Annotated in this window: 47 protein-coding genes, 2 tRNA genes, 3 rRNA genes, 1 pseudogene and 1 riboswitch; of the genes and pseudogenes, 34 read left to right on the top strand and 19 right to left on the bottom strand. The window is 37.4% G+C overall.

The genetic code is table 11. From position 1 onward, the window contains the following. Positions 1-209: 209 nt before the first annotated feature. The 5 genes from thiH to thiC form a co-directional block, all read right to left on the bottom strand. Positions 210-1,343 carry a 2-iminoacetate synthase ThiH gene (gene thiH / locus A6A10_RS00270; protein WP_229583604.1) on the bottom strand — a complete coding sequence of 378 codons (1,134 nt, stop codon included), beginning with the start codon at positions 1,341-1,343 and terminating at the stop codon, positions 210-212. Then, positions 1,340-2,140, bottom strand: a complete 801-nt coding sequence (locus A6A10_RS00265) for a thiazole synthase (RefSeq protein WP_121122881.1) — start codon at positions 2,138-2,140, stop codon at positions 1,340-1,342. The genes thiH and A6A10_RS00265 overlap by 4 nt, the downstream gene beginning before the upstream one ends. 13 nt (positions 2,141-2,153) lie before the next feature. After that, positions 2,154-2,354 (bottom strand): sulfur carrier protein ThiS, encoded by a 201-nt coding sequence (gene thiS / locus A6A10_RS00260; protein WP_121122879.1) that lies wholly within the window; start codon positions 2,352-2,354, stop codon positions 2,154-2,156. 21 nt (positions 2,355-2,375) lie between these two features. Next, positions 2,376-3,128 (bottom strand): HesA/MoeB/ThiF family protein, encoded by a 753-nt coding sequence (locus A6A10_RS00255; protein WP_121122877.1) that lies wholly within the window; start codon positions 3,126-3,128, stop codon positions 2,376-2,378. A 90-nt stretch (positions 3,129-3,218) separates the two neighbouring features. Then, the gene (gene thiC / locus A6A10_RS00250) at positions 3,219-5,144 is read right to left on the bottom strand and encodes a phosphomethylpyrimidine synthase ThiC (RefSeq protein WP_121122874.1); all 1,926 of its coding nucleotides are present in this window, start codon (positions 5,142-5,144) and stop codon (positions 3,219-3,221) included. 125 nt (positions 5,145-5,269) lie between these two features. After that, a riboswitch (TPP riboswitch) is annotated at positions 5,270-5,370 on the bottom strand. A 513-nt stretch (positions 5,371-5,883) separates the two neighbouring features. Between thiC and mnmG the strand changes: the two genes are divergently transcribed. The 22 genes and pseudogenes from mnmG (at position 5,884) to rrf (ending at position 27,940) form a co-directional block, all read left to right on the top strand. Next, entirely contained in the window at positions 5,884-7,773 is a 1,890-nt protein-coding gene (gene mnmG / locus A6A10_RS00245; RefSeq protein WP_121122872.1) for a tRNA uridine-5-carboxymethylaminomethyl(34) synthesis enzyme MnmG, read from the top strand. Positions 7,774-7,791: 18 nt separating this feature from the next. Then, positions 7,792-8,403, top strand: a complete 612-nt coding sequence (gene rsmG, locus A6A10_RS00240) for a 16S rRNA (guanine(527)-N(7))-methyltransferase RsmG (RefSeq protein ID WP_121122870.1) — start codon at positions 7,792-7,794, stop codon at positions 8,401-8,403. A gap of 85 nt (positions 8,404-8,488) precedes the next feature. Beyond that, on the top strand, positions 8,489-9,040 hold the full coding sequence (locus A6A10_RS00235; RefSeq protein WP_121122868.1) for a fimbrial protein: 552 nt from the start codon (positions 8,489-8,491) through the stop codon (positions 9,038-9,040). A 49-nt stretch (positions 9,041-9,089) separates the two neighbouring features. After that, positions 9,090-9,782 carry a fimbrial biogenesis chaperone gene (locus A6A10_RS00230; protein WP_121122866.1) on the top strand — a complete coding sequence of 231 codons (693 nt, stop codon included), beginning with the start codon at positions 9,090-9,092 and terminating at the stop codon, positions 9,780-9,782. Positions 9,783-9,798: 16 nt separating this feature from the next. After that, positions 9,799-12,249, top strand: coding sequence for a fimbria/pilus outer membrane usher protein (locus tag A6A10_RS00225; protein ID WP_170143761.1), 2,451 nt, complete (start codon positions 9,799-9,801; stop codon positions 12,247-12,249). 6 nt (positions 12,250-12,255) lie between these two features. After that, complete coding sequence (locus A6A10_RS00220) at positions 12,256-13,149, top strand: fimbrial protein (protein ID WP_121122862.1); 894 nt, start codon at positions 12,256-12,258, stop codon at positions 13,147-13,149. Between the two features lie 148 nt (positions 13,150-13,297). Next, positions 13,298-13,684: an ATP synthase subunit I gene (locus A6A10_RS00215; protein WP_121122860.1), complete on the top strand. Its 387-nt coding sequence runs from the start codon at positions 13,298-13,300 to the stop codon at positions 13,682-13,684. Positions 13,685-13,712: 28 nt separating this feature from the next. Then, positions 13,713-14,504 (top strand): F0F1 ATP synthase subunit A, encoded by a 792-nt coding sequence (atpB, locus tag A6A10_RS00210; RefSeq protein WP_121122857.1) that lies wholly within the window; start codon positions 13,713-13,715, stop codon positions 14,502-14,504. A 60-nt stretch (positions 14,505-14,564) separates the two neighbouring features. Next, positions 14,565-14,819, top strand: a complete 255-nt coding sequence (atpE, locus tag A6A10_RS00205; RefSeq protein ID WP_121122855.1) for a F0F1 ATP synthase subunit C — start codon at positions 14,565-14,567, stop codon at positions 14,817-14,819. A gap of 41 nt (positions 14,820-14,860) precedes the next feature. Further along, positions 14,861-15,331, top strand: coding sequence for a F0F1 ATP synthase subunit B (gene atpF, locus A6A10_RS00200; RefSeq protein ID WP_121122853.1), 471 nt, complete (start codon positions 14,861-14,863; stop codon positions 15,329-15,331). A 13-nt stretch (positions 15,332-15,344) separates the two neighbouring features. Beyond that, a complete protein-coding gene (gene atpH / locus A6A10_RS00195; protein WP_121122851.1) occupies positions 15,345-15,878 on the top strand; it encodes a F0F1 ATP synthase subunit delta in 534 nt (177 codons plus the stop codon). Positions 15,879-15,890: 12 nt separating this feature from the next. Further along, positions 15,891-17,432, top strand: a complete 1,542-nt coding sequence (gene atpA, locus A6A10_RS00190; RefSeq protein ID WP_121122849.1) for a F0F1 ATP synthase subunit alpha — start codon at positions 15,891-15,893, stop codon at positions 17,430-17,432. Between the two features lie 23 nt (positions 17,433-17,455). Then, positions 17,456-18,322, top strand: a complete 867-nt coding sequence (gene atpG / locus A6A10_RS00185) for a F0F1 ATP synthase subunit gamma (RefSeq protein WP_121122847.1) — start codon at positions 17,456-17,458, stop codon at positions 18,320-18,322. A 23-nt stretch (positions 18,323-18,345) separates the two neighbouring features. Continuing rightward, positions 18,346-19,719: a F0F1 ATP synthase subunit beta gene (atpD, locus tag A6A10_RS00180; RefSeq protein WP_121122845.1), complete on the top strand. Its 1,374-nt coding sequence runs from the start codon at positions 18,346-18,348 to the stop codon at positions 19,717-19,719. A 26-nt stretch (positions 19,720-19,745) separates the two neighbouring features. Next, on the top strand, positions 19,746-20,165 hold the full coding sequence (locus A6A10_RS00175) for a F0F1 ATP synthase subunit epsilon (RefSeq protein ID WP_121122843.1): 420 nt from the start codon (positions 19,746-19,748) through the stop codon (positions 20,163-20,165). Positions 20,166-20,331: 166 nt separating this feature from the next. Beyond that, a pseudogene (locus A6A10_RS00165) lies at positions 20,332-20,541 on the top strand (PfkB family carbohydrate kinase); the annotation flags it as partial. A 176-nt stretch (positions 20,542-20,717) separates the two neighbouring features. Next, positions 20,718-22,211 carry a PTS transporter subunit EIIC gene (locus A6A10_RS00160; protein ID WP_121122839.1) on the top strand — a complete coding sequence of 498 codons (1,494 nt, stop codon included), beginning with the start codon at positions 20,718-20,720 and terminating at the stop codon, positions 22,209-22,211. Positions 22,212-22,581: 370 nt separating this feature from the next. Continuing rightward, positions 22,582-24,122 (top strand): 16S ribosomal RNA (locus A6A10_RS00155). Positions 24,123-24,198: 76 nt separating this feature from the next. Further along, positions 24,199-24,275: transfer RNA gene (locus tag A6A10_RS00150), tRNA-Ile, on the top strand. Positions 24,276-24,311: 36 nt separating this feature from the next. Beyond that, positions 24,312-24,387 (top strand) — tRNA-Ala (locus A6A10_RS00145). 317 nt (positions 24,388-24,704) lie between these two features. Beyond that, positions 24,705-27,606 (top strand): 23S ribosomal RNA (locus A6A10_RS00140). A 218-nt stretch (positions 27,607-27,824) separates the two neighbouring features. Then, positions 27,825-27,940, top strand: a 5S ribosomal RNA gene (gene rrf, locus A6A10_RS00135). The 16S, 23S and 5S rRNA genes sit together here with 2 tRNA genes alongside, the layout of an rRNA operon. A gap of 145 nt (positions 27,941-28,085) precedes the next feature. On the opposite strand, the gene tusB is transcribed toward rrf, so the two are convergent. The 5 genes from tusB to fkpA form a co-directional block, all read right to left on the bottom strand. Continuing rightward, on the bottom strand, positions 28,086-28,361 hold the full coding sequence (tusB, locus tag A6A10_RS00130; RefSeq protein ID WP_121123818.1) for a sulfurtransferase complex subunit TusB: 276 nt from the start codon (positions 28,359-28,361) through the stop codon (positions 28,086-28,088). A gap of 12 nt (positions 28,362-28,373) precedes the next feature. Beyond that, positions 28,374-28,748: a sulfurtransferase complex subunit TusC gene (tusC, locus tag A6A10_RS00125; RefSeq protein WP_121123816.1), complete on the bottom strand. Its 375-nt coding sequence runs from the start codon at positions 28,746-28,748 to the stop codon at positions 28,374-28,376. Between the two features lie 4 nt (positions 28,749-28,752). After that, the gene (gene tusD / locus A6A10_RS00120; protein WP_121123824.1) at positions 28,753-29,106 is read right to left on the bottom strand and encodes a sulfurtransferase complex subunit TusD; all 354 of its coding nucleotides are present in this window, start codon (positions 29,104-29,106) and stop codon (positions 28,753-28,755) included. Next, the gene (locus A6A10_RS00115) at positions 29,106-29,762 is read right to left on the bottom strand and encodes a helix-turn-helix transcriptional regulator (RefSeq protein WP_121123814.1); all 657 of its coding nucleotides are present in this window, start codon (positions 29,760-29,762) and stop codon (positions 29,106-29,108) included. Before A6A10_RS00115 ends, tusD begins: the two co-directional genes overlap by 1 nt. An 88-nt stretch (positions 29,763-29,850) precedes the next feature. Further along, complete coding sequence (gene fkpA / locus A6A10_RS00110; RefSeq protein WP_121123812.1) at positions 29,851-30,570, bottom strand: FKBP-type peptidyl-prolyl cis-trans isomerase; 720 nt, start codon at positions 30,568-30,570, stop codon at positions 29,851-29,853. An 83-nt stretch (positions 30,571-30,653) separates the two neighbouring features. On the opposite strand from fkpA, the gene A6A10_RS00105 reads away from it, so the two are divergent. The 5 genes from A6A10_RS00105 to A6A10_RS00085 all read left to right on the top strand — a co-directional run bounded on the left by A6A10_RS00105 (position 30,654) and on the right by A6A10_RS00085 (position 35,906). Further along, the gene (locus tag A6A10_RS00105) at positions 30,654-30,878 is read left to right on the top strand and encodes a SlyX family protein (protein ID WP_121123810.1); all 225 of its coding nucleotides are present in this window, start codon (positions 30,654-30,656) and stop codon (positions 30,876-30,878) included. A gap of 43 nt (positions 30,879-30,921) precedes the next feature. Then, entirely contained in the window at positions 30,922-31,608 is a 687-nt protein-coding gene (locus A6A10_RS00100) for a thioredoxin domain-containing protein (protein WP_121123808.1), read from the top strand. A 3-nt stretch (positions 31,609-31,611) separates the two neighbouring features. After that, entirely contained in the window at positions 31,612-32,304 is a 693-nt protein-coding gene (gene mtnN / locus A6A10_RS00095; RefSeq protein ID WP_121123806.1) for a 5'-methylthioadenosine/S-adenosylhomocysteine nucleosidase, read from the top strand. Positions 32,305-32,460: 156 nt separating this feature from the next. Beyond that, the gene (gene rimO / locus A6A10_RS00090) at positions 32,461-33,792 is read left to right on the top strand and encodes a 30S ribosomal protein S12 methylthiotransferase RimO (protein ID WP_121123804.1); all 1,332 of its coding nucleotides are present in this window, start codon (positions 32,461-32,463) and stop codon (positions 33,790-33,792) included. 20 nt (positions 33,793-33,812) lie between these two features. Then, entirely contained in the window at positions 33,813-35,906 is a 2,094-nt protein-coding gene (locus tag A6A10_RS00085; protein WP_121123802.1) for a UDP-glucose:protein N-beta-glucosyltransferase, read from the top strand. A 56-nt stretch (positions 35,907-35,962) separates the two neighbouring features. Here A6A10_RS00085 and A6A10_RS00080 read toward each other — a convergent pair whose 3' ends face one another. Both A6A10_RS00080 and msrP read right to left on the bottom strand, forming a co-directional pair. Next, on the bottom strand, positions 35,963-36,562 hold the full coding sequence (locus A6A10_RS00080) for a protein-methionine-sulfoxide reductase heme-binding subunit MsrQ (protein WP_121123801.1): 600 nt from the start codon (positions 36,560-36,562) through the stop codon (positions 35,963-35,965). Further along, a complete protein-coding gene (msrP, locus tag A6A10_RS00075) occupies positions 36,562-37,515 on the bottom strand; it encodes a protein-methionine-sulfoxide reductase catalytic subunit MsrP (RefSeq protein WP_121123799.1) in 954 nt (317 codons plus the stop codon). Before msrP ends, A6A10_RS00080 begins: the two co-directional genes overlap by 1 nt. Before the next feature lie 92 nt (positions 37,516-37,607). Between msrP and A6A10_RS00070 the strand changes: the two genes are divergently transcribed. The 5 genes from A6A10_RS00070 to tldD all read left to right on the top strand — a co-directional run bounded on the left by A6A10_RS00070 (position 37,608) and on the right by tldD (position 41,453). Continuing rightward, positions 37,608-38,195 (top strand): sigma-70 family RNA polymerase sigma factor, encoded by a 588-nt coding sequence (locus tag A6A10_RS00070; protein WP_121123797.1) that lies wholly within the window; start codon positions 37,608-37,610, stop codon positions 38,193-38,195. After that, positions 38,192-38,374 (top strand): anti-sigma factor family protein, encoded by a 183-nt coding sequence (locus A6A10_RS00065; RefSeq protein ID WP_121123795.1) that lies wholly within the window; start codon positions 38,192-38,194, stop codon positions 38,372-38,374. Before A6A10_RS00070 ends, A6A10_RS00065 begins: the two co-directional genes overlap by 4 nt. Before the next feature lie 97 nt (positions 38,375-38,471). After that, entirely contained in the window at positions 38,472-38,585 is a 114-nt protein-coding gene (gene lptM / locus A6A10_RS00060; protein WP_121123793.1) for an LPS translocon maturation chaperone LptM, read from the top strand. 48 nt (positions 38,586-38,633) lie between these two features. After that, positions 38,634-39,890, top strand: a complete 1,257-nt coding sequence (gene lysA, locus A6A10_RS00055; protein ID WP_121123791.1) for a diaminopimelate decarboxylase — start codon at positions 38,634-38,636, stop codon at positions 39,888-39,890. A gap of 117 nt (positions 39,891-40,007) precedes the next feature. Continuing rightward, positions 40,008-41,453, top strand: a complete 1,446-nt coding sequence (gene tldD, locus A6A10_RS00050) for a metalloprotease TldD (RefSeq protein ID WP_121123789.1) — start codon at positions 40,008-40,010, stop codon at positions 41,451-41,453. Between the two features lie 84 nt (positions 41,454-41,537). Here tldD and rpoC read toward each other — a convergent pair whose 3' ends face one another. The 6 genes from rpoC to A6A10_RS00020 form a co-directional block, all read right to left on the bottom strand. Further along, positions 41,538-45,803, bottom strand: a complete 4,266-nt coding sequence (gene rpoC, locus A6A10_RS00045; RefSeq protein ID WP_154399687.1) for a DNA-directed RNA polymerase subunit beta' — start codon at positions 45,801-45,803, stop codon at positions 41,538-41,540. 147 nt (positions 45,804-45,950) lie between these two features. Next, positions 45,951-49,979: a DNA-directed RNA polymerase subunit beta gene (gene rpoB, locus A6A10_RS00040; RefSeq protein WP_121123784.1), complete on the bottom strand. Its 4,029-nt coding sequence runs from the start codon at positions 49,977-49,979 to the stop codon at positions 45,951-45,953. A 311-nt stretch (positions 49,980-50,290) separates the two neighbouring features. Continuing rightward, positions 50,291-50,662 carry a 50S ribosomal protein L7/L12 gene (gene rplL / locus A6A10_RS00035; RefSeq protein ID WP_121123782.1) on the bottom strand — a complete coding sequence of 124 codons (372 nt, stop codon included), beginning with the start codon at positions 50,660-50,662 and terminating at the stop codon, positions 50,291-50,293. 57 nt (positions 50,663-50,719) lie between these two features. Further along, the gene (gene rplJ, locus A6A10_RS00030) at positions 50,720-51,211 is read right to left on the bottom strand and encodes a 50S ribosomal protein L10 (protein ID WP_121123780.1); all 492 of its coding nucleotides are present in this window, start codon (positions 51,209-51,211) and stop codon (positions 50,720-50,722) included. Between the two features lie 327 nt (positions 51,212-51,538). Then, positions 51,539-53,371, bottom strand: coding sequence for a glutamine--fructose-6-phosphate transaminase (isomerizing) (gene glmS / locus A6A10_RS00025; protein WP_121123778.1), 1,833 nt, complete (start codon positions 53,369-53,371; stop codon positions 51,539-51,541). A 64-nt stretch (positions 53,372-53,435) separates the two neighbouring features. Further along, on the bottom strand, positions 53,436-54,200 hold the full coding sequence (locus tag A6A10_RS00020; protein ID WP_121123776.1) for a DeoR/GlpR family DNA-binding transcription regulator: 765 nt from the start codon (positions 54,198-54,200) through the stop codon (positions 53,436-53,438). A 216-nt stretch (positions 54,201-54,416) separates the two neighbouring features. Between A6A10_RS00020 and A6A10_RS00015 the strand changes: the two genes are divergently transcribed. Together A6A10_RS00015 and prmA are read left to right on the top strand one after the other, a co-directional pair. Beyond that, positions 54,417-55,622 carry a ribosomal protein uL16 3-hydroxylase gene (locus A6A10_RS00015; protein WP_121123774.1) on the top strand — a complete coding sequence of 402 codons (1,206 nt, stop codon included), beginning with the start codon at positions 54,417-54,419 and terminating at the stop codon, positions 55,620-55,622. A gap of 63 nt (positions 55,623-55,685) precedes the next feature. Then, positions 55,686-56,567: a 50S ribosomal protein L11 methyltransferase gene (gene prmA, locus A6A10_RS00010; protein WP_121123772.1), complete on the top strand. Its 882-nt coding sequence runs from the start codon at positions 55,686-55,688 to the stop codon at positions 56,565-56,567. A gap of 55 nt (positions 56,568-56,622) precedes the next feature. Here the strand turns inward: prmA and A6A10_RS00005 are convergent, their stop codons facing one another. Beyond that, positions 56,623-57,483 (bottom strand): transferrin-binding protein-like solute binding protein, encoded by an 861-nt coding sequence (locus A6A10_RS00005; protein ID WP_154399697.1) that lies wholly within the window; start codon positions 57,481-57,483, stop codon positions 56,623-56,625. Between the last annotated feature and the right edge of the window lie 188 nt (positions 57,484-57,671).

The following is a 57,671-nucleotide window of genomic DNA, read 5'->3' as shown; positions in this document are numbered from 1 at the left end:
AATAATAAATTTTGAATATTTTGATTTTAATCAAATAAAGTTTTTATTTAATAAAAATGATTTGAATAAAATATTATAAGAATCAAAAGGATATAGATAACCTATTGAAAATAAAAGAAATTAAAGAGTAGTAATTAAAAACAAGCGGTTAGATTTGCTAAAAATTTTGCAGATCTCACCGCTTATTCATACAACAACTAATAAAGAGATTATCTTCCTAAATATCTATCCCAATCTTTCCAAACGGGTTGTAATCCTTTTTCAATAAGCACATTTTGAATTTCCATAGGACTTCTTTCATCATAAGGTGAAAACTGATCCAATTCAGGTTTAGGATTAGCATAACCTCCTGGTTGAGTTTTTGAACCTGCACTAATTGTATTAATCGCAATAGGTACAACATTATCTCTGAAAGTCGGCGATTCTCGTGTAGACAATGAAAGCTCAATTTCAGGAAAAAATATTCTAAATGCACAAATAACCTGTAATAGCTGTTTATCATTCATCACAGATGCAGGCTCCATACCGCCAGTACAAGGGCGCAAGCGAGGAAATGAAATAGAATAACGACTCTTCCAATAGTGCCGTTGTAGATAATTTAAGTGTTCTGCTAAAAAGTACAAATCAGTTCGCCAATCATCAGATAAACCAAGCAATGCACCTAATCCTATTTTATCCATCCCAGACTTAGCTAAACGTTCCTGAGTATCTAACCGGTACAGAAAATCTTGTTTTTTACCGCGTAAATGGTGTTTAGCATATTGAGAAGAGTTATAGGTTTCTTGATAAACCAGTACACCATCAATTCCTAAGTGTCGTAATTCTTCATATTCTTGTTGATCTAAAGGTTGAACCTCCATCAATAATGAGCTGAAATGCTGTCTTATTTTCGGTAACATTTCTCTGAAATAATTCATACCAACTTTGGGTTGATGTTCCCCTGTTACCAATAATAAATGCTCATAACCTAATTGCTTAATAGCCTGACATTCTGCTTCAATTTCTTCCGCATTGAGAATTTTTCTTTTTATTTTATTGCTCATTGAAAAACCACAATATGTGCAATCATTTGAACATAAATTTGATAAATAAAGCGGTAAATAAAAAGAAACGATATTCCCAAAACGCTGCCTTGTAAGTTGCTGAGCCTTTTGAGCCATTTGCTCTAAATAAGGCTCAGCGGCAGGAGAAAGCAGTGCCATAAATTGTGATAAATTTGGTTTTTCAGAAAAAAGTGCTGATTCAACATCTTGTTTAGTTTGGCTACGTAATGAAAGAGATATATCAGTCCAATCTAATGTAGCCCAATAATCAATGAATCTAGGATAATTTTGTTTCATCATTCTGCCTCATCCAAAAATTTTGTAAGAGGGCTAGTTGCTTGAGCTGTATTACTAATTTTTCCTAATCCTGATAGATATCCCAAGCGACCTGCTTCTACCGCTAATTTAAAAGCCTTAGCAACTAAAATAGGATCTCGTGCAACAGCCATAGCGGTATTTACCAAAACAGCATCAGCCCCTAACTCCATTGCTTCTGCTGCATGGCTCGGAGAACCTATTCCCGCATCTACCACAACAGGTACTTCACTTTGTTCTATAATAATCTGTAAAAACTCTTTTGTTTTTAATCCTTTATTAGAACCAATTGGTGAACCCAATGGCATAACAGCAGCACATCCCACTTCTTCTAAGTGCTTACATAAGACAGGATCCGCACTACAGTAAGGTAAAACAACAAAGCCTTGTTTAACTAAGGTTTCTGCTGCTTTTAATGTTTCAATAGGATCAGGCAACAAATAACGCACATCGGGGTGAATTTCTAATTTAACCCAATTTGTATTTAGCGCCTCACGTGCTAGATTAGCGGCAAAAATAGCTTCTTCTGCTGTTTTTGCCCCAGAGGTATTAGGTAAAAGCTTAACGCCAATATCAATTAAAGGAGACAAAATATCGTCATTTTGTTTATCTAAATTAACTCTTTTCATTGCCATTGTGGCTAATTGAGATCCTGATTCAGCGATACTTTTTATCATTAATGATGAATTAGAAAATTTTCCTGTTCCCGTGAACAATCGAGAATCAAATGTATAATCGGCAATCACTAATGAATCATTTAAATTTTTAATATTATTTTTCATATAATTATTCCTATTAACCACCCGCAATCGCTCTGAATACTGTTAATGAGTCATTATCTTTTAATTGATAACTTTCCCATTCAGAACGAGGTAAAATATTTTGATTAATTGCTATCGCAAGACCCTGAGGATTTAAAGATTGTTGTTCAATTAATTGAGCAACAGACAGGACCGTTAATAATGTGATTTTTTCACCATTAATATAAATATCCACAATAAGTATCCTCTTATTTAATTAATGATTAGTGCAGCAAATTTTGCACTTTGCATGACGATGCAAATTTAAGGTTTGCCAAGTTAAATTTTTCCCATCAAACAGCATCAATTTCCCCGCACTTGATACAGGTAGATTTAATAAAACCTTTAATGTTTCTAGTGCTTGTAAACACCCGATAACACCAACAATGGGGGCAAGAACGCCTGCTGTTTTACAATTTAAATTGGGTAAATCTTGATCAGGATACAAACAAGCATAGCAACCTTGTTCTTTATAATCCGTTATTGTAAGTAGTTGCCCACTTAATCCAATAGCGGAACCAGAAACAAGCACTTTATTCAATTGAACACAAGCTTGATTTACCTGATGACGAGTTTCCATATTATCGGAACAATCTAAAACAACATCGACCTTACTCGCCCAATAAATGAGTTGTGTTAAATCCAATTTACGAGGAATAGCGATAACATTAATATCTGGATTAGTCGCATTAAGCCGTTTTTTCGCTGCTTCTGCTTTTAGTGAATAAATATCTTCAACCCCATACAAAATCTGTCGAGGTAAATTACTTATATCCACCTTATCAAAATCAGCCAAATAGACTTTGCCAATACCAGATCCCACTAAATATTGCGCAACGGGAGAGCCTAAACCTCCCAATCCAACAATTAGTACAGATTTTTTCTTTAGAAGGTTTTGACCTTCTATTCCACATTCTTGTAATAATAATTGTCGGCTATAACGCATAAACTCTTGATCAGAAAGCGACAAATTACACCTCTCTTAAACTACTCATATTTTGAAAGTGATGGTTAATTTACTCACTCTAATAAATTAACCATTTAAATAAAGTAACCGTAGTTAAAGCAGGTTCTGGCTTTGATGATAGATCTCACCGCCTTTTTGTCTAAACTTCTCTGACATCTCTTTAAAGCCTTCAGATTGAGTTTCAGTTACATTAACTACCTCAATATTTTCTAAGCCTTCAGCGTAATCTCGTACTTCTTGAGATATCTTCATTGAACAAAATTTAGGACCGCACATTGAACAGAAATGGGCAACTTTTCCAGATTCTTGAGGTAGGGTAGCATCGTGATAGGCTCTAGCGGTTTCTGGATCTAGAGATAAATTAAATTGATCTTCCCAACGGAATTCAAAACGCGCCTTAGACATAGCATTATCTCGTATTTGAGCTGCTGGATGCCCTTTAGCTAAATCAGCTGCATGAGCGGCAATTTTATAGGTGATCAATCCTTGTTTAACATCGTGTTTATCAGGTAAACCTAAATGCTCTTTTGGTGTAACGTAACAAAGCATTGCACAACCAAACCAACCTATCATGGCTGCTCCAATCCCTGAAGTAAAATGATCATACCCTGGTGCTATATCAGTGGTAAGAGGTCCTAAGGTATAAAATGGTGCTTCATAACAATGTTCCAATTCTTCAGTCATATTTCGTTGAATCATGTGCATTGGGATATGTCCTGGACCTTCGATCATCACTTGAACATCATATTCCCATGCAATTTTTGTTAATTCACCTAAGGTATATAATTCTGAAAATTGCGCTTCATCATTTGCATCTTGAATAGAGCCTGGGCGAAGTCCGTCACCTAATGAAAGCGCTACATCGTAGCTTGCACAAATTTCACAAAGTTCACGGAAATTTTGGTATAAGAAATTTTCTTTATGATGAGATAAGCACCATTTAGCCATAATAGAGCCACCTCTCGATACAATCCCTGTTAAACGTTTGGCAGTCATCGGCACATAGCGTAATAATGTGCCTGCGTGAATAGTAAAATAATCAACGCCTTGCTCTGCTTGCTCAATCAACGTATCTTTAAAAATCTCCCAAGTAAGATCCTCAGCCACACCATTCACTTTTTCTAATGCTTGGTATAATGGAACTGTACCGATAGGAACTGGGCTGTTGCGGATAATCCATTCACGAGTCTCATGAATATTTCGTCCTGTGGAAAGATCCATAACCGTATCAGCTCCCCAGCGAGTTGACCAAACTAATTTTTCTACTTCTTCTTCAATGGAAGAAGTCACCGAAGAATTTCCTATATTGGCATTGACTTTAACTAAGAAATTTCGACCAATAATCATTGGCTCTAATTCTGGATGGTTTATATTAGAAGGAATTATTGCTCGGCCCGCTGCAACTTCCTGACGAACAAATTCAGGTGTAATTTCTTTCGGAATAGTTGCCCCAAAATTTTGTCCAGGATGCTGTTGTAAAAGCACTTCGCTTTTTACACGATCTCTCCCCATATTTTCACGAATCGCGATATATTCCATTTCTGGTGTAATAATTCCTTGGCGAGCATAATGTAATTGAGTAACAATCTTCCCTTTTTTTGCACGTTTTATTTTACGTTGTAATTGAAAACGTAATTCATCCAACGTTTTATCCGCTAAACGAACTTGGGCATATTCAGAACTTGCTCCATCTAAATATTCCGTATCATTACGTTCTAAAATCCAATTATCCCGACAAACAGGAATCCCTTTAGTTACATCAATATTCTTGCTTTCATCTCCGTAAATACCCGAGGTATCATAAATAGGAATAGATTCGTTGAATTCATATTCAGGATGATCTTTATCTCCCCCAATTAAAGATGGAGTTAAATGAATTTCACGCATTGGTACTTGAATATCTGATCTAGATCCCTGTAAATAGATTCGTGAAGAATTTGGGTGCTGGTACCCTTTTAAATCCTTGATAAAATTTTGAGCAGATGTTCTTTTTTCGCGACGAGTTGTAATGTTTGACATAAGCAAATACACCTTCTAATAGATAATCAAAAATAAATAGGTAATTTTGCTTGTGAAGTGAATGGAACGGCTGCCCAATAGATATACTAAGGCAGTAATAAGAAGAAAAATACAGCGATCTTATTTGAAAATTAAAACTTGTTCCCTACGCAGATATTAACCTAACAGGTTCGACGGATCCCTACAAAAATAGATCTCAGCTCTGAAAGCACTCCGACAAGTGGGAATGAGTGTAAAATAATTTGATGATATATACAAATATATTTTTTGTACAATGAAGTAGATTGGTACGTCCTACTGATATCTTGAGCTATTGGATTAGGGCCAATTTCCTTAATAGATAAGGTTTCCCATTATAAAAGTACACGATTTAACCAAATAAATATGTGGATAACTCATTTATTTTTTGTTTTTATCTTGGGATCTATTCAATGATAACTGATGTAAAATTTTCTTCTGTGGATAACTAAGCTATTTATCCACAAACTTATTCGGATCTTAAGCAATGTTCTCTACATAGTTATATTAATATAACATTTTGATTTTAATGATTAATTTCTATTTATTCTTTAAAAATTGTTAGCCTAATAATAATCATAATAAAGATCTATATATAAAGATCTTATATTATTTAGATCCTCTCATTTCGATCCAGAAAAAGATCTTAAATAGCTTTTTCAAGATCCTCGTTTTTCAGGTAGAATTTACTTAGATTTTTTAGAATTTTGAAAGGCAATATATGATTTACAATGAAATATACGATGTTATCGTTGTAGGTGGAGGCCATGCAGGTACTGAAGCTGCTCTTGCCCCAGCTAGAATGGGTTTAAAAACACTTTTATTAACACATAATGTCGATACACTTGGTCAAATGTCTTGTAATCCTGCTATTGGTGGGATCGGTAAAGGGCATTTAGTTAAAGAGATTGATGCAATGGGCGGGTTAATGGCGAAAGCGACAGACTCCGCAGGGATTCAATTTAGAACTTTGAATAGCAGTAAAGGTCCAGCTGTGAGAGCAACTCGTGCTCAAGCTGATAGAGTGTTATATCGACAAGCGGTCAGAACAGCATTAGAAAATCAACAAAATTTAGATATTTTCCAGCAAGAAGTTGTTGATATTTTGATTGAAAATAACCGAGCAGTCGGTGCTGTAACCAAAATGGGTTTAATCTTTAAAGCTAGATCTGTTGTATTAACGGCTGGTACGTTTTTGGCGGGTAAGATCCATATTGGTTTAGATAACTATGCAGGTGGTCGCGCAGGCGATCCAGCTGCAACTATGCTTGCATCAAAATTAAGAGATCTTAATTTACGCGTTGATCGTTTAAAAACAGGAACACCACCAAGATTAGATGCGAGAACAATCGATTTTTCAGTGTTAGCACAACAACACGGTGATACATACTTACCAGTGTTTTCATTTATGGGATCGGTTGATCAGCATCCTCGTCAAATTCCTTGTTATATCACACATACAAACGAGCAAACCCACGATCTTATCCGTAATAGTTTAGATCGTAGCCCTATGTATACAGGTGTTATTGAAGGTATCGGACCACGTTATTGTCCATCTATTGAAGATAAAGTAATGCGATTTAGTGATCGCAATAGCCATCAGATCTATTTAGAACCAGAAGGGTTAAATACGATCGAGGTTTATCCAAATGGGATTTCAACCAGCTTACCTTTTGATGTGCAAATGGGCATCGTTCACTCAATGAAAGGCTTAGAAAATACTCGTATAGTGAAACCAGGATATGCGATTGAGTATGATTATTTTGACCCGCGTGATTTGAAACCAACATTAGAAACTAAATCAATTGATGGTTTATTCTTTGCAGGACAAATCAATGGCACAACAGGTTACGAAGAAGCGGGCGCACAAGGGTTACTTGCTGGTATCAATGCAGGATTGCAGGTACAAGGCAAAGAGGCTTGGTTCCCAACTCGTGATCAAGCTTATACAGGTGTACTGGTTGATGATCTTTGTACATTAGGTACAAAAGAGCCTTACCGTGTATTCACTTCTCGTGCTGAATATCGTTTGTTACTTCGTGAAGATAATGCGGATATTCGTTTAACGCCAATTGCTCATAAACTGGGATTGATTGATGAAGCACGTTGGGCGAGATTCAATCAAAAAATGGAAAACATTGAAAAAGAGCGTGAGCGTTTAAAACAAATCTGGGTACACCAACAAACGGCAAATCTCAGTGAAATTAATGCGTTATTGAATACGCCATTGACTCGAGAAGCGAGTGGTGAAGATTTATTACGTCGTCCTGAAGTGAGTTATGATGCTTTAACTCAAATTGAACCTTTTGCCCCTGCTTTAGAAGATAAACAAGCTGCAGAACAGGTAGAAATCGCAATAAAATACCAAGGGTATATTGAGCATCAATATCAAGAGATCGAACGCCATAAACGCCACGAAAATACGTTGATTCCGGCTGAATTTGACTACGATAAAGTGGAAAGCTTATCCAATGAAGTTCGTGCTAAGTTAGTAGAGCATCGTCCTGTTTCTATTGGCCAAGCTTCTCGTATTTCAGGGATTACCCCAGCGGCAATTTCTATCTTATTGGTCGCCTTGAAGAAACAAGGCATGTTAAAGCGTGGCGAATAATCAAAAGGAAATTGCAAAATGTTAGCTAAATTAGACCGCTTGTTATCGCAAGCGGATATATCTTTGACAGATCAGCAAAAACAGCAGTTAGTCGATTTTGTTCAATTACTCGATAAATGGAATAAGGCGTATAACTTAACTTCGGTGCGTGATCCTAATGAAATGTTGGTTAAACATATTATGGATAGTCTAGTTGTAAGCCCCTGCTTACAAGGTCATTCCTTTATTGATGTAGGAACAGGACCTGGATTACCTGGTATTCCTTTAGCGATAGCTAATCCTGATAAACATTTTGTGTTATTGGATAGTCTTGGTAAGCGAATCCGTTTTATTCAGCAAGTTTTACTGAAATTAGGGATTAAAAACGTAACGCCAGTACAAAGCCGAGTCGAAGAATATACAGACCAACAATTTGATGGTGTCTTGAGTCGAGCCTTTGCTTCATTAAATGATATGGTGAATTGGTGTTATCACTTACCTAATGAAAATGGGCTGTTTTATGCACTTAAGGGCGTTTATCATGATGAGGAAATATTAAGTATTGAAAAAGATATTCATGGAATTGATGTAGTAAAACTTGATATACCTCAATTAGTGGGAAGTAGGCATTTAATATTGTTGAAAAAATAAGTAATGTCTGTAAAATATACAGGTCTAACCAGACACAAAAAATATATAAATTTTTAACACTTATTATATAGATAGAGGTTTTTTTATGAAAAAATTACTCATAGCTCTAGCTGCATCTGCAGCTTTCTCAGGATCTGTTTTAGCTGCAGGACCAACATCTTATGGAGATACATCAGGAAATATCACTTTATCTGGTGCTATTAAAGCTGTTACATGTTCTTTAGTTCCAGGTAGTCAAGATCAATTTAAACAATTTGATGAAGTTACAGATCTTCAACTTATTGCTAATCCAGAAATAAGTAAAAGAACTATTAATATCGAAACAAGATGTAATGTGGATGCTATAGAACATTCTGTAAAATTAAAACCAACATCGGGATCGACTGATAATAATGGATATCTTCTAAATACCTTTGAACAAGATCCTGCTAAAGGCGTTGGATTTGCTCTTTTAAATGCAGAAGGTAAAGAGATTAATTTAAACAATGAAGATGAGTTATTAAGTACAAAAGATTCTATACTTGATGATGGTGGTGTTACTCATACGTTTTATGCAGTCTATAAAATTTTAAACAAAGATGAGTTATCTAGCGGTAATGTAAGAGCAGTTCTTCCTTTCGAAGTTGTTTATAAATAATCATTAATATCATCCCCAATATTTATTGGGGATGTCTTTTGGATCTATTATGATGAGAATTATATTTGTACTATTCTTTTGTTTCTTTAGTCTTTTTTCTCAAGCCAGTGTAATTGTTTATGGTACAAGAGTTGTTTATAATTCAAATGATAAATCAATTAATGTTGAATTACAGAATGAAGGAATAAAGCCTTCATTAGTTCAGGTATGGATTGAAGATGAGAAGAAAAATACTAAAGTTCCATTTATAATAAGTCCTCCTGTGTCAAGAATTGAACCTAATAATAGACAAACATTAAGAATTAGTTATACAGGGGAATCTCTACCTAAAGATAGAGAAACTCTTTTCTATTTTAATATGTTTGATGTTCCTCCTAAACCTTCTGAAAACGAATTAACAAGCCCTAGTTATTTACAATTTGCTGTTAACAGTAAATTAAAACTCTTTTTTAGACCAAATAATTTATCAATGACAGTTTCTGAGGCAAGAGAAAAGGTCGAATGGGATTTGGATGGAAAATATATTGTAGCTAATAATGTTACTCCTTATTACATAACGTATAGCAGTATTTTGGTAAAACAAGGTAATAGAACTTATAAAGCTAAGAATGCCGATATGATTCCCCCTTTTTCAAAGATGAGATTTCAAATGGATACGACAGTAAAAGGTTCAGCTCAGGTAGAATGGAACATTATTGATGATTTTGGTGCTCATAGAGAAGGTGTTTCGTCTATTAATTAAAATGTAAGGTTTTTTGGTGTATTTTAAGTATTCTCTATTGTTTTTGAGTTTAATTTATTCTGTTAGTAGTTTCTCTGAAGAGTTTGAATTCGATGAAAACTTTGGAAGTTTTGTTTCAGGACAGGATGTTGATTTTAGTCGATTCAAATTTGGTAATCCCATACCTTCAGGTGAATATATTGCAGATTTAGAAATAAATGGACAAAATAGAGGAACTTTATCTATAAAATTTGAAGATAAAGGTGTAGATGTAGAACCTATTTATGGATTATGTTTAACATCTAATCTGAAAAATGCACTAGATTTAAAGGATAATGCATTCATCTATAATAATTCTGAACAGGAATGTATATCTGCTGTTGAGGCCATTCCTTCCGCTGATATTCAATTTGATATATCAACCCAAGTTTTAAAAATTACTATCCCCCAAGAATTTATTGTTTCTCGCCCCAGAGGATATATATCCCCATCTCTACTTAATGATGGAGTTCCAACTGCTTTTGTACGTTATGATGTAACTTATAATAAATATGATAGTACATCTTATAAGACATTAGGCTTGAATGCAGGTCTTAATTTATTTAATTGGTCAATTAGACATAGAGGAAATAAATATTGGGCAGATCAACAACAAGGAAAATATAAAAGCTCTTATTTATATGCTCAACATGAAGTTCTTCCATTACAAGCTCAATTTACGATGGGGGATTTCTATGTAAATGGGAATTTTATTGATGGATTTGGCATTAGAGGAATGCGTATTGCGTCTGATGAAAGAATGTTACCTTCATCAATGAAAGGTTATGCACCTGTTGTTAGGGGTGTTGCCAATACTAATGCTCGTGTGGTTGTTAAGCAAAATAATCATATTATTTATGAGTTAAGTGTACCTGCCGGGGCATTTGCTATTGATGATCTATATCCTTCTGGTAGTGGAGATCTTACCGTTGATATTATTGAATCTAATGGTCAAATTCATTCTTTTATAGTTCCTTATTCTGGTGGAATAGATTTAGTTAGAAAAGGTCAGGTACGTTATCAATTCTCTGTTGGAAAATATAGAGTAGATAGTCGTACTTTAGGTGATATGATTTATCAGGGTGAAGTTCGTTATGGGGTTTTAAATGGGTTAACTCTGAATTTAGGCAGCACTGGTACTAAAAATTATCTTTCCAATGTGGTAGGTGTATCGTTTGATACTCCAGTAGGATACTTGTTAACTAAATATGCATTTAAAAAAGTAAAAATTAATAAAGAAAATAAGAAATTTTCTAACAAAGAACTTACATTATCTTATGGTTTACATTTACCAAAATTAGATACTTATATATTAATTTCTGGCTTTCAATCTTTTTCACCTAATACTTATTCATTGAGTGATGTTGTTTATCTCAATAATACAGATTTACAACGTTATTTTTATAATGATAGATTACATAAACAATATTCTTTCTATATTAATCATAGATTAGGCGATAACCTTGGTAGTTTTTATTTTTCAGCTCAGAGAAACTTGTATTGGGATAATGACAAAAGTACAGAGTATTATTTAAGCTATGGAAATAATTTTAAACAACTTCAGTATGAAATAGGATATAAACAGTCCACTAATAGAGAGAGTGGATTAAAAGATAAAGCATGGTATGTTAATTTATCAATGCCTTTAGGTGATTCTATTTCTGCGCCAAGAATTAGTTCATATTATACTCATGATAGAGATCATAATTTAAGAACTTCTCTTTATGGGTATATGGGAGATAATGATCAAATTAATTATGGGTTATCATTCGATAGATATGCTTCTCAATCAAGTTACTCTTCATATCTAGGGTACAAAAACCCAATGGTTTCTTTAGATTTTTCTGCAACAAGGGCTAATAATTCAACACAATATAGTTCTCGTGCTAGTGGTGCTATAGTTGCTCATCCTCATGGTGTAACCTTTGGGAATGATATTAGTGATACCTTTGCTATTGTCAGCGCAAAAGGTGCCTCAGGTGTTAAAATTAATTATTCAGATAATAACCGCTTAGATTGGTGGGGAAATGGTATTGTTCCATATCTTTCTCCTTATCAGGTTAATGATGTTAGTTTGGATCCAAGTAGTTTACCAAACAATATTATTTTATCCTCTACGGGTAAGAAAATCATTCCTAGAGCTAATAGTGCTGTTCTAGTTAATTTTGATGTAGAGTCATCAAATTATTCTATATTTGATATTGTCTTACTTGATGGAAGTACCCCTCCTTTAGCTGCAGAAGCTTTTGATGAAAAAGGAAACCTAATAGGATATGTCATGCAAGGTGGTAGATTATTTACTCAACTAAAATCTGATTCAGGCGTCGTTAATATTCGTTGGGGAAATAGTCAGAATCAACAATGTGCTTTCCAATATGATTTGGACAATGTTAGCAGTATGGATTCTGAATATAAATTATATTCGGAAGTTTGTAAGGTAGGAGAATAAGTATCTATGGTTTTAAAACAAAAATACATCAGTATATTTGTATCTTCTCTTGTTGGTTTTTTTACTGCGACTACAAATAGTTATGCTGACCAGTTTATTAATGAAAATAAAATTATTTCTTTTGGTAATTTAAAAACATATTACTATAAAGAAAATTTTATGAATAAAGAAATATTTCGGACTGATAATATCAATATAGGGGATAACTCTATCCTATCCATCCAGCATAATAATATTAATTTTTGGAATAATAATGGAAAAAATTATATTCAAACCGATACTGATGGCGTCTATGTTTCTTTAGAAATTAATGGATATGATTTTTACTCAGATAACCAACAATCATGGCTAAGTAGTATAAAGGATAATATTTCATTAAAAGTTGGGGTTTTGATCGATAAACCCAGTGAATCTCATATAAACGCTTTTAGTTTAGGTCATTTGAACTTAAGTAATGGACAGCGTATTGATATTACAATGAATTCTTTTTCAATAGATGTGATTAGACATTCTTGTTCATTAAAAGAAAACATCCAAAATGTTAAGCTCCAGAACATTACTTTGAGCCAGATAAATAATCAACATGAGGTTTTTGGTGGTAATTTTAATTTATCATTAGATTGTGATGACGGTGTTTTAGTCACAGCAATGGTTACTGACAATAATAATCCAGCTAATAATACTAGTATTTTGAGTTTATCTAGTGATTCAACAGCTAAAGGTGTTGGGTTAAAGTTATATAAAGAAAATTATCAGCTTATTAATTTAAATCAAATGTGGATTTTTTCTCAAAATGATCCTTCTCCAATATCTAATTTTTCAGTTAAATATGTTAAAACAGGCAAAGTAGAAGCTGGTTTTTTACATGCTACAGCAGTATTCTCTTTTGATTATAAGTAGAAACTATTAGAGTTTTAGTACAAATTTATGATTTGAATAATCTTTTAAAAAACGTATAATTAGCGAGATTTTGCTCATGTAACTTTTGGTTTTTGTACAGTGTGGCAATCGTTTACTTTTTGATTCTTTTTGTAAAAATTAGGTGAATATGTCCACTGTTATTAACCAAGCAAAAAATTTCCACAAGAAAGCGTTAGGAATAGAGGTTGTTGTCTTTTTTAGCCTTTTTCTTTTTTCTTTTTTGTGGGTAAGCCTAAGCAGTTCTCTCTCTCTCTTTCTTGGTGGAGTAGCTGGATTGTTACCTCATTTATTGTTTTTTCTTTGGTTTTTTTCAAAAAAAAGTCAGAAAAATAATAATAAAATGGTTGTTCTGTTTTGTGGAGAAGGAATAAAATGGGGGTCTACAATCGTATTGATAGTCCTTTTTTTCAAACTCTTCATTGATATGAATATAGTCGCTTTTTTTGTCGGTTACTTTTTTACTTTATTATTGAATAGCTTGCTACCAATATATTTAAAATTTCGTGCAAAATAACTCTCTTTTAATTTCAAAAGGATGAACTATGTCTGGTCAAACAACAACTGACTATATTAGCCACCATTTAACATTCCTAACATCAGGGGATGGTTTTTGGAGTATTAATATAGATACTTTGTTCTTTTCTATTTTATCCGGTGTTTTATTCTTGTTTTTCTTTTATCGTGTATCGAAAAAAGCGACAACAGAAGTTCCAGGAAAATTTCAATGTTTTGTTGAAATGATTGTCGAGTGGGTTCATGGATTAGTGAAAGATAATTTTCATGGCTCTCGTGATTTTATCGTGCCGCTTGCGTTAACAGTATTTTGTTGGGTATTTGTAATGAATACGATCGACTTAATCCCTGTTGATTTTCTTCCTCAAATAGCTGAAATGTTTGGGGTTGGACACTTAAGAGCTGTTCCTACCGCTGATATGAATGCAACTTTTGGTATGGCAATTTGTGTATTCTTTCTTATTATTTTTTATACCGTTAAGTCAAAAGGCGTAAGTGGTTTAGTGAAGGAATATACGCTTCATCCTTTTAATCATTGGGCATTTATTCCTGTAAACTTCATACTAGAAACGGTAACATTAATTGCAAAACCAATTTCTCTTGCACTGCGTTTATTCGGTAATATGTATGCGGGTGAATTGATTTTTGTCTTGATTGCTGTGATGTATATGTCGAGTTCTTTTGCCGTTCAAGCAATGGGAATTCCTTTACATGTTGCTTGGGCTATATTCCATATTCTCGTTGTTACTCTACAAGCTTTTGTATTTATGATGCTGACAATAGTCTATTTGAGTATTGCTTATAACAAAGCAGAACACTAATTTTTATTTTACTTAAACACGGGTTCATAACCCTTCAACTTCAATTGGAGAAAAAAAACTATGGAAACTGTAATTGGTTCAACAATCATTGCTTCTGCTATTTTAATGGCTTTCGCTGCTTTAGGTACTGCAATTGGCTTCGGTATTTTAGGTGGTCGCTTCTTAGAATCAGCGGCAAGACAACCTGAATTAGCTAACTCATTAATGACTAAAATGTTTATCGTTGCAGGTCTTCTTGATGCTATCGCAATGATCTCTGTTGGTATCGGTTTATATTTCGCATTCGCAAATCCATTCGTTGCATTATTGGGCTAATATAAAAACATTATTTTCCACTATCAACGAAGGAGGATGTTGTGAATTTAAATGCAACATTAATTGGTCAACTTATTGCGTTCGCACTATTTGTGTGGTTCTGTATGAAATATGTTTGGCCACCGCTTATCAGTGCAATTGAAACTCGTCAGGCTAATATTGCTGATGCGTTAGCAAGCGCTGAAAAAGCGAAACAAGAGCAAGCAGATACTAAAGTATTGGTTGAGAAAGAACTTGCTAAAGCGCGTGAAGAGGCTCAACACATTATTGATTTAGCTACTAAGCGTCGTAATGAAATTTTAGAATCTGTTCAGGCTGAAGCTGAAGCTGAAAAAGCAAGAATTATTGAGCAAGGCTATGCTGAAGTTGAAAGTGAGCGTAAGCGTGTTCAAGAAGAGCTTCGTCAAAAAGTGGCTGCGTTGGCTGTTGCTGGTGCAGAAAAAATTGTGGGTCGTTCAGTTGATGCTGCGGCAAACAATGACATTATTGATAAGCTAGTTGCAGAACTATAATTAAGGGGGGCAGATGTCAGAATTAACTACAATAGCTCGCCCCTATGCTAAAGCAGCTTTTGATTTTGCTTTAGAACAGAGTCAGTTGGATAAATGGCAAGAAATGTTGCAATTTTCGGCTTTAGTTGCTGAAAATTCAGAAGTGGTAGAGTTTATTAGTTCTTCACTTTCTCCAAATAAAATTGCAGATATGTTTATTGCAATTTGTGCCGAACAACTTGACCAATATGGGCAAAATTTCATTCGTATTATGGCTGAAAATAAACGCTTAATTGCGTTGCCTTCGGTATTAAACGCATTTCTTGAATTACGTTCAGAACACGATTTAACTAAAGATGTTGAAGTGATTTCTGCAACAAAATTAAGTAAAGCACAAAACACCAAAATCGCCACTGCGATGGAAAAGCGACTTAATTGCAAAGTACGTTTAGTTTCTCATGTCGATAAATCATTATTAGCAGGAGTTATCATTCGTTATGATGATACTGTTATAGATGCAAGTAGTCGTGGGCAGTTAAATCGTTTAGCAACAGAGTTGTGCTTGTAAGAGGAATAAAAAATGCAACTAAATTCTACAGAAATTAGTGAATTGATAAAAAAACGTATTGCCCAGTTCAATGTGGTAAATGATGCACAAAGTACAGGGACAATCGTTTCAGTAAGTGATGGAATTATTCGAATCCATGGCTTGTCTGATGTAATGCAAGGTGAAATGATTGCATTACCCGATAATAGATATGCGATTGCATTAAACTTAGAAAGAGATTCTGTTGGTGCGGTAGTAATGGGTCCTTATGCTGATTTAGCAGAAGGAATAGAAGTTAAATGTACAGGTCGTATTTTAGAAGTACCAGTAGGTAGAGGATTACTCGGTCGTGTGGTAAATACTCTAGGTCAGCCTATTGATGGAAAAGGTGAGGTTGATAACGATGGTTTCTCTCCGATCGAAGTTATTGCACCAGGCGTTATTGAACGTCAATCAGTAGATCAACCAGTTCAAACTGGATATAAAGCCGTTGACTCAATGGTTCCAATTGGGCGTGGTCAGCGTGAGTTAATCATCGGTGACCGTCAAACTGGTAAAACAGCACTTGCGATCGATGCAATTATTAATCAACGTGATTCAGGTATTAAATGTATCTACGTTGCAATTGGTCAAAAAGCGTCAACTATTTCAAATGTAGTACGTAAACTAGAAGAACACGGTGCACTACAAAATACTATCGTTGTAGTGGCATCAGCGTCAGAATCTGCGGCATTACAATATTTAGCACCTTATGCTGGTTGTGCAATGGGTGAATATTTCCGTGATCGTGGTGAAGATGCATTGATTGTTTATGATGATTTATCTAAACAAGCGGTTGCTTACCGTCAAATTTCTCTACTTTTACGTCGTCCACCAGGTCGTGAAGCTTTCCCTGGGGATGTTTTCTATCTTCACTCTCGTTTACTCGAGCGTGCATCACGTGTAAATGCTGAATATGTAGAGCGTTTCACTAAAGGTGAAGTAAAAGGTAAAACAGGTTCATTGACAGCGTTACCTATCATTGAAACACAAGCTGGTGACGTATCTGCATTCGTTCCAACTAACGTTATTTCGATTACAGATGGACAAATTTTCTTAGAGTCTAATTTATTTAACTCAGGTATTCGTCCAGCGGTTAACCCAGGTATTTCAGTTTCTCGTGTTGGTGGTTCTGCACAAACTAAGTTAATTAAGAAATTAGCAGGTGGTATTCGTACCGCACTTGCTCAATATCGTGAATTAGCTGCGTTTGCTCAATTTGCATCGGATCTTGATGAAGCAACAAGAAAACAACTTTCTCATGGTCAAAAGGTAACAGAGTTACTTAAACAGAAACAATATTCTCCTATGACTGTTGCTGAATTAGCATTATCACTAGCAGCTGCAGAATATGGTTTCTTAGATGATATTGAAGTTGAACGTGTAGGTTCATTTGAATCATCTCTTTTAGAGTATGCAAATGCTCACCATGCAGACTTTATGAAAGAGCTTACTCAATCAGGCGATTATAATGATTCTATTAAAGAAAAATTGACTGAAGTATTAAGTGATTTCAAAAAGAACAGTTCATGGTAATTCCACTTTAGCGGAGAAATAATATGGCAGGTGCTAAAGAGATAAGAACCAAAATTGCAAGTGTTCGTAATACGCAAAAGATTACCAAAGCGATGGAAATGGTTGCGGCATCTAAGATGAGAAAGACGCAAGATCGTATGACAGCGTCTCGCCCTTATGCAGCAACTATCCGTAAGGTAATTAGCCATATTGCAAAAGGAAATATTGGTTATAAACACCCGTTTCTTACTCCTAGAGAAGTTAAGAGAGTTGGGTATTTAGTTGTATCAACAGATCGTGGTTTGTGTGGTGGATTGAATGTTAATTTATTCAAATCAGTATTGAATGAGTTAAAATCACACAAAGCAAATGATGTGACTGTTCGATTAGGATTGGTTGGTAATAAAGCTATTTCATTTTTCAATCATATGGGAATTGAAATTAAATCTCAGATAACAGGGCTAGGCGATACTCCAGCAATGGAAGATTTACTGGGTACAGTTAATGGGATGGTTAATGCTTATCGTGAAGGCGAAATTGATGAACTTTATATTGTATATAATCGTTTCGTTAATACGATGTCACAGGTACCAACAGTCCAACAATTATTACCATTACCAACAATGGAAGATGATGCTTTAGAAAGTAAAGGTACTTGGGATTATCTTTATGAACCTAATCCAGAGTCATTACTTGATAGTCTATTAGTTCGCTATTTAGAATCTCAAGTATATCAATCTATTGTTGATAATCTTGCATCAGAACAAGCTGCTAGAATGGTTGCAATGAAAGCGGCTACTGATAATGCGGGTAATTTAATCAATGAATTGCAGTTGGTGTATAACAAAGCTCGTCAAGCGAGCATTACGAATGAATTAAATGAAATTGTTGCGGGCGCCGCTGCAATTTAACGAAAATATATAGAGGAACGGTAATGGCAACTGGAAAAATTGTACAAATCATCGGTGCAGTCATCGACGTTGAATTTCCGCAAGATGCAGTACCAAAAGTTTACGATGCATTAAAGGTTGAATCAGGTTTAACACTTGAAGTTCAACAACAATTAGGTGGAGGCGTAGTGCGTTGTATCGCATTAGGTACTTCAGATGGTTTAAAACGTGGTTTAAAAGTTGAAAATACAGCCAAAGCAATTCAAGTACCAGTGGGTACTAAAACGTTAGGCCGTATTATGAATGTATTGGGTGAGCCAATTGATGAGCAAGGCCCTATTGGTGAAGAAGAGCGTTGGTCTATCCACCGTGCTGCACCAAGCTATGAAGAGCAAGCAAATAGCACAGAACTTTTAGAAACAGGTATCAAAGTAATCGACTTAATTTGCCCATTTGCAAAAGGGGGTAAAGTTGGTCTATTCGGTGGTGCGGGTGTAGGTAAAACCGTAAATATGATGGAGTTAATCCGTAATATTGCAATTGAGCACTCAGGTTACTCTGTATTTGCTGGTGTAGGTGAGCGTACTCGTGAGGGTAATGACTTCTACCACGAAATGAAAGATTCAAACGTACTTGATAAAGTATCGCTTGTTTATGGACAAATGAATGAGCCACCAGGTAACCGTTTACGTGTTGCATTAACAGGTTTAACAATGGCTGAAAAATTCCGTGATGAAGGTCGTGATGTATTATTCTTCGTTGATAATATTTATCGTTATACTTTGGCGGGAACAGAAGTATCAGCATTGTTAGGTCGTATGCCATCAGCGGTAGGTTATCAGCCAACATTAGCGGAAGAAATGGGTGTTCTACAAGAACGTATTACTTCAACTAAGAAAGGTTCTATTACGTCTGTTCAAGCAGTATATGTTCCTGCGGATGACTTAACTGACCCATCTCCAGCAACAACCTTTGCTCACTTAGACTCAACAGTCGTATTAAGCCGTCAGATTGCTTCTTTAGGTATTTACCCAGCGGTTGACCCATTAGATTCAACTTCAAGACAGTTAGACCCATTAGTTGTTGGCGAAGAACATTATAATGTGGCTCGTGGCGTTCAAGGTATTTTACAACGTTATAAAGAGTTAAAAGATATCATCGCTATTTTAGGTATGGATGAATTATCTGAAGACGATAAACTTGTTGTTGCTCGTGCACGTAAGATCGAACGTTATTTATCTCAACCATTCTTCGTTGCTGAAGTATTTAACGGTACACCAGGTAAATATGTTCCATTAAAAGAAACTATTCGTGGCTTTAAAGGCATTTTAGATGGTGAGTATGATCACATTCCAGAACAAGCATTCTATATGGCTGGTTCGATCGATGAAGTGATTGAAAGAGCAAATAAGATGTAATTGTTCTTTGAACAAAGGAGAACAGAATGGCATCTCAATTTGAATTAACCGTAGTTTCTGCAGAAAATGAAATTTTTTCTGGACAGGTAACAAGTGTTCGAGTATCTGGGATTGATGGGGAATTAGGTGTCTATGCAGGACATACTCCATTACTTACTGCAATAAAACCAGGAATGGTTAAATATAATCTTGCAGATGGTAAAGAAGAGTTTATCTATGTATCAGGTGGTTTCCTAGAAGTTCAACCAACAGTTGTTACAGTATTAGCTGACACGGCTATTCGAGGTGAAGAACTTGATGAACAGCGTATCTTAGCTGCGAAACGTAAAGCTGAAGATACACTTGGAAAAACAAGTAACGCAGAGTTGACTGCTAAATTAGCTAGAGAAATTGCGAAATTACGAGTTTATGAACTAACTAAAACACAATTATCTAATAGAAGATAATTGTTGTAATCTCATAAAACGCTTTAATCGAAAGGTTAAGGCGTTTTTTTTACCTATTTTTAAAGGACAAATAATTATGACGACAATGAAAGATATTGCACGCATTGTGGGCGTATCCCTTTCAAAAGTCTCCCACGTTGTAAACCAATAAAAAGAAGGTTCAACTCAAGGCAAAATTATTACTGGTTTCTGTGTTAATGCTGTGGGCGATACCTTTAATGGCGGAGTAGTTACTGGATTGCTTGAAGGTAAAACTCTTGATGAATCTATCCGCTTTGCTCATGCAGCCGCAGCCCTTTCTGTTACTAGAATGGGCGCAGAAACTGCAATTCCAACTCGCCAAGAAACTGATCAGTTTTTGTTAGAGCATAATTAGTTTTCTTGCACCGAACTGTACTTTTTAGATCTCTTGTTAAAGTATAGAAAAAGTACAATTTTTGTTGTTTATTTGGAATAAAATCCCTTTCTTATAATTATTTCAATATTATAATTATCTCAATTTCTATCTGCTTTTTATTGTCCATAATTAATCGGTTAAATAAGGAGGTATGTATGTTTAAACAACTGCAACAAGTCGGTAAAGCATTTATGTTACCTATTGCAATTCTGCCAGCAGCAGGTTTGTTACTAGGTATTGGCGGTGCATTATCAAATACAGCAACAGTACAAGCTTATCCTGTATTGGATAATCCAACCTTACAAGGCATTTTCCAAATAATGTCTGCGGCGGGTAGTGTCGTTTTTGCAAATTTAGCCTTGTTGCTTTGTGTCGGTTTAGGTATAGGTCTTGCAAAAAGAGATAAAGGCGTAGCTGCATTGGCTGCGGTAGTGGGATATTTGATTATGACTGGCACTATTGCGGCATTGATTCCATTATTTTCCCCTGAAACACAAAGTATTGATACTGGTGTAATTGGTGCATTAGTAATGGGGTTGATTACTGTCAAATTACATAACAAATACCATAATATTCAATTACCTCAAATTTTAGGGTTCTTTGGCGGTTCTCGCTTTGTGCCTATTGTTACTGCATTCTCTGCTATTTTCGTTGGAGCGGTATTCTTCCTTATTTGGCCAACATTCCAACAATGGTTAGTTTCGGCAGGTAAAGGGATAGCTTCAATGGGCGAAGTGGGTACATTCTTCTATGGTTTCCTAATGAGATTAAGTGGTGCGGTTGGCTTGCACCATATGATTTACCCATTATTCTGGTTTACTGAATTGGGAGGAACAGAAGTTGTTAATGGTGAAACCATCATTGGCGCACAAAAAATATTTTTTGCTCAGTTAGCAGATCCAAATCATCAAGGCTTATTCACTGAAGGAACGCGTTTTTTTGCAGGTCGTTTTGACACTATGATGTTTGGTTTACCAGCGGCTTGTTTAGCGATGTATCATACTGTGCCTAAAAAACGTCGTAAACAGATTGGTGGATTATTCCTTGGTGCTGCATTAACTTCTTTTATTACTGGAATTACAGAACCTATCGAGTTTATGTTTTTATTTGTGGCTCCGTGGTTATATGTTTTCCACGCATTCTTAGATGGGGTTTCTTTCTATATTGCAGATTTCCTCAATATTTCTATCGGTAACACTTTCTCTGGTGGTTTTATTGATTTCTTACTATTTGGTATTTTACAAGGTAATGCGAATACAAACTGGATTGAGGTTGTCTTTGTTGGGATCCCTTGGGCAGCTCTCTATTATTTCTCATTCTTATTCTTGATTCGTAAGTTTAATGTAATGACTCCAGGTCGAGCTGAAGAGCAAGAAGAAGTGGTAGAACAACAATCTACGTCATTAACTGAAAATGCACATACAATTATCCAAGCATTAGGAACAGAAAGTAATATTGAACATGTGGATGCATGTATAACTCGTTTACGTGTTTCAGTAAAAGATGTTAAATCAGTTGATAAACCTAAATTGAAATCAGTGGGTGCTATTGAAGTATTAGAAGTAGGTGGCGGTGTTCAAGCTGTTTTTGGTGCCAAAGCAGTCTTATATAAGAGTGAAATAAATCAAATATTAGGAAAAGATGACTAAGAGAGCCATATAAGCGGTTAGATAATTGCAAACTTTTACGAAAATCTGACCGCTTGGCGCAATGAAAATCGTCAAAGCGAATTAAATTTCATCATACGGCATAAAAATGAAATTTTTTTACAAAAAGGGCTTGTAAGAGTTTTATTTTACTCTATAATACGCCCCACACAACGACGCGCTGTTGTGAAAGATTTAATGCAGTGCGTCGTTATTTTTTGCTCTTTAACAACATATCAGACAATCTGTGTGGGCACTTGTTGATGATTGATTTTAAAATAAATTTAATTTTGAAGTCTTAATAAGTGTCTATAACTTGAAAATTCATAAAGAATAATAAAGCTAGAAAACAGTTATTGAGCGATTGAACTTTTAATTGAAGAGTTTGATCATGGCTCAGATTGAACGCTGGCGGCAGGCTTAACACATGCAAGTCGAACGGTAACAGGGAAAAGCTTGCTTTTCTGCTGACGAGTGGCGGACGGGTGAGTAATGCTTGGGAATCTGGCTTATGGAGGGGGATAACTACGGGAAACTGTAGCTAATACCGCGTAATATCTACGGATTAAAGTGTGGGACCGCAAGGCCACATGCCATAAGATGAGCCCAAGTGGGATTAGGTAGTTGGTGGGGTAAAGGCCTACCAAGCCGACGATCTCTAGCTGGTCTGAGAGGATGACCAGCCACACTGGAACTGAGACACGGTCCAGACTCCTACGGGAGGCAGCAGTGGGGAATATTGCACAATGGGGGGAACCCTGATGCAGCCATGCCGCGTGAATGAAGAAGGCCTTCGGGTTGTAAAGTTCTTTCGGTGATGAGGAAGGCTATTGTTTTAATAGAACAGTAGATTGACGTTAGTCACAGAAGAAGCACCGGCTAACTCCGTGCCAGCAGCCGCGGTAATACGGAGGGTGCGAGCGTTAATCGGAATGACTGGGCGTAAAGGGTACGCAGGCGGTGACTTAAGTGAGGTGTGAAATCCCTGGGCTCAACCTAGGAATTGCACTTCATACTGGGTCGCTAGAGTATTTTAGGGAGGGGTAGAATTCCACGTGTAGCGGTGAAATGCGTAGAGATGTGGAGGAATACCGAAGGCGAAGGCAGCCCCTTGGGAATATACTGACGCTCAAGTACGAAAGCGTGGGGAGCAAACAGGATTAGATACCCTGGTAGTCCACGCCGTAAACGATGTCGATTTGGGGATTGGGCTATAAGCTTGGTGCCCGTAGCTAACGTGATGAATCGACCGCCTGGGGAGTACGGCCGCAAGGTTAAAACTCAAATGAATTGACGGGGGCCCGCACAAGCGGTGGAGCATGTGGTTTAATTCGATGCAACGCGAAGAACCTTACCTACTCTTGACATCCATAGAAGAACGCAGAGATGTGTTTGTGCCTTCGGGAACTATGAGACAGGTGCTGCATGGCTGTCGTCAGCTCGTGTTGTGAAATGTTGGGTTAAGTCCCGCAACGAGCGCAACCCTTATCCTTTGTTGCTAGCAGGTAATGCTGAGAACTCAAAGGAGACTGCCAGTGATAAACTGGAGGAAGGTGGGGATGACGTCAAGTCATCATGGCCCTTACGAGTAGGGCTACACACGTGCTACAATGGCGTATACAGAGGGAAGCGATATAGCGATATGGAGCGAATCTCAGAAAGTACGTCTAAGTCCGGATTGGAGTCTGCAACTCGACTCCATGAAGTCGGAATCGCTAGTAATCGCGAATCAGAATGTCGCGGTGAATACGTTCCCGGGCCTTGTACACACCGCCCGTCACACCATGGGAGTGGGTTGTACCAGAAGTAGATAGCTTAACCTTCGGGGGGGCGTTTACCACGGTATGATTCATGACTGGGGTGAAGTCGTAACAAGGTAACCGTAGGGGAACCTGCGGTTGGATCACCTCCTTACCAAAGAAATCGACATAGCGAGTGTTCACACAGATTGTTTGATGTAAAGAAGCAACGAAGAAGCGATTCATCCTGTGGGTCTGTAGCTCAGGTGGTTAGAGCGCACCCCTGATAAGGGTGAGGTCGGTGGTTCAAGTCCACTCAGACCCACCACTCAAGAGCGAGTGAGTAGGAGAATTGAAGAATATTGGGGATATAGCTCAGCTGGGAGAGCGCCTGCCTTGCACGCAGGAGGTCAGCGGTTCGATCCCGCTTATCTCCACCAAGATATTCTGCTTGTCGTTAAAGTTAAGTGTAATGGTTGATTAATTATTATTAAGTTAATGATTTTGGATTAATTATATTTACCTATAGCGATAAACGTCGTTATTTCTGTTCTTTAAAAATTGAGAAACAAGCTGAAAAACTGAAGAGACTTTCAAGTCCGAGAGGATAAGAAGAAGTCTGAGTAAGAATAAAATCTTGTCTGAACAAAAGCAGGCAAGTATTAGTAGACTTGCATAAGCTTTGAGTTTTTTATTGTTATTTAATTATTATTTAATATTAATGATTAAATTGATTTAAAAATACTTGAGGTTGTATGGTTAAGTGACTAAGCGTACACGGTGGATGCCTAGGCAATCAGAGGCGAAGAAGGACGTGCTAATCTGCGAAAAGCTTGGATGAGTCGATAAGAGGCGTTTAATCCAAGATATCCGAATGGGGAAACCCAATAGGTGAAGAACCTATTATTACTGAGTGAATACATAGCTCAGTAAGGCAAACCGGGAGAACTGAAACATCTAAGTACCCCGAGGAAAAGAAATCAACCGAGATTCTGTGAGTAGCGGCGAGCGAAAGCGGAGAAGCCAGTTAGTGATAGTGGCAGAGTTAGGAGAATGAGTTGGGAAGCTCAGCGACACAGGGTGATAGCCCCGTATCCGAAGACCAGGCCATGGTACTAAGCTAACGAAAAGTAGGGCGGGACACGAGAAATCCTGTTTGAAGATGGGGGGACCATCCTCCAAGGCTAAATACTCCTGATTGACCGATAGTGAACCAGTACTGTGAAGGAAAGGCGAAAAGAACCCCAGTGAGGGGAGTGAAATAGAACCTGAAACCGTGTACGTACAAGCAGTGGGAGCAAGTTTATCTTGTGACTGCGTACCTTTTGTATAATGGGTCAGCGACTTATATTTTGTAGCAAGGTTAACTGAATAAGGGAGCCGTAGGGAAACCGAGTCTTAACTGGGCGAGTAGTTGCAAGGTATAGACCCGAAACCCGGTGATCTAGCCATGGGCAGGTTGAAGGTTGGGTAACACTAACTGGAGGACCGAACCGACTAATGTTGAAAAATTAGCGGATGACCTGTGGCTGGGGGTGAAAGGCCAATCAAACCGGGAGATAGCTGGTTCTCCCCGAAATCTATTTAGGTAGAGCCTTGAGCGGACACCTTCGGGGGTAGAGCACTGTTTCGACTAGGGGGCCATCCCGGCTTACCAACTCGATGCAAACTGCGAATACCGAAGAGTGATACTCAGGAGACACACGGTGGGTGCTAACGTTCATCGTGAAGAGGGAAACAACCCAGACCGCCAGCTAAGGTCCCAAAATCTATATTAAGTGGGAAACGAAGTGGGAAGGCTTAGACAGCTAGGATGTTGGCTTAGAAGCAGCCATCATTTAAAGAAAGCGTAATAGCTCACTAGTCGAGTCGGCCTGCGCGGAAGATGTAACGGGGCTAAAATATAGTACCGAAGCTGCGGCATCAGAATTTATTCTGTTGGGTAGGGGAGCGTCGTGTAAGCGGATGAAGGTGAATCGAGAGGTTTGCTGGACGTATCACGAGTGCGAATGCTGACATAAGTAACGATAAAACGAGTGAAAAACTCGTTCGCCGGAAGACCAAGGGTTCCTGTCCAACGTTAATCGGGGCAGGGTGAGTCGGCCCCTAAGGTGAGGCTGAAAAGCGTAATCGATGGGAAACGGGTTAATATTCCCGTACTTGTTATAAGTGCGATGTGGGGACGGAGAAGGTTAGGTTATCAGGGTGTTGGATATCCCTGTTTAAGCCGTTAGGTGGAGAGACTAGGCAAATCCGGTCTCTTATTAAACACCGAGAAGTGATGACGAGACTCTACGGAGTCGAAGTAACTGATACCACGCTTCCAGGAAAAGCCACTAAGCTCTAGCTTATAATAAACCGTACTGAAAACCGACACAGGTGGTCAGGTAGAGAATACTCAGGCGCTTGAGAGAACTCGGGTGAAGGAACTAGGCAAAATAGCACCGTAACTTCGGGAGAAGGTGCGCCGGCGTAGATTGTAAGGGCTTGCCCCTGAAGGTTGAACCGGTCGAAGATACCAGCTGGCTGCAACTGTTTATTAAAAACACAGCACTCTGCAAACACGAAAGTGGACGTATAGGGTGTGATGCCTGCCCGGTGCTGGAAGGTTAATTGATGGTGTTATCGAAAGAGAAGCTCCTGATCGAAGCCCCAGTAAACGGCGGCCGTAACTATAACGGTCCTAAGGTAGCGAAATTCCTTGTCGGGTAAGTTCCGACCTGCACGAATGGCATAATGATGGCCAGGCTGTCTCCACCCGAGACTCAGTGAAATTGAAATCGCCGTGAAGATGCGGTGTACCCGCGGCTAGACGGAAAGACCCCGTGAACCTTTACTATAGCTTGACACTGAACATTGAATTTTGATGTGTAGGATAGGTGGGAGCCTATGAAGTAGGAACGCTAGTTTCTATGGAGGCGTCCTTGAAATACCACCCTTTAACGTTTGATGTTCTAACGAAGACTGCGGAACGTGGTCTCGGACAGTGTCTGGTGGGTAGTTTGACTGGGGCGGTCTCCTCCCAAAGAGTAACGGAGGAGCACGAAGGTTTGCTAATCACGGTCGGACATCGTGAGGTTAGTGCAATGGTATAAGCAAGCTTAACTGCGAGACAGACAAGTCGAGCAGGTGCGAAAGCAGGTCATAGTGATCCGGTGGTTCTGAATGGAAGGGCCATCGCTCAACGGATAAAAGGTACTCCGGGGATAACAGGCTGATACCGCCCAAGAGTTCATATCGACGGCGGTGTTTGGCACCTCGATGTCGGCTCATCACATCCTGGGGCTGAAGTAGGTCCCAAGGGTATGGCTGTTCGCCATTTAAAGTGGTACGCGAGCTGGGTTTAGAACGTCGTGAGACAGTTCGGTCCCTATCTGCCGTGGGCGTTGGAGAATTGATTGGGGCTGCTCCTAGTACGAGAGGACCGGAGTGGACACATCACTGGTGTTCCAGTTGTCTCGCCAGAGGCACTGCTGGGTAGCTACATGTGGAAGAGATAAGTGCTGAAAGCATCTAAGCACGAAACTTGCCAAGAGATGAGTTCTCCCTGACTATAAGTCAGTAAGGGTTGTTGGAGACTACGACGTAGATAGGTGTGGTGTGTAAGCGTTGTGAGACGTTGAGCTAACACATACTAATTGCCCGAGAGGCTTAACCATACAACCTCAAGTGTTTTTTCGAAAAAAACTATGGAGAAAACATAAGAGCGTGTAGAAGTTTACTAAGAAAAGATACACAGACTGAAAGAAGTAGAAGGAAGTCAAACAGAAAGACAGCTTGTTTTAAGATTTTAAGACTAGGAAGAGTAAAGAAAACCTAGAAAAGAATAGAAAGAAAAAGACAGACAGAATAAGACGGAAGTCGTCAACAGGATTATCCTGATGGTCATAGTGCAGTGGAACTACCTGAACCCATCCCGAACTCAGAAGTAAAATGCTGTCACGCCGATGGTAGTGTGGTGATTCGCCATGTGAGAGTAGGTCGTCATCAGGGCTTTATTAGGAAGAACCGTAGGTTAGCGATAACTTACGGTTTTTTGCTTTTTAGCTTTTATAAAAAGTGTTTGGGAAGATCTGATAAATTACAAAAGATTATAGGCAACTAACCGCTTCAGGTTCGGTGTAAATGGATAAATAAATTAGAAAGCTATTTGTGGATAATAATGTTCAGTAAGTCTAACAAATTCTTTCAGAGATATGAGGGGTATCTCTGGAGATATAGTTGTTAATCCCCTTGCAGTAATGTCATTTTCAAGTAGGAAAATATTATCAATAGATCTAAACACTTCCGTGTGTTTTATGGCAAGTAATACACCATCTTGCCATAAAACAACTGCGTCTTTTTCTGTGAGGAGATCGAGAGTTTGTTGTAATTCTTCTAAATCATAATATGCTTTGGAAAATGTATAGAGCATTGATGTGTACCTCTAGAAAGTAAGAATTTTGTCTGATTTCTTGAGAATCTCAAAGATAGTTGATTTTGTAACAAAATTAAGATTGGATAAAATCCATTCTGCTTCAACTAGACCTCGTTTTTCTATATCTGATTCACATATAAAGCATTCGTTTAAATCATATAATTCAAGTAGCTTAAATGTTGATATGTGATCTTTTTGAAGTATAGCTTTTGGATCTTGGTTTGCGATTAGATTAAAAATCCCATCCTGTAAAAAACAGATAGCAATTTCATCTTCTTCACAATAAGCACTTGCAGCGAGAATAGCATCTAATCCTTCTCTACTTACAGCACTTCCAAAAGGTGGTTGAGTAAATAGTACAGCAATTTTATAGTGATCTTTCATATTATTAGAATGTAAGTAATCTATCTGCTTGTAGCACAGCTTGGCTAAATTCACCTAATCCTGCTAATGTAAAGTGATTTGCAGTGTTGGTTTCTACAATACCTCTACGCTGAGCTGCTGATATGCAGAGGTTAAGTGATAAGCGGTGAGTTTCTGCTAAATTTTTCCAATTTTCAACTAAATTAACTTCATCATTGGCTGGATAAACGAGTCTATTTGCGTTGCTAACACCATCTTGAAAAAAGAAAATTTGGGTAATTGTATGTCCTTCAACAAGCAATTCTTCGGCAATTTGATATGCTAGATAAGCACCTTGATTGCCATAAACACTATGTTTTATTGCTATAACATATTTCATCATTCAATATCCTGTTTTATTTGGCGGATATAGAGATAAACAGTATGTCGAGAGATATTTAGGCGTTCAGCAACTTGATTAATAGAGTCTTTGATATCAAAAATTCCTTTTTCAAATAGATTTATCACAATTTGCCTATTTTTATTATTATTCGCCACGTGTTTATCATTTTGGATTTCTTCAATCGTATTTTCTATTGTTTGCATAACTAAGTCTTCAACAGAGCTTGCAAAGTTAACTTGATCGTCTGATTCTTGTGGGGCAATAAATGTTGATAAAAATTGTGATACAGGAACGTCTAAATTAATATTGATACAAATGAGTCCTATCACGTGTTGTTTTCCATTGCGAATTGCTATGGTGATGGATTTCATTAAAACGCCACCTTTTGAACGAGTAAAGTATGGTTTCGATACACTATCCGTCCGCATATGGTGAAGCGACCACAACGCTCTATCTGTGATGGGAGAGCCTATTTTTCTATCCGTATTATGTCCATTAACGATATAAATTGCAGAATGTTCAAGAAATTCTAATGAATGTAAGACAATCTCACAATATTCACCAATAAGTGCGGCAATGCCATCTACGACAGGAAAATAAGAGGCAAGTATTGCATGATCTTCATCAGAGAAAGGAGTAAAACTAGATGCCATTATTCTATCCAAAATAGAAACGGAAAATAGTTTGCAAGCGGTTGGATAACTCCATTATTTTGCAATACTATTTTCCGTTTAAATAATATTATTTATCAGTTGGTTTAAAATCTAATAATTCAATTTCAAATTTAAGGGTTGAATTCGCTGGAATTTGTCCCGCTTCACGATCGCCATAACCTAATTCTGGTGGAACAACAATTTCCATTTTCCCACCTTTTTTCAACATTGGAATGGCTTCAATCCAAGCTGGAATAAGTTGATTTAGTTGGAATTCGATTGGCTCACCGCGATCATATGAACTATCAAATACAGTACCATCAGTTAATGTACCTTTATAATGAACTTTAACTGTATCTTCAGCTTTTGGAGAATCTCCTTCACCTGCTTTTTCTATTTTATAAAGTAGTCCAGATGTTGTTTTCTTCACACCATCTTGCTTTTCATAGTCAGCTCTAAATTTATTGCCTTCTTCTATAGTTACTTTATCTTTCTCAGCTTTGATTGTAGCTTCTTTTTCTTGTAGATAATTATCAAGTGCTTGAAGTTGTTTTTGCAGATCCTCATCTGTTAATTTACCTGTTTTTTTAATGGTATCTTGTACTCCAGCTAAAATTTGATCTTGATCGTAAGAAAAAATATCTTTTTGTGATTCGATGACACCTTCAATATTTTTCCCCATCAGAACACCAACAGCATATGATGATTCATCGATAAATTTTGTATCAGCATCTTCGGCAAGAGTAATTTGTGAAAGAAACATTGAGCTTGTTGCAAAAGCAAGTATAGATAGTTTAGTTTTTAACATAAGATTTCCTTTAAAATAGTGTTAAAACAAAGGCAGATAGGGTAAAGTGTATTCCTTCTTTTCACAACCTTTTTATTTATAATATGCAACCAAATCTTGATAATATTTTAGCTTATATAACTGAATTGGAAACAAAAATAGCATTCCAAGATCAAACAATTGAAGATCTTAATCAAGCTTTGATTGATCAGCAATTTACTTTGGATAAGTTACAAAATCAATTTCGACATTTGGCTGAGAAATTGAAAAGTATGCAACCGAGCAATATTGCAAGTCAAGCAGAAGAAACTCTACCGCCACATTATTAGGCAAAATAACTTATCATTTGTTCAATGAGGTTCGATTTTAATTATGAAAAAATATGTTTATATTCTTACAGTACTTGGGATTTTGATTGGGGTACCAAATAGTAATGCAGTAGAAAAAGAAAATAATGCAGATATATTAATTAATACTCCAACTTTTAAAGATGGACAAGGGTATTATTCTTATAATGAACCTTTAGATCTTATGTTACCAAAGGATGGGAGAGTATTAATACAGTATTTTTATCAATATGGATGTGAGTTGTGTCTAAATGCAGATGATTACTTAAAGGCATATGTTGGTAGAAATTCAGATAAAGTAATATTAAAACGTTCTCCATCTTTCCTAGGTGGTTCAGAGTTTACTGCTAAAATGGATGCAACTTTTTCTGCTTATGGTCATAAAGAACTTAGTGACAAATATTTATTTGATAGTGCAGATAAAAAAATGAGAGAAAATTTAATTGAAGATAATGAGGCAATAAAAAACTGGTTGATTAAAAATAATGTTGATATTCCTAAATTTTATGATTTATTTTCTTCATCATTAATAGCGCAAGATGTGTCCAAAGCTAAAGCACTTTATCAAAGCTATTATTCTCCTCCGAGATTACCAATGGCTATTCTTAATGGGAAATATATTTTAATGAGTAATACATTATATAATGATGATTATACATATGCAGTGTTAGATTTTTTGGTCGATAAATTACAAGAAGAAAAGGAAAAATAAATCATGAAGATAGGTATTATTGGTGCTATGGAACAAGAAGTAACAATTTTAAAAAGTTATATTTTAGAGCCAAAAGAAATAGAGATAGCAGGTTGTAAAATTTATGAGGGGAAAATAAATAATATAGATGTTGCATTGTTACAGTCGGGAATTGGTAAAACTTCATCAGCTTTGGGTACAACTTTATTATTAACATTAACTAAACCAGATATGGTTATTAATACGGGATCTGCTGGTGGATTGTCAGCTTCATTGAATGTAGGTGATATCGTTATTTCTAGTGATGTTCGCCATCATGATGTTGATGTCACGGCTTTTGGGTATGAAAAAGGTCAATTACCGAGTAATCCCGCTGGCTTCTTACCTGATGCTCAATTGGTTGATATTGCCATTAAAGAAAGTGAAAAGTTTGGGTTAAATGCTGTTAATGGATTAATTTGTAGCGGTGATCAATTTATTAATGGGGCTGATGCTATTCATAAAATCAGAGCAGATTTCCCCGATGTTGTTGCAGTAGAAATGGAAGCTGCATCAATTGCACAAGTATGCCATGCTTTTCATGTTCCTTTTGTGGTTGTAAGAGCAATTTCTGATGTAGCAGATAAAACATCACATTTATCTTTTGATGAGTTTCTCCCTTTAGCAGCTGAAAAATCATCAAATGTTGTACTAGCTATGCTGAATTGTTTAGACTAAATTCCTTTTTAAGAGGTTGATATATACTTAAACTTTGCAAATTTTTACGTATATATCAACCTCTTGTTGTCGCTTTATTGTCACAAATTTTGTACAATTACCCCTTTTAATCTATGATTTTATAGATTTATTTTTGATTATTTATTGAGATTTTTTATGGAGTTAACACCAAATATTGGTTTTATTAGTTTAGGTTGTCCAAAAAATTTGGTTGATTCTGAACGAATATTGACTGAACTTCGCACTGAAGGATATAACATTATTCCTAGTTATGAAGGTGCCGATCTAGTTATTGTCAATACTTGTGGGTTTATTGATAGTGCAGTTCAAGAATCATTAGAGTCTATTGGTGAGGCCTTAGAAGCTAATGGAAAAGTGATTGTTACAGGATGTCTTGGTGCGAAAGAAAACCAAATTCGTGAAGTGCATCCTAAGGTTTTAGAAATTACAGGTCCACATAGTTATGAAGCTGTGATGAGCCATGTACATAAATATGCACCTAAACCAGAATATAATCCTTATGTGAGTTTAGTGCCTAAGCAAGGCGTTAAATTAACACCAAAACATTATGCTTATTTAAAAATATCAGAAGGTTGTGATCATCGTTGTACATTTTGTATTATTCCATCAATGCGAGGTGATCTAGATAGTCGTTCTATTGTTCAAGTTTTAGATGAAGCTAAACGTCTCGTTGACGCTGGTGTTAAAGAAATTTTAGTTGTATCGCAAGATACCTCAGCTTATGGTTTAGATAAAAAGAAAGAAAATAAAACGAAGACTGTTTTTTGGAATGGAATGCCGATAAAAAATGATTTGTTTACTTTGTGTGAGAAATTAGGATCATTAGGCGTTTGGGTTCGTTTACATTATGTTTATCCATATCCCCATGTGGATAATTTGATTCCATTGATGGCAGAAGGAAAAATTTTACCTTACTTGGATATTCCATTACAGCACGCAAGCCCTAAGATTCTTAAAGCCATGAAACGCCCAGGTTCTATTGAAAGAACTTTAGAAAGAATTAAAAAATGGCGTGAAATTTGTCCTGATCTTACTCTTCGGTCTACTTTTATTGTTGGTTTTCCTGGAGAAACAGAGGAAGATTTCCAATTATTATTAGATTTTTTAAAGGAAGCTCAGTTAGATAGAGTAGGATGTTTTAAATTTAGTCCCGTTGATGGTGCGGTTGCAACAGATATGGAAGATCAGGTTTCTGAAGAAGTTAAAGAGGAGCGTTATCATCGATTTATGCAACTTCAGCAAGAAATTTCAGCAGCTCGTTTACAACAAAAAGTAGGTAAACAACTTGATGTGATTGTAGATGAAATTACGGAAGAAGGTATTATAGGGCGCTCTATCGCTGATGCGCCAGAAATAGATGGATTAGTTTACATTGATAATGTTTCAAATAGCTTAATTTCTGTGGGACAGATAATTAATGTAAATATTATTCACGCAGATGATTATGATCTGTGGGGAACGTGTTAACTTAATTAAAGGAAATGATTATGTCAGAAAGTAAGCAACCAAGTGTTATTCGTTTTGAGCAGGCAGTAAAGTCAAGAGATCATGAGAGAGCTTGTTCAGAGTTATTACATATTTTAAGTCAGTTAGATACTAATTTTGGTAGCATTCAAAATATTGAAATAGATTTTCCTGATCAGTTAGAAGGATTGGATCAAGATAAAGTTGTACATTTATGTACCCGTATGGCTGTTGCAATGACCTCATTATTTACCGATCCTGAACTATTTATCTCTGATGTAGGAACTAGACGATTTTTGATCTTACAACGTTGGATTGCTTTATTATTTGCAAGTTCTCCTTATATTAATGCAGATCATATTCTTCAGACATATAATAGAAATCAAACGAGAGATAATCCTAAAGAGATATTTCTGGAAAACACAAAAGTAGCTTTAAATAAGTTTTGTATTTTGTATTTGCCTGAGTCATCAGTATCTTTAAATTTAGATGCAATGTGGGAATTAGACTCCACGTTATGTGCATCTTTATGTTTTGCTCTTCAATCACCTCGCTTTATTGGAACTCCTAATGCATTCTCAAAAAGAGCTGCTATTTTACAGTGGTTCCCTGAAAAATTACTGGAAATTCAGAATTTGAGTCATTTGCCGAGTAATATTTCTCATGATGTGTATATGCATTGTAGTTATGACATAGCACCAAATAAGCACCTTATCAAAAAATCACTTAATCAAGTTATTCGTGGCCATATTACTGAATTGGGATGGAGTGATCGAGACGTTTCACATATAGGATATAAAAATGGTAAGCCAGTAATGGTTGTTTTATTGGAGCATTTCCATTCAGCACATTCTATTTACCGTACCCACTCAACCTCTATGATTGCAGCAAAACAACATTTCTATCTTATTGGTGTAGGTAATGAAGCTGTAGATCAGGCTGGAAGAGATGTATTTGATGAGTTCAATCTTATTTCTGGCGATTATATTCTAGATAAATTGAATTATGTTAAAGAAATTTGTGAAAAGTTTGGTGCGGCAATTTTATATATGCCAAGTATTGGCATGGATTTAACATCTATTTTCATTAGTAATACAAGATTAGCTCCTATTCAAGCTATTGCATTGGGACATCCCGCTACAACTTATTCTAATTTTATTGAGTATGTTATTGTCGAAGATGATTATGTGGGTTCAGAAGATTGCTTTAGTGAGAAATTACTTCGTTTACCTAAAGATGCCTTACCTTATGTACCATCAGCATTAGCACCTAATTCTGTAGAATATAAATTACGTGAAAATCCAGAAGTAGTAAATATTGGTATTGCTTCAACGACGATGAAATTAAATCCATATTTCTTAGCTGCATTGAAAGCTATTCGTGATAGAGCCAAGGTTAAAGTTCACTTCCATTTTGCTTTAGGTCAATCATTTGGCATTACTCATCCTTATGTTGAGCGTTTTATTAAGAGCTATTTAGGTGATTCAGCAACAGCACACTCACATTCTCCATACGATCAATATTTAAGAATATTATATCAATGCGATATGATGCTTAATCCATTCCCATTTGGAAATACTAACGGTATTATCGATATGGTTACTCTTGGATTAGTTGGTGTTTGTAAAACAGGTCCTGAAGTGCATGAACATATTGATGAAGGATTATTTAAACGTTTAGGTTTACCTGAATGGCTTGTTGCAACTACAGTAGATGAGTATGTTGAACGTGCTATTCGATTGGCGGAAAATCATCAAGAGCGCTTATCAATTCGTCGTCACATTATAGAAAATAATGGATTAAAAACATTATTCACTGGTGATCCTAGCCCAATGGGAAATGTATTCCTTGAAAAATTAAAAGAGTGGGCAAATGCTAATAATGTCACTCTTGATATATTACCTTCTGCTGACAACAAAAAAGCTAAGCCGACTAAATCAAAGGTAACAAGAAAGCGTGTTAAAAAAGAGGATTCACAGTCAGTAGATAAGAAAAAAGGCAAGGAATCGATCAAAAAAGATAGTGAGAAAGTTTCCAAAACTGCTGATAAAAAGACTGTTCGAAGAAAAAGCTCACCACTTAAGGATGCAGTAAAAAAGCTAAAGAAAGATAAATAGTTATTTATTTATCATAAATTAAACCCCATAAGCTAAGATAGTTTATGGGGTTGTTTTTATTTAGATTTTATATATAGGATTATTTTATTTCCAGCATATTTCCACAAAACAATAAATGTGATTGTTATGCCTATTAGGATTGGTGCTAATGTCACTCCCTTAACTGATAAGTAGTAATGAATACCAGCAACAATAATTGCCACATAGGCTAATTGATGTACTTTGAACCAATATTGACCCAATGATTTTTTAATATAGGGTAAAGACGTCACTGACATGATTAATAGGATAATAAATGCTATTGCACCTAAAATGAGATACGGACGGGTGGTTATCTCACTAAAAAAGAGTGATAGATCTAATCCCAGTTCCAAAAATAAATAACTCGCAACATGTAACACAGCCCAAGCAAAAGCCCACAGACCTAAAGGGCGTCGCAAAATTTGATATTGATTCTTTTGGATAATTTGTAACACGATACCCAGTAGGAACATGATACAAAAAATAATAATGGCAGTATATCCTAAGAAATGTTCTATTTCTTTTATTGGATCCGCACCAAAAGTGGTTTCATCACCAATCCATAATACGCTAGCAAGCCATATTAATGGCAATAAACAACCTAAATGGATAAGTATTCTTAGTTTCGTCAGCATTAATAATTTACCTTCAAATCTAAATCTTTATAGAGATGAGCGACCTCTTGCTCATAACCATTAAACATTAACGTAGGCTGACGTTTTACACTCAGTAATCCGCCTGAACCAATAACTCGTTCAGATGCTTGTGACCAACGAGGGTGATCGACATTAGGATTTACATTGGCATAAAAACCGTATTCTTGAGGAGCAAGTTTTTCCCATGTTGTACGAGGTCGAGTTTCTGATAAAGTGATTTTGACAATGGATTTAATACTTTTAAATCCATATTTCCACGGTACGACAAGTCGAATTGGCGCACCATTTTGTGGCGGTAATGTTTTGCCATAAAGCCCAACAGACATCAGTGTAAGTGGATTCATGGCTTCTGCAATAGTAAGTCCTTCAACGTAAGGGTATTCAATCCCACCGCCAAAGAAATGATTTTTTTGTCCAGGCATTTGTTCTGGATCGTGTAAGGTATGAAATACCACATATTTTGCACGACTTGTTGGTTTTGCTTTAGCAAGCAATTTATTGAGTTCAAACCCAATCCACGGAATAACCATAGCCCAAGCCTCAACACATCGGAAACGATATATTCTTTCTTCAAGGGCAAATTGAGTAAAGAGTTGGTCATAATCTAGTGTAAATGGATTTTCAACTTCGCCACCAATTTCTAATTTCCAAGGGTCGACTTTAAAGTCTTTTGCATATTGTGCAGGCGATCCTTTTTCAACGCCAAATTCATAGAAATTATTATAGCCCGTTACTTTATTTTCTGGTGTGAGTACAAGATCACTTGGTTTGTCTGCTTTGAAATCAAGTGTTGATAAGTTTTCTTGCTCTGTTGCAAAGCTCATTTTAGGTAAAGCGAGGGAGGCTGCGCCTAATCCTAATGCGGTAATAATTTTACGTCTTTGGTAAAAAATATCTTCTGGCGTTATATCATTTTCTGTTAATTTTCTCATCGCTTTTCTCCTTTTGTTCAGAGTATAATCATTATATTAGACGAGATAAGATAGAAAATCTTACAGATTTTTTTAAAAAAAAGAAAAGTAATATGCAAACAGAAAACATAGATGGTTTGAGGAATATTTCTCCCGAACAATTAGAAAATATCCGTACGCAAATGATTAAATTTGCTGTGCTACAGCTTAAAGATGTTGATTTAGCTGAAGATGTTGTACAAGAGGCTTTTTTGAGTGCTTACAAAAACATAGACAGTTTTAAAGGAAGTGCTGCACTAAAAACATGGATATTTGCTATTTTAAAAAATAAAATTATTGATTTAATTCGTTATAAAAGTCGTACGGTTACGGCTTCAGATATAGATGATGACGATGACACAAATGCTTTTTTTGATGAAAAAGATCATTGGAATTTAAGTTATCATGAACCGAATGAATGGAAAAATATTCAAAGTAGTGTGCATAAAAAACAATTTTGGGTTATTTTTGAAACTTGTTTAACGGTATTACCCGCTCATCAAGGACGAATTTTTATGATGAGAGAATATTTGGAGATGGATAGTCACGAAATCTGTCAGGAATGTGAGATTTCTACGTCTAATCTACATGTCATTCTTTATCGTGCGAGATTACAACTACAGTCTTGTTTATCAAAAAATTGGTTTGAGGAAAAATCATGAAAAACTGCAAGGAAATTACCCAATTGGTTTCACTAAGTAATGAACAAAAACTGGCTTTGGGGCAACGATGTGAAATCAGTATTCATACTTTATTTTGCCCTTATTGCCGAGCATTTAAAAAAAACAATGCTCAGATTCGACAATTAATGCAACAATTTAAACAAAAAGAAGAGGAATAAAAAATTCCTATCTTCGCTTCTTTTGGTATATTACTTTTCTTTTGCTCGTGATAATCTTCTTCTGTACAATCAATAAAAAAGTGAACAGGAGATATAGATGAAAAAGTTTTTCTTTATGGCAGTATTAGCTAGTTTTATGTTAACTGCTTGTGGTGTAAAAGGACCACTTTATTTCCCAGAACAACCATCAGAAACTCAAACTGAATCGTAATAAGCGGTTAGATTTCTTTAATCTTTTACATTTTCTCTCGGATAAATTATGGATTATTTTAACTATACAAATCAGCAATTATTAGTCGAGGGTGTGCCTGTAGAGGATATTGTATCTGAATTTGGAACCCCTGCTTATATCTATTCCAAAGCAACCTTGGAACGTCATTGGCACGCTTTTGATAAGGCTTTTGGCGATCATCCTCATTTAATTTGTTTTGCTGTGAAGTCAAATTCGAATATCGCCATTTTAAATTTAATGGCTAAGTTAGGTTCAGGTTTTGATATTGTTTCACAAGGCGAGTTGGAGCGAGTACTAGCAGCAGGTGGTGATCCGAAAAAAATCGTATTTTCAGGCGTTGCAAAATCTTATGCAGAAATTGAGCGAGCTTTAGAAGTTGGGATTCGTTGCTTTAATGTAGAGTCAATTCCTGAATTAGAACGGATTAATCAAGTTGCCGAAAAGCTTGGTAAGATTGCACCAATTTCATTACGAGTGAATCCCGACGTGGATGCGAAAACGCACCCTTATATTTCAACAGGGCTAAAAGAAAATAAATTTGGTGTGAGTGTAAATCAAGCAAGGGAAGTTTATCAACTTGCGAAACAGTTACCGCATATTCAAATTGTTGGAATGGATTGTCATATCGGTTCTCAGCTAACAGAATTACAACCATTTTTAGATGCAACAGATCGTTTATTAGTTTTAATGGAACAGTTGCAAGAAGATGGTATTACTTTGCATCATTTAGACTTAGGTGGCGGATTGGGCGTACCTTATCATACCGAACAACCCCCTCATCCGAGCGAGTATGTTTCAGCGTTATTGGATAAATTTAAAGATTATCCACAACTGGAAATTATTTTAGAACCGGGTCGAGCGATTACCGCCAATGCGGGCATTTTAGTAACCAAAGTGGAATACTTAAAACAAAGTGAAGATCGTAATTTTGCCATTGTTGATACAGGTATGAACGATATGATCCGTCCTGCTTTGTACGATGCTTATATGCAAATTATCGAGGTAAACCGATCGCTTGTAAGGGAAGAAAATACCTATGACGTGGTGGGCCCTATTTGTGAAACCTCCGATTTTTTAGGTAAACAACGCCAATTAGCCATTGCACAAGGCGATTTAATTGCGGTACGGTCTGCGGGCGCTTATGGTTCAACCATGTCTTCAACTTATAACTCTCGTCCACAAGCAATGGAAATATTGGTGGATGGAAACCAAATACATTTAATCAAAGCACGTGCTGAATTTTCTGATTTATGGCGTTTAGAGCGACTGTTGCCCGAATCATAATACCCATTATATTTATATCGTAAGCGGTAGGTTTATCCCGATTTTTTGCAAAAAAAGAGACTAATCATACCGCTTGTAACTGCTCGAAAGAGCAGTTTTATTTTTAAGAGAATCAATATGTTAAATAAAGTTTCAAGTAGTTTGCTTTTACCAAGTGGATTACAGCTGTCGGATTTATCCAATACCCTTGATCATTTTGCAACACGTAATATTGATTATGCGGATCTCTATTTTCAATTCAGCCAAGATGAAAGTTGGTCGCTAGAAGATAGTATTATCAAAGAAGGTGGATTTTATATTGATCGTGGCGTTGGCGTTCGTGCAGTTTCAGGCGAAAAAACAGGGTTTGCTTATGCGGATCAAATTTCACTTACTCAACTCGAGCAATGTGCAATGGCAGCCCGTAGTATTACCCAAGATTCTGGTAAATTAGCCATTCATCCTTTCGTGGAAACAAAAGCAATTAAACGCTATGCATCAGTTAATCCATTAGACACTTTAAGCCGTGAACAAAAAGTGGAATTACTGCATTTAGTTGATAAAGTGGCGAGAGCGGAAGATCCACGAGTGATTCAAGTTAATGCCAACCTATCAGCAATCTACGAAGAAATTTTAGTGAGTGCAACCGATAGTACTTTAGCAGCGGATATTCGCCCATTAGTTCGTTTATCAATTTCCGTATTAGTAGAAAAAGACGGTAAACGTGAGCGTGGTAGTGCGGGAGCAGGTGGTCGATTTGGCTTAGATTGGTTCTTAGAGCCACACATTACAGGCGATAGTCGAGCAGTGCATCTTGCGAAAGAAGCTGTACGCCAAGCCCTTGTTAATTTAGGTGCAGTAGCAGCACCCGCAGGTTCAATGCCGATTGTGCTTGGTGCAGGCTGGCCGGGAATTTTACTGCACGAAGCAGTTGGACACGGTTTAGAAGGTGATTTCAACCGTAAAGAATCTTCACTGTTTACGGGTAAAATTGGACAACAAGTCACTTCTCCACTCTGTACTATTGTTGATGATGGTACTTTAGCTAATTTACGCGGTTCTCTTACGGTAGATGATGAAGGTGTGCCTTCTCAAAAAAATACCTTAATTGAAAATGGTATTTTGAAAGGCTATATGCAAGATAAACTCAACGCACGTTTAATGGGCGTTGCGCCAACAGGAAATGGACGTCGAGAATCTTACGCCCACTTACCAATGCCAAGAATGACAAATACTTACTTGCAAGAAGGTAATGATGAGTTTGAAGCTATGATTGAGTCAGTGGATTTTGGCTTATATGCACCACACTTTAGTGGCGGACAAGTGGATATCACTTCAGGTAAATTTGTTTTCTCAACAGCGGAAGCCTATTTGATTGAAAAAGGTAGGATAACCAAACCAGTAACAGGTGCGACATTAATCGGTAGTGGTATTGAAGCAATGCAACAAGTGTCTATGGTCGGTAAAAATATGGAACTCGATCTTGGCATCGGAACTTGTGGAAAAGAAGGGCAAAGTGTACCTGTTGGGGTAGGGCAACCTACAGTGAAACTCGATAAAATTACCGTTGGTGGACGAGGGTAGTTTTTTAATTTGCAGTCTATATCAATAAAAAATGGGGCGTAAGCCCCATTTTTGTTATCTAATTTCTAATCTAGAAATGATTCATTACTCATCAGCATCTAAGCCAGCATTTAATAATGCAGCTAAGCTTTGAGTTGCTTCATCAGCAACAAGATTTTGTGTTTCCGCTTCGATTTCTTCAGCAGTTGCAAATGCAGATACTGGATCTACTGGTGCTTCAACCACTTCAGGTGCTACACGTTTCTTGTTACGATTTTGATGGTAAGCAAAACCTGTACCCGCAGGGATTAAACGACCTACGATAACGTTTTCTTTTAATCCACGTAATTCATCACGTTTACCTGCTACCGCAGCTTCGGTTAATACGCGAGTTGTTTCTTGGAACGATGCCGCAGAAATAAATGATTCTGTTGCAAGTGATGCTTTAGTAATACCAAGCAATTCACGTTCAAATTCAACTAATGGTTTACCTTCCGCTTCACGTTGGCGGTTTACAATCTTCACGCGAGCTACTTCAACTTGCTCACCTTCTAAGAATTCAGAATCGTAAGCTTGAGTGATTACCGCTTTACGTAACATTTGACGTACGATAACTTCGATATGTTTATCGTTAATTTTTACCCCTTGTAAGCGATAAACTTCTTGAACTTCATTAACGATATAATCTGTTACTGCGTGTACGCCACGTAAACGTAAGATATCGTGAGGTGTTTCTGCACCATCTGAAATAATATCACCACGTTGAACCATTTCGCCTTCAAATACGTTAAGCTGACGCCATTTTGGAATCATTTCTTCGTATGTTTCGCCTTCTGCTGGAGTGATTAACAAGCGGCGTTTTCCTTTAGTTTCTTTACCAAATGAAACGATACCTGAAATTTCTGCAAGAATTGCTGGCTCTTTCGGTTTACGAGCTTCAAATAAGTCAGCAACGCGAGGAAGACCCCCGGTAATATCTTTAGTTGCTGTTGATTCTTGTGGAATACGTGCTAATGCTTCCCCTGTACCGATTTCTGCGCCATCGCTTAATGTTACGATTGCTTTACCTGGTAGGAAGTATTGTACTGGTGTGTCATTAATTAAAATGTCATTACCTTTTGCATCCACTAATTTCAACGCTGGACGTAAATCTTTACCTGCTGTTGCACGTTCACCGACATCTTGAACTACTATTGATGATAAACCTGTAAGATCATCGGTTTGACGCGTTACTGTTAAGCCATCTACAACATCACTGAATTGAATGAAACCACTCACTTCAGACACGATAGGCATTGTATGTGGATCCCAGTTTGCAACTATTTCACCCGCAGTCACTTCTTCGCCATCGCCTTTCGATAATACTGCACCGTAAGGTACTTTATAGTTTTCTTTGGTACGACCGAATGCATCAATGATCGTTAATTCAGTATTACGTGAAGTTAATACGATCTTACCGTCTTTATTGGTCACTGATTTCGCATTAGCAAGTTTTAATGTACCCGTATTTTTCACTTGTACGCTTGATTCTTTGGCTGCCGCAGATGCCGCACCACCGATATGGAACGTACGCATGGTTAACTGTGTACCTGGTTCCCCGATAGATTGTGCTGCGATAACCCCAACGGCTTCACCTTGGTTGATTAAGTGTCCACGAGCAAGGTCACGTCCGTAACATTTCGCACATACACCGAAGTCTGTGTTACAGGTTACTACTGAACGTACTTTGATTTGATCCACAGATTCCGCATCAATCACATCACACCATTTTTCATCAATGAGTGTATTACGTGGAATTAATACTTCTTCTGTACCTGGTTTTAATACGTCTTCTGCAACCACACGACCTAACACACGATCACGCAATGCTTCTTTAACATCCCCACCTTCAATAAGGGCTGTCATTACGATACCTTCGTGTGTACCACAGTCATCTTCAACGATAACTAAGTCTTGTGCCACATCAACTAAACGACGAGTTAAGTAACCTGAGTTCGCAGTTTTTAACGCCGTATCCGCCAAACCTTTACGCGCACCGTGGGTTGAAATAAAGTACTGAAGAACGTTCAGACCTTCACGGAAGTTCGCTGTGATTGGTGTTTCGATGATTGAGCCATCTGGACGCGCCATCAATCCACGCATACCTGCTAACTGACGAATCTGTGCCGCAGAACCACGCGCTCCAGAGTCTGCCATCATAAAGATACTGTTGAATGAGGCTTGTTTTTCTGGGTTACCTTCACGGTTGATCACTTCTTCTTGTGAAAGGTTTTCCATCATCGCTTTAGCAACACGCTCATTCGCTGCCGCCCAAATATCGATCACTTTATTATAACGCTCACCCGCAGTGACAAGACCCGAGTTAAACTGCTCTTGGATCTCAGCAACTTCTGTTTCTGCTGCTGAAATGATACTGTATTTTTGCTCAGGTATAACCATATCATCAATACCAACAGATGAACCTGAACGTGCTGCATATGCAAAACCGGTATACATAATTTGATCAGCAAAAACAACAGACTCTTTCAAACCTAAACGACGGTAGCTTTCATTAATTAATTTTGAAATTGCTTTTTTACCTAATGTCTGGTTGAACAATTTAAATGGCATACCTTTTGGTGCGATCATCCACAGGATTGAACGTCCAACGGTAGTATCGATTAAGTTTGTTGATTTAACAAATTCACCATTTTCATCTTTAGTGTATTCAGTGATACGTACTTTAACGCGAGCGTGTAATTCTGCCTGACCAGTACGATACGCTTTTTCAGCTTCACGCGGGTCTAAGAAGTACATTCCTTCACCTTTCGCATTCACTTTTTCACGTGTCATATAGTACAAGCCTAAAACAACGTCTTGTGATGGAACGATGATTGGATCACCGTTTGCTGGTGAAAGTACGTTATTGGTTGACATCATTAACGCACGAGCTTCTAACTGAGCTTCAAGTGTTAATGGAACGTGAACCGCCATTTGGTCACCATCGAAGTCCGCATTGAACGCCGCACAAACAAGAGGGTGTAACTGAATCGCTTTACCTTCAATCAACAATGGTTCAAACGCTTGGATACCCAAACGGTGAAGTGTTGGTGCACGGTTAAGTAGAATCGGGTGTTCACGGATAACTTCAGCAAGAATATCCCATACGATTGGATCTTCACGCTCAACCATTTTCTTCGCAGCTTTGATTGTTGATGCAATGCCACGATTTTCTAATTTTGAATAAATAAATGGACGGAATAATTCCAATGCCATTTTTTTCGGTAAACCACATTGATGTAGACGTAAGTATGGACCTACTGTGATTACAGAACGGCCTGAATAGTCAACACGTTTACCTAATAAGTTTTGACGGAAACGACCTTGTTTACCTTTGATCATATCAGCCAAAGATTTTAATGGACGTTTGTTTGAACCTGTAATTGCACGACCACGACGACCATTATCTAATAATGCGTCCACAGATTCTTGTAACATACGTTTTTCGTTACGCACGATAATATCTGGTGCGATTAAGTCTAATAAACGTTTTAAACGGTTATTACGGTTGATTACACGACGATATAAATCGTTTAGATCTGAAGTCGCAAAACGTCCGCCATCGAGTGGTACTAATGGACGAAGATCGGGTGGAAGTACTGGTAATACCGTTAAGATCATCCATTCTGGTTTGTTACCAGATTGCATAAATGCTTCAAGTAATTTTAAGCGTTTTGTGATTTTTTTACGTTTAGTTTCAGAATTTGTTGTTTGCAATTCTTCACGTAACATTTCGCATTGGTGATCTAAATCTAATTCTTTGAGCAATACTTGGATAGCTTCTGCACCCATTTTTGCTTCAAATTCATCGCCCCAACGCTCTTCCGCTTCCATAAATTGTTCTTCGGTTAATAACTGATTTTTCTCAAGATCAGTCATACCTGGTTCAATAACAACATAAGATTCGAAATAAAGTACACGTTCAATATCACGTAATGGCATATCTAAAATCAAACCGATACGAGATGGTAATGATTTTAAGAACCAAATGTGTGCTACTGGACAAGCTAATTCAATGTGTCCCATACGTTCACGACGTACTTTAGTTTGTGTAACTTCAACACCACATTTTTCACAAATAACACCACGGTGTTTTAAGCGTTTATATTTACCGCAAAGACATTCGTAATCTTTTACTGGTCCAAAGATTCTGGCACAGAAAAGACCGTCACGTTCTGGTTTGAATGTACGGTAGTTGATTGTTTCTGGTTTTTTAACTTCACCGAAAGACCACGAACGGATCTTATCTGGCGATGCTAAACCAATCTTAATTACATCGAAATCGTCATTTGATTTTGATTGTGCTTTTAAAAACTTAACTAAGTCTTTCACTTTTTTGCCCCTAGTGAGGTTAAAGTTTGCTTAAAGCCTTGTGGCTCTAAACGAGAAAATCTGGCTTTGCAAGCGGTGAGTTTTGTAAAATATTTTGCAAATCTGACCGCTTGCGATACGTGTTAATTCCAAAGGAATTTAACGTATTTATGCTTCGTCCAACTCCATATCGATACCTAATGCACGAATTTCTTTCGTAATAACGTTGAAAGATTCAGGCATACCCGGTTCCATATAGTGTGTACCATCGACGATATTTTTATACATCTTAGTACGACCGTTCACGTCATCAGATTTCACAGTTAGCATTTCTTGTAGAGTATAAGCCGCACCGTATGCTTCTAATGCCCATACCTCCATCTCACCGAAACGCTGACCACCGAATTGAGCTTTACCACCCAATGGTTGTTGTGTAACAAGACTATAAGAACCAGTTGAACGAGCGTGCATTTTGTCATCAACCAAGTGGTTCAATTTGAGCATATACATATAACCAACGGTTACTGGACGCTCGAATTTTTCACCTGTACGACCATCATATAACGTAATTTGACCAGAAGTTGGTAAACCACCTAATTCTAATAATCCTTTGATTTCATCTTCGTGAGCACCATCAAATACAGGTGTAGCAAGTGGTAAACCTTTACGGAGGTTTTCTGCTAAACGTAATACTTCTTCATCAGAGAATGTATTTAAATCTACACTTTGAGCACCGTGGCCTAAGTCATACGCTTTTTGGATATATTCACGTAATTTAGCGATAGATTGTTGTTGTTTGATCATCTGGTTGATTTGATCACCGATACCACGAGCTGCTAAGCCTAAGTGAGTTTCTAAGATCTGACCGATGTTCATACGAGATGGAACCCCTAGTGGATTCAATACGATCTCAACTGGCTGACCGTTTTCATCGTATGGCATATCTTCAACTGGGTTGATTTTTGAGATAACCCCTTTGTTACCGTGACGTCCCGCCATTTTATCACCCGGTTGGATTTGACGTTTCACAGCAAGATATACTTTAACAACTTTTAATACGCCTGGTGCAAGGTCATCGCCTTGGATGATCTTATTGCGTTTAACTTCAAGTTTACGTTCAAATTCTTTACGTAATTCTTCGTGTTGTTCCGCAAGTTGCTCTAATTGATTTTGTTTAGCTTCGTCATCTAAAGTTTGCTCTAACCATTTTTCACGAGGTAAGTTATCTAATGTTGATTCAGCAACACCACCTTCGATTAATAGGTTACGAACACGTGTGAATAAGCCTGCTTCTAAGATTTCTAACTCTTCAACAAGGTCTTTCTTCGCATCACGAAGTTGCATTTCTTCGATTTCTTTCGCACGTTTATCTTTTTCTACGCCGTCACGAGTGAAGACTTGAACGTCGATAATCGTACCTGATGTACCATTTGGTACACGTAAAGAAGAATCTTTAACGTCAGACGCTTTTTCACCAAAGATTGCACGAAGTAATTTTTCTTCTGGTGTTAATTGTGTTTCACCTTTAGGGGTAACTTTACCCACTAGGATATCGCCACCTTTCACTTCCGCACCGATATAAACGATACCAGACTCATCTAATTTACTTAATGCTGATTCACCGACGTTTGGAATATCTGCAGTGATTTCTTCCGCACCAAGTTTAGTATCACGCGCCACACAAGATAATTCTTGAATATGAATAGTAGTGAAACGATCTTCTTGTACAACACGCTCAGAGACTAACATTGAGTCTTCGAAGTTATAACCATTCCAAGGCATGAATGCCACACGAATGTTTTGACCTAATGCTAATTCACCTAAATCTGTTGAAGGGCCATCTGCTAAGATTTCACCACGTTCAACTGGCTCACCTAATTGCACACAAGGTAATTGGTTGATACAAGTGTTTTGGTTTGAACGAGTATATTTAATTAAGTTATAAATATCGATACCCGCTTCACCCGCGATAGTTTCGTCTTCATTAACTTTAACAACGATACGTGACGCATCAACATATTGAATTGTACCACCACGTTTCGCAACAACCGCTACACCAGAGTCAAGTGCTACAGCTTTTTCGATACCTGTACCGACTAATGGTTTATCCGCACGTAGTGTTGGTACTGCTTGACGTTGCATGTTCGCACCCATTAAGGCACGGTTCGCATCATCGTGTTCAAGGAACGGAATCAACGCTGCCGCAACAGAAACTACCTGTTGTGTAGAAACGTCCATATAGTGAATTTCTTCTGGACGATATAAACCAGACTCACCGTGTTCACCACGACAAGTTACATAAGTATCAGTAAAGCGGAAATCGTCATCTAAGTTTGAGTTAGCCTGAGCGATAACATAGTTACCTTCTTCAATTGCTGATAAGTATTCGATTTCTTCTGTTACTTGACCATCAACCACTTTACGATATGGCGTTTCTAAGAAACCGTAGTCGTTAGTACGAGCGTACACAGAAAGTGAGTTGATCAAACCGATGTTTGGACCTTCAGGTGTTTCGATTGGACATACACGACCATAGTGAGTTGCGTGAACATCTCGAACCTCAAAGCCTGCACGTTCACGAGTTAAACCACCCGGGCCTAATGCAGAAATACGACGTTTATGTGTCACTTCTGAAAGTGGGTTATTTTGGTCCATAAATTGTGAAAGTTGTGATGAACCAAAGAACTCTTTCACTGCTGCTGAAATTGGTTTCGCATTGATTAAATCTTGTGGAGTTACGCCATCTAAATCGCCTAATGAAAGACGCTCACGCACTGCACGCTCAACACGCACTAAACCAATACGGAATTGGTTTTCTGCCATTTCACCCACAGAACGGATACGACGGTTTCCTAAGTGATCGATATCATCAACTTCACCACGACCATTACGGATCTCGATTAATTTTTTCATCACACCGACAATATCATCGTTGCTTAAAATTCCTGTGCCCACGCCTTCTGGAATATCAAGAGAACGATTGAACTTCATACGACCTACCGCAGAAAGATCATAGCGGTCAGTTGAGAAGAACATATTGTCAAACAAGCCTTCTGCTGCTTCTTTTGTTGGTGGCTCGCCTGGACGCATCATACGGTAAATTTCAACTAACGCACTTAAACGATCGTGAGTTGGATCCACACGTAATGTTTCAGAAATATAAGGACCGTAGTCTAAATCGTTTGTGAATAATACTTCGATTTCGTTATAGCCAGCTTGAGCAAGGTTTGCCAACATTTCTAATGAAATTTCCATATTCGCAGGGCAAACTACTTCACCTGTTTCAAGATCGATATAGTCTTTCGCAGTCACACGACCAACAATATATTCTGTTGGAACAACAATTTGAGTAATATTATCTTTTTCTAATGCTCTAATATGACGGGCAGTAATACGACGACCATTTTCTACATAAACTTTACCATTCGCTTCAATATCAAACGCAGCAATTTCACCACGTAAACGCTCTGGTACAAGGGTCATCAATAATTGATTATCTTTAATTTCAAAATGAATTTTATCGAAGAATAAATCTAAGATTTCTTCTGTTGTGTAGCCTAATGCACGTAAAATAATCGTTGCTGGTAATTTACGACGACGGTCGATACGCGCGTAAAGATTATCTTTTGGATCGAATTCAAAATCTAACCAAGAACCACGGTAAGGGATAATTCTTGCGTTATAAAGGACTTTACCTGATGCGTGCGTTTTACCTTTGTCTGAATCAAAGAACACACCTGGGCTACGGTGTAATTGTGAAACAATCACACGCTCTGTACCATTGATAACGAAAGTTCCGTTATCAGTCATCAGTGGGATTTCTCCCATATATACACTTTGTTCTTTAATATCTTTTACAGTACCTGCCGCGGCTTCACGGTCGAAGGTAACTAAGCGTAATGTAACGCGGAGTGGTGCAGCATAAGTTGTACCACGAATTTGACATTCACGAACATCGAATGATGGTTCGCCAAGTTCGTATGAAACGTATTGTAATTCAGTTGAACCATTGTTACTTACAATTGGGAAAACTGAACGGAATGCCGCTTCTAAACCTTGTTGTCCTTCAGGGTCTCTTTGAATAAATTTATCAAAAGAGTCAAGCTGAATTGTTAATAGATAAGGTACATTAAGAACCTGTGAGCGTTTGCCGAAGCTCTTACGAATACGCTTTTTCTCGGAATATGAGTATGCCATTTTTAGATAGCCTCTGATTTTTCTTTTTGGTTGTTGAGTTCACAAACCGCCTTTAAGACAGGCAGGAAGTGGCATTATAAATGTGTACGAGGTGTCGTTTTCCGATTACCTAACAGTAAGTCAAAAATCACTACTTAAAGCGGTTATTTCGGGGGGGTATATTACTAATCTTAATAAAATCAAAAGATTAGGATAAAAATTAGAATAGATTAAAACGACAAAATCTACCCGTTTCTTTTAAGCACAAAATGGCTGATGGAAAAACCACCAGCCATCTATCCTTAAATAAGGATTTACAAGTCAATCAAAAATTATTTGATTTCTACTTGTGCACCAGCTTCTTCTAAAGCTTTCTTAAGTTCTTCAGCTTCGCCTTTAGATACAGCTTCTTTTAATGTTGCAGGTGCTGATTCAACTAAGTCTTTAGCTTCTTTTAAGCCTAAACCTGTTGCACCACGTACTGCTTTGATTACAGCAACTTTGTTACCACCAGCGTTTGTTAATACAACATCAAATTCTGTTTTTTCTTCTGCTGCTTCTGCTGCACCACCAGCTGCTACTGCAACTGCCGCTGCTGCCGCTGAAACACCAAATTTTTCTTCCATCGCAGCGATTAATTCAACGATTTCTGATACTGATTTAGAAGCGATAGCTTCGATAAGTTGTTCGTTAGTTAATGACATAACAATCAATTCCTAAAATAAATAAGTTAAACGATTTAAGAAGTGCTTTAAAATAAATTATGCAGCTTCTTGTAATTTGTCGCGTAATGCCGCAAGAGTGCGAACAAGTTTGCCTGCCGCAGCTTCTTTCATTGTACCCATTAAACGTGCAATTGCTTCTTCGTAAGTTGGTAATGTTGCTAAGAATTCGATATCTTGCAATTTACCTTCAAAGGCAGCACCTTTAATTTCAAACTCTTTGTTTGCTTTTGCAAAATCTTTAAGCAAACGTGCAGCTGCACCTGGATGCTCGTTAGAGAATGCAATAAGAGTTGGACCAGTAAACGTATCTTTTAAGCACTCATATTCAGTGCCTTCAACTGCACGACGTAATAAAGTATTACGAACAACGCGCAATGAAACGCCTGCTTCACGAGCAGTTTTACGTAACTCAGTCATTTTATCTACTGTTACACCACGAGAATCCGCAACAACAGCAGAAAGGGCACCTTTAGCAGCTTCATTTACTTCAGCAACAATTGCTTGTTTGTCTTGAAGATTTAATGCCATTGGTTTTAGCTCCTGATACACTCCACAAAAAACGTGGAATTTACAAAAAATCTCAAAAAAGCGACCGCTTGTTACACAATCGTCTTTTGAGCCTAAGGTGTCCAGAAGCAGAGTATTCTGTCTGTTCACCATCTACGTAGGTTTGTTGGATTAAGAACTGACTTACTATAAATAATGAGTCAATTCACCTACGGTCTTGGATGGGGCTTGATAGGCAAGCACCATCAAAAATTCACAGAAATTTAATAAAATGATCTGCGAGGGCGAATTTTACCTATTTATGAATGCAATGTAAACTAGTTTTGTCTTTATTCCGCAAGGATTTTATTATTCCACCGTCACCGCTTTCGCTAAATTTCTCGGTTGATCAACATCTGTTCCTTTAATTAAGGCGATGTGGTAAGAAAGTAGTTGTAACGGCACTGTGTAAAAAATAGGGGCAGTAATTTCATCTACTTTTGGCATTACTATCGTTTTAAATCCTTCCTCTTGATTGAACCCTGCGTCGTGATCAGCGAATACATAAAGCTGTCCGCCTCTTGCTCTCACTTCTTCAATGTTAGATTTCACTTTTTCAAGTAAATCATTTTCAGGCGCAACAACGATTACTGGCATATCGTTATCAATTAATGCCAAAGGTCCGTGTTTCAACTCTCCCGCTGCATAGGCTTCTGCATGAATATAGGAAATTTCTTTCAGCTTTAACGCAGATTCCATTGCGATTGGATAAAACTCGCCACGTCCTAAAAATAGGGTGTGATGTTTTTCCGCAAAATCTTCCGATAATTTTTCAATTTCTTTATCAAAGACTAATGCACTTTCAATTTGTGCAGGGAGTCGTTGTAAAGCTTGAACGATATGTTTTTCTTGTTCATCAGATACATTACCTTTTAAACGTCCAATTACCGAAGTTAAAAGTAATAAGCAAGTCAGTTGGGTTGTAAATGCCTTGGTTGATGCCACGCCAATTTCAACGCCTGCTTTTGTCATAAAGGCAAAATCAGATTCACGTACGAGCGATGAGCTTGCGACATTACAGATTGTCATTGCTGACATAAATCCAGAAGCTTTAGCTAAACGCAATGCAGCGAGTGTATCTGCTGTTTCGCCCGATTGAGAGAGTGTAATTAAAAGGCTATTAGGGCGAGTAACGAATTTGCGATAACGGAATTCTGAGGCAATTTCCACATCACAACTTACTCCAGCGATCGACTCTAACCAATAGCGAGCGACCATACCTGCATTATAAGATGTACCACAAGCGACAATTTGGATATGTTCTACTTTTTCCAAAATAGCTTGAGCATTATTGCCAATGGAGTCGATTACTACTTTATCATGAGCAATACGACCTTCTAAGGTGTTACGAATAGCAACAGGCTGTTCGAAGATTTCTTTCTGCATATAGTGGCGGAAAGGACCTTTATCCGTTGCATCTTGCTCAAAGTTTCCTTCGTGAACTTCTCGCTTAACTTCTTTACCTTCGTGATCAAAAATATGTACATCACGACGGGTAATTTCAGCAACATCGCCTTCTTCAAGATAGATAAAACGACGAGTGACACTCAATAATGCCAAAGGGTCAGAGGCAAGGAAATTTTCGCCAATCCCCAAGCCGATAACTAATGGGCTACCCGAACGAGCAACGATAAGATGTTCGGGTTCATTGGCATTCATTACTACTGTGCCGTAAGCACCACGTAATTGCACAACGGTTTTTTGTACCGCTTCGAGTAGAGTAGATGAGTTTCTAGATTCCCATTCAACTAAGTGAGCGATAACTTCCGTATCTGTTTGCGATTGGAATTGATAACCTCTTTGCTGAAGGATTTCTCTTAATTCTTCGTAGTTCTCAATAATTCCATTGTGGACCACAGCAATATTGCCTGAACGATGTGGATGAGCATTAGTTTCTGATGGTTCGCCGTGTGTTGCCCAGCGAGTATGTGCAATCCCTGTTCCACCAATTAATGGATCTTTTTCAATGGCTTCATCAAGTGCTTTCACTTTGCCTACTCGACGTACAATTTGCATCTCTTTTTGTGGGGCTAAGATTGCCACGCCCGCTGAATCGTAACCACGATATTCTAGACGATGTAAGCCATTTACTAAGATTTCCGCAACATCACGTTGTGCCACAGCACCAACAATTCCACACATAAATTTACTTTCCTTTTTTTATTAATTGCTTACATACCATAAGGGTTATACAAGCGGTTAGATCTTATTCATATTTTGCAATAATGACTTCTACGCCTTGTTGTGTAATTTGTTGCACAACCTCAGGCGAAATTTCCTCATCGGTAATTAACTTATCTATTTTTTGCCATTCCAATTCAATGTTTGGCATTTTTCGCCCAATTTTTTGGGATTCGATCAGCACGATAACTTCTCGAGAAACCTCAGCCATCACTTGGCTTAAACCAATTAATTCATTAAATGTGGTTGTCCCTTGCGAGAGATCAACGCCATCCGCACCAATAAACAATTGGTCAAAATTGTATGAACGAAGAACCTGTTCAGCGACTTTCCCTTGAAATGATTCAGAGCGAGTATCCCAAGTGCCACCGGTCATCAATACCGTTGGTTCACATTCAAGCACAGTTAATTCATTAGCTAAGGCAAGTGAGTTAGTCATAATCACCAACCCTGTTTGATTCAGCACTTTAACTAACGCACCTGTTGTGCTACCCGTATCAATAATGATTCGGTTATGCTCTTTAATTTGTTTCGTTGCTGCGTGAGCAATAGCTATCTTTTGTTTCGAAAGATTTTCTGCTTGGTCTTCTATCATTTCTTTGGGGATTTTTATTGCCCCGCCATATCGGCGTAATAAAAAACCACTTTCTTCTAATGCCGTGAGATCTTTACGAATAGTGACTTCTGAAGTTTCAAAAAGAGTAGAGAGTATTTCAACACTCACTTCCCCTTGTTCTTGCACCATTGTTGCAATAATTTGACGACGTTGTTTTGTGTTTCGTTTTGGCATAATGAAATAAAATAAGTTTTGAATCGAAATTTAATCGCATTATATAGGTAAAAAATGAGAATAAAAAGGGAATTTGTGTGTGGAATAAATAGAATAAGGCTCTCTAGAGTATAATTTTAATCAAAAATTGATGAAAAATAAGGGGATTCTATTTGGCAAGCTATATAAAAAAGATTAAAGTAAAATCTGATTTCAGCTAAAAGTGAGGTATCTCAAATGAATATCCCATTCTGTTTACCAGAAAACATTACTCCCGAAGATTTTTTGCAAAATTATTGGCAGAAACGACCGCTTCTTATTCGTAATGGATTACCACAAATAGTGGGTTTATTTGAACCTCAGGATATTATTGAATTAGCACAGGAAGAAGACGTCACCTCTCGCTTGGTAAAAACTTATCAAACGGAAGAAGGCGAAAAATGGTCTCTCAAACGTAGCCCATTATCTGCGGAAGATTTTGATGACTTACCTGAACGCTGGTCGGTGTTAGTGCAGAATTTAGAGCAATGGTCGCCTGAATTGGGTGCATTATGGCAAGCTTTTAGCTTCCTACCTCAATGGCAACGTGATGATATTATGGTGTCTTACGCACAAGCGGGCGGTTCTGTGGGTAAACACTATGATGAATATGATGTGTTCCTCGTGCAAGGCTATGGGCATCGCCGTTGGCAATTAGGCAAATGGTGTGATCCAAGCACTGAATTTCAACCTAACCAACCGATTCGTATTTTTGATGATATGGGTGATCTTATTTTAGATGAAGTGTTATCGCCGGGTGACGTGCTTTACGTTCCTTCTCGCCTTGCCCATTATGGTGTCGCACAAGATGATTGCTTAACATTTTCATTTGGATTGCGTTTCCCAAATGCAGCCGATTTACTCGAAAACTTGTGTAAGACCTTAGAACATCAAACGAATATTATGGCAAATTCACAATTTACCGTGCCATTTAGACTTTCACCACAAAATCAACCAACTGCATTGCTCGATCCGCAAATGGTGGCAACACTCAAAACACAGTTGATTGAATTATTACAACATTCTAATCAATTTGATGAACTCTTTACTCATAGTGTCGCAATGGCGGTAAGTACCAGACGTTATGAGCAATTAACCGAAGAAAATGAGTTTTATCCCGATGAAGTCCAAGAAATTTTGGAGGCGGGCGGTTGGGTTCAACAAGATGCAAATGTGAAAATTGTTTATACGGAATCACCATTACGTGTGTACGTAAATGGGGAATGGATTGATGAACTCAATGACGCAGAAGCAAATTTATTGATCCGCATTGCTAATGGTGATGCAGTTTCTTGGAATAAATTAGCCTCAAAAGTAGAAAATCAAGATCAACTCGAACTCTTATTAGACAGTTTATGTGATTGGTTAGATAGTGGCTGGATTTTACTCGAAGAAGGGGAATAGCGCCTTTGCGATTGATGATTGATCGCGTAAAATTTCGGTTTATTTTTAAGAATAAGGAAAAATATGGCTTGGGTACAAATTCGCTTAAATAGCACAGACAAGCAAGCAGAATTAATCAGTGATTTTTTAGAATCTATCGGCGCGGTATCGGTGACTTTTATGGATAGTCAAGATACTCCGATTTTTGAGCCTCTACCGGGTGAAACTCGCCTTTGGGGAAATACGGATGTAGTCGCATTATTTGATGCGGAAACCAATATGCAAGAGATTGTAGAGCAATTACGCAAGAGCCAAATTGTTGACGAAGATTTTGCCCATAAAATTGAGCAAATTGAAGATAAAGATTGGGAACGTGAGTGGATGGATAATTTCCACCCTATGCAGTTTGGTAAACGTTTATGGATTTGCCCAAGCTGGCGAGAAATTCCTGATCCTAATGCGGTCAATGTAATGTTAGATCCTGGTTTAGCTTTTGGTACTGGTACTCACCCAACAACTGCACTATGTTTAGCGTGGTTGGATGGTTTAGATCTGACAGATAAAACCGTGATTGATTTTGGATGTGGTTCAGGCATTTTAGCTATAGCTGCCTTGAAATTAGGGGCAAAACAAGCGATTGGTATTGATATTGATCCACAAGCCATTTTAGCCAGTAAAAATAATGCCGAGGCAAATGGTGTAGCGGATAGATTGCAGCTATTTCTTGCAAAAGATCAGCCAGAAGGATTGCAAGCAGAAGTTGTTGTTGCCAATATTTTAGCGGGTCCGTTGAAAGAGTTAGCACCTCAAATTACCACCCTAGTTAAACCGGATGGCGATTTGGGATTATCTGGCATTTTAGCAACCCAAGCGGAGTCAGTATGTGAGGCTTATCAACAACATTTCACATTAGATCCTGTAGAAGAAAAAGAAGAGTGGTGTAGGATTACAGGAAGAAAACAGTAAAAGATAATAAATGGCAATACTTAAATTATAAGAAGTATTGCCATTGTATTATTGATTATTTAGATACATTAAAATCTTTTAAAGCATCTTTATTTTCTAGTTGTGCACATCCACTCCAACTACAGTTTTGTTGGGTCGCTCCAAATACACCATTGTATCCTTTTTCATTTCCTTGAGTTTGATAGAATGTACCTCCAATATCTATTCCATTAGTTCCATAGAAAGCACCTTTTGATTCAACTCCATGATAGTTGCCTGAGAACGTATTTCCTTCAATATTACCCCCGAAAGTAAGTTTATTTGTACCATTTTCTTTTACATCAACTTTTACTTTCTTATTGGTTATATCAACAATAGCTGAAGTATCAAGTTCTTTATAGTTTTGATCTTTACCATAAAAAGCTGTACCTAAATATTCCCATATACCTTCTTTTGGTAATGCTCTAAGTACTTCAGTATTATTATTTTTTCCAGCCCAATAATAGCTGAATGGAGTATCAATTTGTCCTTGTACTGGTGTTTGATGTCCTTGTACGAATAATGTTATTTTTCCATCGTTATCTTTAACATATCCATATCTTAATTGAGCAAAATTATCATCAAATGCTCGTTTAGGAAGGCTACCAACTTTTCCTGTTACGTTATCTGAACGTATATCATAAATGTTATAGCTATTTTGATCCTCAGATCGACGATTTGTAATATCTTCATTAGAGAATAAAGTAATAGGTTTACCATCTATTACTAACTCATTAATGTTATTAGATGTTTCTAGATCAATATTTTGTTGAGTGAATTTGCCATCTTTAATTGAAATAATTGCACCAGATAGATTACTTCTTCCTCCATTTGTTCCATTATTATTAACAAAAGTCTTCTGAATTTCACCAATATTATTAGAAATCATATCTGACATATTAGCCTTATCATTAGCAGCTTGTTCTTCAGCGGCTTTTTGAGCAGCAGCTTCTTCAGCGGCTTTTTGAGCAGCAGCTTCTTCAGCGGCTTTTTGAGCAGCAGCTTCTTCAGCGGCTTTTTGAGCAGCAGCCTCTTCAGCGGCTTTTTGAGCAGCAGCCTCTTCAGCGGCTTTCTGAGCGGCAGCTT

This window comes from Otariodibacter oris, assembly GCF_009684715.1.
Lineage (GTDB): Bacteria > Pseudomonadota > Gammaproteobacteria > Enterobacterales > Pasteurellaceae > Otariodibacter > Otariodibacter oris.
Note: the sequence above shows the minus strand (reverse complement) of the source record. Positions and strands in the feature narration are given on the sequence as shown.

Bases quoted from the DNA above. Each gene is read 5' to 3' on its own strand.
- A6A10_RS00020 (WP_121123776.1), bottom strand. From the start codon at position 54,200: ATGCCAAAACGAAACACAAAACAACGTCGTCAAATTATTGCAACAATG.
- atpG (WP_121122847.1), top strand. From the start codon at position 17,456: ATGGCAGGTGCTAAAGAGATAAGAACCAAAATTGCAAGTGTTCGTAAT.
- thiC (WP_121122874.1), bottom strand. From the start codon at position 5,144: ATGTCAAACATTACAACTCGTCGCGAAAAAAGAACATCTGCTCAAAAT.
- rimO (WP_121123804.1), top strand. From the start codon at position 32,461: ATGGAGTTAACACCAAATATTGGTTTTATTAGTTTAGGTTGTCCAAAA.
- A6A10_RS00015 (WP_121123774.1), top strand. From the start codon at position 54,417: ATGAATATCCCATTCTGTTTACCAGAAAACATTACTCCCGAAGATTTT.
- A6A10_RS00215 (WP_121122860.1), top strand. From the start codon at position 13,298: ATGTCCACTGTTATTAACCAAGCAAAAAATTTCCACAAGAAAGCGTTA.
- atpB (WP_121122857.1), top strand. From the start codon at position 13,713: ATGTCTGGTCAAACAACAACTGACTATATTAGCCACCATTTAACATTC.
- tusC (WP_121123816.1), bottom strand. From the start codon at position 28,748: ATGAAAGATCACTATAAAATTGCTGTACTATTTACTCAACCACCTTTT.
- A6A10_RS00085 (WP_121123802.1), top strand. From the start codon at position 33,813: ATGTCAGAAAGTAAGCAACCAAGTGTTATTCGTTTTGAGCAGGCAGTA.
- atpA (WP_121122849.1), top strand. From the start codon at position 15,891: ATGCAACTAAATTCTACAGAAATTAGTGAATTGATAAAAAAACGTATT.
- A6A10_RS00160 (WP_121122839.1), top strand. From the start codon at position 20,718: ATGTTTAAACAACTGCAACAAGTCGGTAAAGCATTTATGTTACCTATT.
- rplL (WP_121123782.1), bottom strand. From the start codon at position 50,662: ATGTCATTAACTAACGAACAACTTATCGAAGCTATCGCTTCTAAATCA.
- atpE (WP_121122855.1), top strand. From the start codon at position 14,565: ATGGAAACTGTAATTGGTTCAACAATCATTGCTTCTGCTATTTTAATG.
- tusD (WP_121123824.1), bottom strand. From the start codon at position 29,106: ATGAAATATGTTATAGCAATAAAACATAGTGTTTATGGCAATCAAGGT.
- A6A10_RS00100 (WP_121123808.1), top strand. From the start codon at position 30,922: ATGAAAAAATATGTTTATATTCTTACAGTACTTGGGATTTTGATTGGG.
- A6A10_RS00105 (WP_121123810.1), top strand. From the start codon at position 30,654: ATGCAACCAAATCTTGATAATATTTTAGCTTATATAACTGAATTGGAA.
- tusB (WP_121123818.1), bottom strand. From the start codon at position 28,361: ATGCTCTATACATTTTCCAAAGCATATTATGATTTAGAAGAATTACAA.
- glmS (WP_121123778.1), bottom strand. From the start codon at position 53,371: ATGTGTGGAATTGTTGGTGCTGTGGCACAACGTGATGTTGCGGAAATC.
- A6A10_RS00265 (WP_121122881.1), bottom strand. From the start codon at position 2,140: ATGAAAAATAATATTAAAAATTTAAATGATTCATTAGTGATTGCCGAT.
- A6A10_RS00070 (WP_121123797.1), top strand. From the start codon at position 37,608: ATGCAAACAGAAAACATAGATGGTTTGAGGAATATTTCTCCCGAACAA.
- A6A10_RS00230 (WP_121122866.1), top strand. From the start codon at position 9,090: ATGATGAGAATTATATTTGTACTATTCTTTTGTTTCTTTAGTCTTTTT.
- msrP (WP_121123799.1), bottom strand. From the start codon at position 37,515: ATGAGAAAATTAACAGAAAATGATATAACGCCAGAAGATATTTTTTAC.
- A6A10_RS00235 (WP_121122868.1), top strand. From the start codon at position 8,489: ATGAAAAAATTACTCATAGCTCTAGCTGCATCTGCAGCTTTCTCAGGA.
- prmA (WP_121123772.1), top strand. From the start codon at position 55,686: ATGGCTTGGGTACAAATTCGCTTAAATAGCACAGACAAGCAAGCAGAA.
- A6A10_RS00175 (WP_121122843.1), top strand. From the start codon at position 19,746: ATGGCATCTCAATTTGAATTAACCGTAGTTTCTGCAGAAAATGAAATT.
- A6A10_RS00065 (WP_121123795.1), top strand. From the start codon at position 38,192: ATGAAAAACTGCAAGGAAATTACCCAATTGGTTTCACTAAGTAATGAA.
- atpD (WP_121122845.1), top strand. From the start codon at position 18,346: ATGGCAACTGGAAAAATTGTACAAATCATCGGTGCAGTCATCGACGTT.
- mtnN (WP_121123806.1), top strand. From the start codon at position 31,612: ATGAAGATAGGTATTATTGGTGCTATGGAACAAGAAGTAACAATTTTA.
- rplJ (WP_121123780.1), bottom strand. From the start codon at position 51,211: ATGGCATTAAATCTTCAAGACAAACAAGCAATTGTTGCTGAAGTAAAT.
- A6A10_RS00115 (WP_121123814.1), bottom strand. From the start codon at position 29,762: ATGGCATCTAGTTTTACTCCTTTCTCTGATGAAGATCATGCAATACTT.
- lysA (WP_121123791.1), top strand. From the start codon at position 38,634: ATGGATTATTTTAACTATACAAATCAGCAATTATTAGTCGAGGGTGTG.
- thiH (WP_229583604.1), bottom strand. From the start codon at position 1,343: ATGATGAAACAAAATTATCCTAGATTCATTGATTATTGGGCTACATTA.
- fkpA (WP_121123812.1), bottom strand. From the start codon at position 30,570: ATGTTAAAAACTAAACTATCTATACTTGCTTTTGCAACAAGCTCAATG.
- A6A10_RS00220 (WP_121122862.1), top strand. From the start codon at position 12,256: ATGGTTTTAAAACAAAAATACATCAGTATATTTGTATCTTCTCTTGTT.
- rpoB (WP_121123784.1), bottom strand. From the start codon at position 49,979: ATGGCATACTCATATTCCGAGAAAAAGCGTATTCGTAAGAGCTTCGGC.
- tldD (WP_121123789.1), top strand. From the start codon at position 40,008: ATGTTAAATAAAGTTTCAAGTAGTTTGCTTTTACCAAGTGGATTACAG.
- A6A10_RS00005 (WP_154399697.1), bottom strand. From the start codon at position 57,483: ATGTCAGATATGATTTCTAATAATATTGGTGAAATTCAGAAGACTTTT.
- A6A10_RS00080 (WP_121123801.1), bottom strand. From the start codon at position 36,562: ATGCTGACGAAACTAAGAATACTTATCCATTTAGGTTGTTTATTGCCA.
- lptM (WP_121123793.1), top strand. From the start codon at position 38,472: ATGAAAAAGTTTTTCTTTATGGCAGTATTAGCTAGTTTTATGTTAACT.
- mnmG (WP_121122872.1), top strand. From the start codon at position 5,884: ATGATTTACAATGAAATATACGATGTTATCGTTGTAGGTGGAGGCCAT.
- rsmG (WP_121122870.1), top strand. From the start codon at position 7,792: ATGTTAGCTAAATTAGACCGCTTGTTATCGCAAGCGGATATATCTTTG.
- atpH (WP_121122851.1), top strand. From the start codon at position 15,345: ATGTCAGAATTAACTACAATAGCTCGCCCCTATGCTAAAGCAGCTTTT.